The organism is Marinomonas sp. UCMA 3892 (assembly GCF_012726345.1).
GTDB lineage: Bacteria > Pseudomonadota > Gammaproteobacteria > Pseudomonadales > Marinomonadaceae > Marinomonas.
The window spans coordinates 1-57671 of record NZ_PTXN01000003.1 but is presented as its reverse complement, the minus strand read 5'-3'; the positions used below and the strand labels follow the sequence as shown (position 1 = coordinate 57671).

Below are 57671 nucleotides of genomic sequence, written 5' to 3'. Positions count from 1 at the left end.
CGAGCGACTTGGTTCGTGCCTATCAAGGTAACGCTGGCAGTAGATGGACAACGTTTAATAGATCCTGTACCAGAGCCGATTACGCTAATGTCATCGCCTTCTACGTCCGAAATAGCCAGTACGCGAACGTCAGTACCTGTAAAGTTTTCGAGTAACTTACCGTCTTTTATCAAAGAGGTTTCTTTACGACGGGTATTGATCTGATCAATGTTATAACCAGCCGCAAGCATTTGATTTGTCAGTTTTTGCCAGTCTTCTAAGCTGACGTCAGCGGGCAGAGCTTCGGATAAAGCTGATGCGCCACCAGAAACTAATAGGAGTAATTTGCTGCCTGCTTCCATACTATTGACTGTGGCGAGCATCTGCTTTCCAGCGTTTAGAGAGTTCTGATCTGGCACGGGATGTGCCGATTCGATAACAGTTACATTATTTGCGTCCCACATTGCTTGGTCTGTATGAGCGTATTTTGTTACCAATAAGGCTGGGCAGTCATTACCAAGTGCAGCTAACGCTCCGGCACACATGCCGCTAGCGGCTTTACCCACCGCGATAATTTGGTCTGGTGTAAAATCAGCAAAGCTGTTTACCGCACGGTAAGTCGCATTGTAGCCAGCCACCGCATTGATCGCGGCGTTAAAAATAGTGACGGCAGAATTTCTATCATTTGAATGCAAACCTGTTCTCCCTTGCTTGCCTCTTAGGCGTGAAACAAAAAAACCGCATCAACAGGACAAAGTCACGGCGTTGATGCGGTTTATTGACTAACTATTAAGGTTTTACTTAGTTACCCAATGGACCTTGTAGGCCATTTTGTGCAAGTAACGTCGTGTAGATATTGGAGTTCAATACCATCATTTCCGTGTACTCAGCAACAAGTGCCGCACGTTTATCTGCATCTTCGGTCGCGTTGATTGCTCCCCAGTATGCCGCAATTTGTGTTGCACTGTCAGCTAGCTGCTTAATTTGCTTAGCTGATAGTGTTGTAACAGAACTTGCGTTTACCTTACCCACGCCATTTACTGTTTTAGCGCCATCGTTAGTGAAGCCTTCAGGTAAATCACCTTTCAGGTTAATCACTTTACCGTATTGGATCACGCTTAGGATTTGATCAACCGCTTGCTTAGCTCCCTCTACACGAGATACGTGCTCAGTGTCTGCCGCCGCATGTGGTAGAAGCTCCATTTTCCCTACGTGTTTTTCGTAAATGTTCCGGTAAGGAACCATTGGACCAGATAGTTCACCAGTATTTGGGTCTTTAAACAAATCAGCATCGATAGCGGCATAACGGATTTGGCCACTAGTTAGTGCCGCGTCTAACGCTTCGATGTCAACCACTTCGCCACGATCGTAGTTCACCAAAACCGCGCCATGTTTCATAGCCGAAAATACGTCTGCATTGATGATGTCGGAGTTACTGAATTTACCAGAGTCGGAGTTCAGTGCGCCTAGGCCAGTGTGTGGGCTAAGAACATCTGCGTCTTGAGCTGCTTCAATAATGCTAGATGCGTAAGTAAAGCCTTCAGATTCAATCCATTTCTGGTGAGCGGGACGAGCATAGACAGAAACTTGCATGCCAAATGCAGCGCCTAGTTTCGCCATTTCACGACCGATATTACCGTAACCAACAACCGCCAGTTTTTTACCTTCAAGCTTAGTTGTTGGGAATTCCGCAAGGTTTTTACCTGTATCGAAGTCTCCAGCAACAACACGATCGTGCATTGTGGATACTTGTAAATCAGGAAGTACTTTAAGTAGAGCTTTCATTGCGGCCTGTGCTGTGGCACGAGAATTGAAACTTGGTGTATTCATAAGTGGTGCAACACCACCTTCACCGTTACCGCCGCCCCAGCTAGCAGAACCCATGTTGCCAGTACCCGCACCGATACGTACGCCGCCTAGCTCGAATTTAGATTCTGCTGGGAAGAATGTCGCCGCTGCAATAACTGCGTCGTATTGACCTTCGCCAGTTTCAGCTAGAAGCTCGTCTTCGCGGCTTAGGCTTGGCTGATAGAAAAAATGCACTTTACCTGTCGCTAACTCGCCGGCATCTGTAATAGAGCCGACGTGAAACTCACCACCTTTAGACTTGATGTAGGCTGCGACTTGGCTGAAATCCGCATTACCTTTTGCATCGAATATCATACCCACTAGGTCAGCGATCAACACTTTGTAAGCGCGGTTTGCATCGTCAATACGAACATCATCTTTGGTTGTTGCAGAAACAGCACTTTCGAACGATTCACCTTTCTCAGCTAGGATTTCTTCTAGTACAGCGTTTTTCGCACGTAGGTAGCAGTACTGGATGTTGTCTAGTAGTGCAGTGATGTCTTGTGCCGGACGAATACCACCTATCCAAGCACGGTAGTCACCAGGAGAACCTGGGAAAGCATTTACATAGCGAGCTACGTCTAGACCTTTCTCGTGAGCACCATCAGTGTGAGTGATACCTTCGTAGCCTAGCATTTGCTTAGATTTCACGATGATACGATTGTGTACGTCAGCATCAGTGATATCTTTGTCAGTGACTTTAAGAAGTGTAACCGCTGCACCGCGAGAATCAGAATTAGATACACCTAGTTCGAATAGATCGTTGTTTTCAATCCACTGGTTTACTAGATCACGGTTTGCGGCTGAACGAGCGTTAAGTTCGTAAACATCGCCTATCATGCGTTCGTTGCGAAGGATCGCAAAAGTTGTTTCTGCAAATGCTAATGTACTGAAGGTGTTGATGATACCACCAAGCATCTGGTCTTTTTCTGCATCGTAGATAGGGCCAAGATCTGTGGTTTTTTCACTGCTTAGAGGCTCTTTTGCATCGCGTGGCACTGCAATTTTAAGCTGACGCGGAATCGCCCAAGAAGGATCTTTTTGGTTGGCGTTGATGCGTGCTAAAGCTGGTCTAGTTAAAGAAACGATGAAGTAACCAGAAATACCTCCGATTGCTTTTTGAAACGGCATGAATAGGTTGCACTTAGTTAGTACGCCATCAACCAACTCTTTCGCCCAAGGCATAGCGCCAAGTAGGGACGTCGCATCGATTACTGCATGGTGCTCTTTCGGGTTAGCGTCAACCCAAGCCAATAGATTTGCAATTTCTTGTTCAGTGTAAGTGGTGGCTCCTGTTGTTTCATGGCCAACACCAAAGAATAATTTAACGCCTTTTTCTAGCAGAAAGTTAGCACTTGGGATACTGCCTTCACCTTCAGCGAAAAGAATACGGCCTTCGTCACCGTTAGTTGCATAGCGTTGTAGCTCTGTTAACTGAGTACCCCAAGATTGGCGGAAGAAACCACCCGCTTTACCTTCAGCGGATTCGGGCTTAGGGGTATCAACAAATACGATTTGAGATGGGTCGTTTGCTGTCATCAGGTGAAGCGCTGCAGCCGTGAAACCGCTGTGACCACCACCTAAACCTACCGCCATGCTGTTCGCTTTAGGAAAGCCAAAGTAACGGTGGATTTCACGCATCATGTCATTTAAGACTTTATCTGCTGGGTAGCCACGGTGCATACCACGACCGATTTCAGCCGTGGTAAAGCTACCGATACGATTGCCTTTATCGTCTAATTTTGGGTAGTTTTCTTCTATCCAAGCATCAAATTCGAAACGTAATAGACGTGCATCAACTTCATTCTGAGTCATATCCGTAATGGGACCCACACCGAAGAATTGGTTACTGGTAGCTTGGGGGGCGCCATTTTGAGTCAGAGAAAGCGCACTGGCGCGAGCGGATTTGAGTTGCTCAATAGATGTCATTTTTTCATTACCTGTAAGATAGTTAAATACGTATGCTCTGGCGTTATGGTTTTTCTAAAACCAGACAGAGGGCTCCCTGTCTTACCCACAGATAATGCTTAGATCCATGGAAGGCATCCTAACAGAGCATTGCTTCTTTTTTTAAACACAAAACGACATAAGAAAGAAAATCTGTATAAGATTCGTGCTAGTGCAGGAGTGTAGGCTTGTTTAAACATATAAAAGTGTTCTGAAAACGCCAGAATTATGCGTTTTCCCTACAAATCCAATATTAGAGTCTGATAGGCATTCACTCATTGGCTAATATTTAAGAGCCATTGTCGGATAATAACTATTTCAGTAACTCAGTATCAGGTATCGAAAAAGACCTTGCTCATCACTTTAATATTGGTGAGGACAAGAAAAAATAAGCGCAAAAGTATCACGGGAAAATTTAAATCTGGGTTGAAGCTTTTTAGTAGGCCAAACGGATTATCCATTCAAATTGAAGGAAACTGAATTTAGACGATAGTTTTTTCATCTGACCCTGATGGAACCTTATGTTAGAGTACGCGCCGTTATAGGTTGCTGGCGTGATGTCAGCAATAATAGGGAAGTCAGTGCAACTCTGACGCTGCCCCCGCAACGGTAAAAAAGTCAAACTTTGCCAACAAGCCACTGTGGTTCACCATGGGAAGGCGGCAAAGCCTGCGTTTGCAACTTTTGAGTCCGGAGACCTGCCTGTAACTGGGGGTTCTGCGTAAGTTGGAACCAAATGTCACCACTGTGCGGGCGTGCTCAGTGCAACAGTAGACTTTATTATGAAAACTCAATGTATTTCCCCAGCGTTCACGAGAACCCTCGTGGCGTTTAGTGTTGTGTCCGCCGTTTCGGCTCACGCAGAGACAACAGCAGATTCATCGTCGACCTTATCACCTTTGGTCGTTACGGCAACATCTACTTCGGTCAGTGTGGCGGATTCGCTGTCATCTGTTACGGTCATCAATCGTGAAGAAATCAAAGCTCAGCAAGCGCAAGAAATAAGCGAGCTACTAGCGGCGCAGCCGGGTGTAGATATCAGCTCGAATGGCGGTTACGGAAAGACCACTAGTGTTTATATGCGCGGTGCGAGTGCAGAATCTACTAAGTTTTTGCTCGATGGTATTCCTTTGTATTCTGCGACATCAGGTGGCGCGCCATTTGAAAATATTCCGACATCTTTAATTGATCGTCTAGAGATCGTTCGAGGTCCTAAAGCTACCTTGTATGGCGCTGATGCGGTAGGCGGCGTGATTCAAGCGTTTTTGCCAAAGGCCGATGATGATTCGCACATGAATGTATCTGTAGGTGGTGGCTCGTTTAATACAAAAACTATCGATGCGACCGTGTCTGGTTCCAGCGATAACACGCAATACCTTTTGTCAGCAGGCAAGTTTGAAACCGACGGTGATATTGTTAAAGAAGGTGAGGGAGCTCAGGGCTACCGCAACGAAAATGTATTGCTCAATGTTGGACATGATTTTAGCAGTGGTGCGCGCATCAGTGGTTTGATTATGAATAGTGAAGGGCGAAATCACTATGTCGGTGACGAAAATGATTACCAGGTGCAGGTGATCGGGTTGAGCGTCAGCCTTCCAGTAACGGAAGATTGGGATACAGAGCTGAAATTGTCTCAGACTCGCAACGACAGCAAAACCATTTCTTCAGAGGATAAGTACAACACTAAAACTCAAACTGCTCGTTGGAGCAACACTATTTCGGCAGGTGAACATGAGTTTGTGTTGGGAGCTGAAACCTCTGAAGACAAAGTAGACGTCACCAGCTATCAAGCGCCTGATCGCAGTAATAATGCGGTGTTTGCTCAGTCTCAGTTTGATTTTGGGGCAACCCACCTGCAACTTAATATTCGTCAAGATCATAACAGTGCTTATGGTGATTCGACGACAGGCGGTGTGGCTGTTGGTTACAAGCTTGATGGCATACATACTCTACGTGCAAGCTACGGGACCGCTTTCGAAGCGCCAACGTTTAACGATTTATACTATCCAAGCAGTGGTGACCCAACACTTAAAGCGACGAAATCTAAAACTGTTGAACTGGGTGTTCGTGCCGATTATGACAATATGTACTGGGACGCTGCGGTGTTTGATGCCTCCTATGGCGATATGGTTATCTGGTCTAATTACACAGGGTCTTGGGCGGCTTACAATGTGGATTCTAAAGTCCAAGGTGTTGAGCTGTCTTCAGGCCTAACATTAGAGCAATGGCAGTTAAAAGCGGCATTAACGTGGCTAGACGCAAAAGATGACGATACGGGTTTTCAATTGCCTAAACGTGCCAAACGCAGTGCCCGTTTAAGTGCAGATCGTCTATTTGAAAAAGGACGGGTTGGTGTGACATTAATCGGAGCGGATGGCCGAGCGACTACATTGGGCAGCTCTGAAACGTTGGCGGGCTATGTGACGATGAACTTGCGTGCTAGCTATGACTTTGCCGCTGATTGGAACGCTGAAATTAGTGTCAAAAACGCCCTTGATAAAGAGTACCAAACGGCAAAAGGCTACTTTAATCCGGGTCGTGGCGTGTTCTTAACCCTTAACTATTCGGCATTTTAATGGTTAACCCGATGCGTAGTTTGTTGTCAATATCGGCTTTATTGTTAAGTGGTTGGGCATTCGTGTCCAACGCGTTGGCTGATCCTATCTGTGTGGTGGATGATCGCGGGCGAGATGTCTGTATTGATCATGCGGCAATGCGCATCGCGGCGCTATCACCTGGCGCCACCGAGCTGATTTATGCTGCTGGCGCGGGGGATAATGTGGTTGCGGTGGTGTCTTATAGTGATTACCCAGAAGCCGCAAAAAGCGTTACCTCAGTGGGCAGTCATACGCGCTTAGATTTAGAGCGTTTGATCAGCCTACAGCCCGATTTAATACTGGCTTGGGGAACCGGTAATCCAACCGAGCAAATCGAAACACTAGAACGCTTGGGTCTACCAGTATATTACGTAGAGCCCCATGAGTTCGAAGACATTGCTCGTAATATCGACAACTTGGGCGCACTAGCTGGCACCTCAAAACGAGCCAAGGAAGAAGCAAAGCGCTTTCGTACTGGCATTGATGTCTTGCACGAACGCTATAAACAAGCCCCTCGGGTCAAAACCTTTTATCAAGTTTGGGATGAACCGCTAATGACGATGAATGGCAGCCATTATATTAGCAAAGTGGTTGACTTATGTGGCGGCGATAACGTGTTTGCGGATTCGCCGCGTTTGATTCCTCGTCTGAGTCAAGAGGCGGTATTACTGAAAAATCCTGAAGCCATCATCGCAGGAGGTATGGGCGAACGAAACGCCAACTGGCTTGAAAAATGGCGAGTGTTTGCCGATTTGTTAGCTACGCAAAAAGGCAATCTGTTTTTTGTGCCGCCATCGTTGATTCAGCGTCCAACGCCGCGATTATTAGAAGGCGCACAAATACTCTGTGAAAAACTGGATATTGCCCGTGCTCGACGTTAAGACTCGCCACCCGACAAACCGGCGCTCGTTGATATTGCCGCTTGGGATATTAATGTGTGTGTCGATGCTTAGTGTCGTGTTTGCGATCACCCAAGGCAGCGTCAACTTATCGCCTTACGCTGTTTGGCAGGCTTTGCTTGGGCAAGGCTCGGGTCTTAATCAAACTCTCGTATTAGAGCTGCGCTTGCCTCGTGTTATGGCGGCGTTTGCTACGGGCGGTTTGTTGGCCGTGGCGGGAGCGTTGATGCAGATCCTCCTTCGGAACCCATTGGCAGATCCTTATGTATTGGGGATTTCAGGTGGCGCATCCGTGGCAGCGCTGGCGGCGATTTTGCTTGGAATCAGTGGGGTTTTGATGTCAGGCATGGCGTTTCTCGGCGCAGTTTTATCTACTTTATTGGTATTTGGTTTATCTGCTCGCTTGGGTAATACGGCGACTATGCGGTTGTTATTAACTGGCGTGGTGATTGCTGCAGGTTGGGGGGCGTTGATTACACTTATGTTGGCCCTAGCGCCGCCCCATAAAATCCCTGGTATGTTGTATTGGTTGATGGGAGATTTATCCTACGCCAGCACGCCATGGTTAGCTTGGTTGGTATTGGTTCCGACTTGCTTGATTTTAATGCCACTCGGGCGCAGCCTCAATGTGTTGGCTCGTGGGCCTTTGCAAGCAGCGGCACTTGGCGTGAATGTGAAAAGCCTCGAACGCTTTGTTTTTTTGTTAGCCAGTCTACTGACCGCGATTGCAGTGACAACGGCTGGTAGCGTTGGTTTTGTTGGTTTGGTTATTCCACACATGCTGCGTATGGTTCTGGGCAATGACCAGCGACTGATTCTGCCCGCGAGTGCTCTAGCTGGCGGTTGTTTGGTAACACTTGCAGATACCTTGGCACGTACCGTTATTGCCCCAGAGCAACTGCCTGTAGGCGTCATCACCGCGTTGCTTGGGGTGCCAACCTTCTTGTACCTATTGCAACGGGGGCGCTTATGACCAAGCTGAAATTGACTCAATTGCTGGCGGCGATACCTAATAAATCTGCCCAACCAACGCATGCTTTGTCATTAACCTTTCAAGCTGGCCAAATGTGGGGGATTTTGGGGCCAAATGGCGTGGGAAAAACTACCTTACTGCATACTCTGGCAGCTTTGAAAGCGCCAGCACTAGGCACTATTGAATTAAATGACCAACCTATTACCGAATTGCATCGCTTAAAACTCGCTCAGCAAATTGGCATTATGTTTCAAGAGCATCAAGATGGTTTCCCTGCGAGCGTGCTGGAAACTGTTTTGTTGGGGCGCTTTCCGCATTTATCGCCTTGGGAAATGGAGAGCGAACAGGACTTAGCTCTGGCATACTCGGCGTTAGAACGTTTGGACTTGGCAGAGTTTGCACAACGGGCGTTAAACAGTTTATCGGGTGGAGAACGACAACGTGCAGCGTTAGCGGCTTTGATGGCGCAAACGCCCGATGTATGGCTGGTGGACGAACCGACTAATCATCTAGATTTGCATTATCAAGTCGCGGTGATGGGTTTACTCGCAGAACAAGCTAGCATGGAGAAAGTGGTTGTTATGTCACTGCACGATGTAAATGTTGCTGCTCAATGGTGCTCTCATGTACTACTTTTGTACCCAGACCGTCCACCGATCTGGGGAAAAGCCGCTAGCTTATTAACTCAGCAAAATCTAGAACCGCTTTATCGCCAGAAACTGGCCATGACAGAACTAAACGGCAAACCACTATTTGTGCCAATAGCCTAATTTACTCAATAATTGGTTTGAGATAATCAGGGCCAAGTTGCTGCATTTGGCGTTCAACCCAGTCGACTCTTTCGCGAAGATAAAAAGTTAAATCATTTGGGTTTCGAGTTCTTGGACTGGGTAATAGCACGGCCAGTCGTGCCGCTTGATTCATGGTGAGCTTGCTAGCGGAGCGGCCAAAATAATGCTGGCTGGCGGCCTCAACTCCGTAGATGCCTTTGCCAAATTCAGCGATATTTAAATACACTTCGAGAATGCGTTTCTTACCCCAAAGGGTTTCTAGGCCGATGGCTAAACCGGCTTCTAGGCCTTTGCGAATAAAGCTTCGTCCTGACCACAGAAAGAGATTCTTTGCGGTTTGTTGGGTAATGGTGCTGGCGCCGCGTAGTCCGTCGCCATCGTCGTATTGGTCGAGCGCTTTACTGATCGCTGTAAAGTCGACACCAAAGTGATCCGGAAAACGTTGATCTTCAGACGCCACAACCGCCAGCGGCATATAAGTCGGTAGCTTATCAATGCTAATCCAAGTGTGTTTGACCGGATACTGGCTTTGCAGCATGAAGGAGGTGGTTGGTAGTGGCACAAACCGAAACAGGAACAAAACAATCACGAATAACAGCAAAAAACGCCATGCAACAAACCAAATCCTACCGAATATACCTTGTTTACGCTTTGCCATTCATTGTCTCTTAATCAGTTAAATCAAGCGCTCTCGCCTGCAGTGGGCTAAGTATAAACAAAAATAGCTGGAAGTTTATGATTCCTTTACAAACGACCGTCTTTAATTTTGTGATTTATATGCGGTAGTATGCGCCCACTAACCGTTAATCCTTTGTTAAAAGCTGATTTTGATTTAAATCTTTGTAGTAAGGGCAAAAAACAATGGCCGATTTTAAGACCCATGTTACCGTGGCAGCCGTATTGAGTGCGCCTTTGGCTGCAACCTGCTTTATCATGGGCTTTGCCAACATGAACGAGGCGATTTTTTATGCGTTAGCGGGCACATTTGGTGGACTATTGCCTGACATAGATGCCGATGACTCTGCTGCTATTCGACTAATTTTCCGGCTATTTGGTGCTTTGGCTGGTGGCTTAGCGATTGCATTTGGCATGGATAAGTTACTGCATTGGCAAATTCTCGCGTTAGCGATTGTCAGCTATCTGGTGGTGCGATTTCCCATTCGCTGGGTGTTTGAGCAATTCACCATTCACAGAGGCACGTTACACAGTGTGCTGGCGAATATAATGTTTGTCATTCTTGCTGTGCCAGCGGCGTATCATCTATTTGCTTTGCCAGAGAAAACCGCGTGGGGCATTGGTGCTTTTGTGTTTCTTGGTGCGACCATTCATCTAGTTCTTGATGAATTATATAGCATCGAGCTGTCTGGGATGCGTATTAAGCGTTCATTTGGCACGGCTATGAAAATCACCGACTGGGGCGAGCCGCTAGCTTCTATTTTGTTAGTACTTGGATGTGTGGTGGGCTACTGGCTCAGCCCAAGTGCAGATGCTTGGCTTGATACATTTGCTTGGTGGCCCGAGCACGAAACGTTAGCCACATGGTTAGTGCAAGAACTAAAGGCATTACCTTCGCTTTGGAGCTAGATAATACAGTAGTAAGACAGGACTGGCTTATGAAGACATAACCCAGTCTGTGGCTTCTTTCTTACGCTTGAATACCTTGATGTCTGCTGAGATAAACCAGCTAATCACACGGATAAGTCGGTTTTGCCAAGGGCTTTTGCCATAAATAGCAATACGATCAAATTCACCACCGAGTCGTTGGCTGAGTAAAAACTCTGTCCACGCACTTTTCATACTCCAGCCTTCGAATTCACTAATATCGACAAGTAAGCCTGCGTAAGGCGAATGGATAGAATAAATTGCGGCTTCTAGCTGAGGGGTAATTTTTTCAAAATCCATCTCGCTTGGGTGGCCTGATGTTTTCATGTTTAGTAACAACTTGTCGTTATAACGCTTTGCATTCAGCGATACACCGTTTTTGTAAGTAGACATAATTAGCTCCAGAAAAGCTCTGATTGATAGCGTTACTTTAAAACAAAATTCCTCGTAGGAAAGTTCATTAACTCAGCATAGATAGTCAGCAAGCGGCTTGTAATTTGCGCTTTTTGTTAGAAATGTCAGCAAAGACAATAGAAAAAGGGGAAATCATTAAAAGTAACCGCCTAACGTAGTATTACTTACTTGGGTTGCATTATGCCTAGGCAGCAGATTGTTGATCTAGGCATAATGCAACACAATGACAATTAGCTTGACCTCAATCAATAATCGTTGATCAAACTAAGCTGCTTGCTGGGACAGCACACCGCGACGGTGCTGCAGGATAATTAATAGAATTAAAAAACCTACTGCCAAACAGAACGGAAACAGTACGGTGGTAACTGAGTAGGCTTCGAGTGCCACAACGGAACATGCATTACGTAAAATCATAATAATAAAGAACACACGGCTGTCTTCAAAGGGGCGGTGATAAGCTTTTCGGAAGGTGGGACCAAAGCCGATCATATCAACTGTGGTCAGAATTACCACGGTCCACAAGGGATCACTAGTGATATACCACAGTGGTAACGACGCCAACGCCACGACTAAAAAGCCCCAATCCAACTTGGTGATAGTAGCATCGCCGCGCTTTATATATGCCAAGAAAGCAATGAAAATCGTAATAAACCCCGATAGCCCAATAGGCCATGCACCTACGCCGCCTTCAGCTTCCAGTTGAGCAAAGAAAATGATGGTTGTGGTTATGCCCCAAATCACCCACGAAAATACGTGAGGTTTTACTTGGCCGCGTAAGATCAGCGCAATGTAAGGCACAAAGCCAATGATCGCCAACACAATGGCGATGCAACTAAAAATAAGCTTTATATTAAACTCCATCTACCTTCCTCGCTCTAACCATCATGGTAAAACTTGATTCTACCGATTTAATGCTGAAACAGACGAACAAAACACGTCATATTTGCACCAAAATAGGTCGCAAAAGAGGTCTGGTCTTTAAGAGGGCGAGCAAAGTGGTTTTTGAAATTTGGGACAGATGAAAATAGCAAAATTGTTCGATACCTGAGAGCCAGACTCACCTAAAAACTAGAATCCATTCTCAATACAGTGTCGTTATAATCATAAATTACGTGCAACATCTCTTCATACTGCCGATTTTTATCTCTGCTGGTCTAAAGCCCAAGCCAATACGTCAAAAATTTTCTGATCCGTGCATTGTGCCACATTGAAGCGAAGATAATCATGGGCATTCTGAGATTGGCTAAAAACATTGCCCGGGGCGAGAACGACCCCTTTGCTCAAACAATCACGGGCTAGTTGAGTGGCGTTTTTGCCTGTGGGTAATTGGCACCATAAGAACATACCGTCTTTCGGTTGAATCCAAGGTTGAATACCTAAGTTGACCAGCTTTTTCGTGGTGCTTTGTCGTTGTTTCGCAAGCCAGTTATGAAGTTTATCCATGTGCTTACGATAGCCACTATCTGTCAGTGTTTGTAAAACGATTTCACTGTCGAGGCGATTGCCACTGAATGATGTGGCGATTTTTAAGTCCACCAGTTGCTCTATCCAATCTTGCCTCGCGGCAATGTAACCACAGCGCACTGAAGCGGATACCGTTTTGGAAAAACTACCAATTTCAATGACGTGATTTAAACCATCCAAGGCCGCTAAACGTGGTGAGCGAGTGGTTTCTAAATCAGCAAAAATATCATCTTCAACAATAACCAGTTCCGATGCCTGAGTTAGTGTGAGTAATTTATGGGCAACATGCGGTGCTAAATGAGCTCCTGTTGGGTTATGAACACTTGAGTTAGTGATATAAAGCCTAGGATTGTAGTCTTTTATCGCTTGTGCAAAACGCTCTAAGTCAGGCCCATTGGGCGTGTAGGGAATCCCAATAATGTTGACTCTGTGTGCTTTTAATAAAGCGTGAAAGTTAAAGTAGCAGGGATCGTCGACCAGCACAGTATCGTCTGGAGAAAGGAGAAAGCGACCAATTAAATCAATGGCATGAGTCCCAGACTCAGTTAGCATAATCTGTTCAGCAGTGACCTCAATATTATGGCTCAACATCCGACGTTGTAAGAAATGACGAAACGCTTGGGAGCCTTTAGGTGGCGCATATTCTGTCAAATCTAAGGAATGAGTTCTGGCAAGGTTTCGCAGAGCGCGTTTTATGCCTGATTGATAGAACCATTCAGAGGGAAGCCATCCACAGCCCGGCATCAATGAGCCAGGTGTTGATTCCAGCGATTCTCGTGAGACCCATAACGGGTCGATCTCCCGCGCTACTGTAGGGCCAATATGAGTGAGGTTTAAGGGCGCAATAGGACCACAGGTATAAAAGCCTGCTCCAGGGCGAGACACAATGCAGCCTTCTGCGACGAGGCGATCATAGGCTTCGACAACAGTGGAGACTGAAACCTGCATGGCTTTAGCTTGGGCGCGAACGGAAGGTAAACGCGTATTGGGCAAGTAGGCCCGCGACGTGATTTTTGACTCAATATCCTTCATTACTGATTCAATCAATGTGCCTGCACGAGCCATACTTATCCTCTACTTTCAAATTGTATTGCCAATATAACCATAACAGTTTTTTTAAATTGTGTCGGTTTGTATCTCCTCTTATAGCCATTTTTTCGTTTTCATAGTGCTATTATTTTTAGGGAGAATGATATGAAACCTGTAACACAAGGTTGGCTTAGTGGTTTCGTGGGCGTGGCGACTTTTGCCGGTTCGTTACCGGCGACACGAATCGCTCTGCAAGGCTTTGATCCTACTTTCTTAACAGTGGCTCGAGCTTCGATTGCTGGATTATTAGGTTTATTATTTTTACTGCTGCTCAAACAGCCTCGCCCTAATACCTCGCAAATTTTTACGCTCTTGCTTAGTGCTATGGGAGTAGTGGTTGGTTTTCCTTTATTGACGGCTTTTGCACTGCAGTACGTCACCTCAGCGCATTGTGTGGTGTTTGTGGGCGTATTGCCCATCTGTACCGCGTTGTTTGCAGTGCTAAGAGGCGGTGAACGTCCTAGCTGGCCGTTTTGGTTCTTTTCATTGGTGGGGGCAACCTTGGTGGTTGGCTATGCCGCCTTAGGTGCGGGTGAAGTATCGTTAATGGGTGATGGTTTAATGCTGGCGGCGATAGTTGTCTGTGGTATGGGGTATGCGGAAGGCGCACGTTTGTCGCGTGTATTAGGTGGATGGCAGGTGATCTGCTGGTCTTTAGTCGTGTCTTTACCTGTGATGCTGCCATTGCTGTATTTCCTATGGCCCAGCTCATTCGCTTTGGTGACGACATCGGCATGGCTAGGGCTTGGCTATGTCTCCCTTTTTAGTATGCTGTTTGGCTTTATTTTCTGGTATAGAGGGTTGGCGCTAGGTGGTATTGCGGCGGTGAGTCAGCTGCAATTAATTCAACCATTTATGGGGTTTTTACTGGCGGCTTGGTTACTGCAAGAAAGCATCAGTTTAACCATGCTGTGGGTAACACTGGCAGCCGTTTTGTGCGTGGTGGGAGCAAAAAAATTTTGTTAAAGGGTAAATTAAATTGGCGATATTAAGCTTAATTTTCACCTGACACCAATTGCTTGTAATTGCTTTTTAGTGCTCTTGAGATGGGAAGATTGGGAAATCTTCGGCGGGCATAAAAAAGCCCATATCTTTAGATACAGGCTTCTTTATCATCTGTCCGCGGGGGGGGGAAAGCTTTTGCTAAACAAGTCCCACGGCGCGCACTGTTAGATATATACACTGTGACGGATGCGTCAAATTGATTGTCCTGGTTATCCTAGCACCCGTTTCTACCAATAAAGACGCGTTGATGTTGATGATGTTCTCTTAGTAGTGTTGAGAGCTTATTAGTAAGGCTTTAATACCTTAATGGTATGAGTTTGCAATGCGGTGCTTCTGAGGTTTCAATTATGATTGTGTGGTTTTGGGCTGTTGCTTCCATCATTGCGTGCCTAAGTTCCTTTATCGAGTCGATATTATTATTTTGGCAGATGGAAGTTTCATTTGTTGAGCAAACTCTCATGGCGCTTGATAGGAAGTTCTGTTCTTTAACGAGTTCCGCTTTACGTGGTGAAATTAAGAGGATCAGCTTGTAGATACGGTCTATTTTTTCGTGTAAGTGAGCAATGGCATCTTCTTGGCTATCCACTCCGTATCGTTTCCAGGTGGGTTCGTTATGAGAAACACGATTACGAAATTCTCTTAATGTTTTAACAAGGTCTTTTGTTGAACTGAGCATACTCGCTGCACTGGATGAGGGCCATTTTCCCTGAAATACTTTCCCAAGTTGTGCAGGCCATATGAGTTCATCACCCATGAATTCACTATCCAAAATGAACTCCCAAGTGGAGAATTCTGTTTTCGCTATGATTTCCTGATGCAACGGTCGAACATTGGCTATATTGTAGCGTGCTTGTTTATCACGCTTAACTTGGTTCGTTGCTTTTGAAAAGTTGTTAGTAATTGCCGAGACTGAAAAAGGCGGCTCTTTGTCTGGGGCATAAGAATTATAGCGTAATCGCCCTTTTCGCCACCAAAAGCGACCGAAGCTTTGTGTTAATGCATGATCGATTGAATTTCTAAGAGTCACTTCAGCGCTGGTTAGAAGCGGGAATAGAGCTGAGCACACCTCAATATTCCAGAGATATGCACCGATAAGTTCAGCCTCATTTGAACAATGAAAAACAGCCTTGTAGCTTTCGAGCCGTTTGTTGGAGATAAGTTGATTTATTAATGCTGATTGATTGTTAATAGTATTTGGCATCCTTGCCTTCCATTTTATGTTGTGTTGACTAGTGGGAGCGTAGGGCCTAGAATTAATCCTAAGGTTGGCGTTTGGCTCCAATGAGCGTTTAGCTAATGACCTTTCGCAAAGACCTAAATACTCGCCCCAGCCTTGAGCTGGGGTTTTCGTTTTAGAGGCGCCTAATACGCCTAGTCCCAGTTTATTTCCAAGTCTGCTTCTACTTTAAAAGTGGCGATATGGGCTGTTTGCTGCCGCTTTATTCACGATTCCCTTTTTAGATAACATATTACAATGTTTCATAACGTCGCTCAAAACTTCTGAGAGTTTTAGCATTGCTTTAGAGCGACAAAGTGAGCTCTGGCAACCCCATGGTCTCTATATTCAATGGAGTCGCCAGCAAAAAGATCGCGCCAAAGGATACCAAGCCTTCTTCAAAGTACACGTATCAGGTGAAGTCGTTTAATAAAATATATGTCGAAGAATTGCAGTCAGATGGAAGGTTATCTGACTGCAATGGTGCGTATAGGCTAATGGCTGCTAGGCAGCAATATAGCCGCCTTCTAATGCCCATTTGCGTATTAGTGCCTGCCACTCATCTTTGGTGTATCGATAAGCTTTACGCTGACGAATCATATCAGCCCATTCTTCATTGGCTTTGTTTAAATTGATCAAACCTACTTGCGCACGTCTCTTGTTTAGGTTCTTTGGGTCAACGACATTGTCGCTGTATTCCACCCGATCACTGCGCTCATTGAAGTCATTGAATGCGCCAAAGATGGATGGTTGATAAGAGAGCGTTAACCAACGATCAATCGAGACTGCGTAATACCCTCCATAGCACTCGCCTAAAGGCAAAGCCTCACGCATTAATTCAGCACTTCGATAYTGAAATTGGCTGTTCTTCAAGCAGTTAATRCCTAACCAGTAACACGCCTCTATCCCTTCTCGTCCAACGATTTGAGGGCCGACCCATCCGTATTTGTCATAGATCGCTTCGAGCATCTCGACGGACTCTTCATTAAAATCATCTAAGTGGTCGAACCAGCCAGCTTTTTTAGATGTATAACGGCGCATCAGAGCGATACGCATAGCATTGCGTCGAGTTAACTGCTCAGCTAGAGCTGGGTCATAGTCGGCACTTGGTTGAGTGGATTTTTGAATGAATAACTTCAAGCGGCGCCAACTGGCAAAGCCATATTGTCGAGCAATGACTCTTTGTGCATCTAAAATAGAGAAGGGTTGCAATAAGACTTGCTCAGTTTGCAAATTTTGAAAAGAAGTATCGAAATGACTGATCAGCTCGACGACACTTGGATCGCCTGCGCGATGTTTGGACCGCAAAGCACGTGCGGCACGATGTAGATATTCAATGCTGGGGTTATTTGGCAAGATTTTCATTTAAGCTCTCCTACATAGGTTGCACTTAACTCGCGAAAGCACAGAAAGCTAAAATGTCGTATAGAAGGGTGGAGCATTACAGGTAAGGTTAACCTTTTTCCGCGAGTCGGATGCGCCCTGAAGCACTATGTGTGATTCTAAAAACTTCCAGTACGGGTTGCAAGGAAAATAGATTTTTCAATTGTGGGCAATTGTTGGTAAATAGCCTGGTTATGACCCCAAAACGTAACGCATATTCTCGCAAGCATAAAATATTACAGTTTCATTTTTATTTGCCCCCAACTGTTATTGATGGTTGGCACAAAAATGACAGCCTAACCCGACAGTTTTTTTGTCACAAACAGCGCTTATTTTCGCCTGTCCATATAAATTTTCGGTGGGCAACCTACCATATTCTTGAAAAAAGTAGTGAAGGCGCTGTCGCTGGAGAATGCCAACTGAGAGGCCACTTCAGATTGGCACCACCCTATGGAGAGTAGCTCAATCGCTTTATTCAATCGCCATTGTTGACGCCATTGCTGGTAACTCAAGCCCGTTTCGCGTCGAAATATTCTGCTAATTGTTTTTTCGGAAGCGCCTATAAGATGTGAGAGTCTGTTCAACGGTGGGAGCGCTTCTTGAGCAACGAGGTGGCGTAGACGCCGATCAGTGGGCAGTGGCAGTAACGTCACTTCAAGCGGTGCTGATGTGATTTCGTCAAGGCAGACGGCCAAAATATTGGCGTAAGCGCCATCTTGCCAGTTCGTGTTGAATGGTGCTAACGCAATACGTTCCAGAACCTCACGCAAAAGTGGTGAGGCGGTTAATACGGTAACCTCTTCAGGCATGCCATGATAGTGATTGCAATCTATATAAATGGAACGATAGCCAACGACGTCATTCACTTTCACACGGTGTTCTACGTGAGGCGGAATCCAAGCAACCCTTGCCGGAGGGAGCAGGCAAAGGCTGTTATCTAGTGTGATCCGCATACTGCCTTGTTTGCAGAATAATAACTGCCCTTTGTCATGATAATGGACGCCAGAATCGTGCTGTGCCAATTCGGCGGCAATTCCCAATACACGATTGTTTAAGGCATCAGGGTTAAAACTGTCCTGTGCCTGAAGCCATGCCATATTGTGTCCTATTTTGTAAATTTATTGTCTTTCTTATTGTAATCGTCTCTATGGGCAAGATGCTACCGTATGTATCTTATTTTTGGTTATGGATTTTTTATGAAACGTAGACTGACCCTGACTCTGGCAACGTCATTGATGATGTTTCCCCAAGTGGTTGAAACGATATACAGTCCGGCTTTGACCCATATTGCTGATGGATTTCAAGTTAGCGCGGCAATAGCAGCACAAACACTATCATGTTACTTCTTCGCCTTTGCATTGGGTGTAGTGTTTTGGGGGCGTATGTGCGACATCATTGGGCGACGTCCTAGCATTTTGTTGGGTCTAATGCTCTATTTAATCGCTTCAATAGTTGCTTTACTAAGCAGTAGTTTCATCGTGTTGTTAGCCGCACGTATGTTAGCGGCCTTTGGTGCATCTGTTGGATCCGTAGGGACGCAAACTGCGATGCGAGATCGCTTTGACGGTCCTGAATTGGCTAAAATTTTTTCGATCATGGGGATTGCGATGGCCGTTAGTCCCGCAGTGGGTGTCTTAAGTGGTGCATTGCTGACGTATTATTGGGGATATCAAGGCGTATTCGGAGGCTTGGTCATTTTGGCTGCTGTACTTTTTGGGTATGCATATTTGAAACTACCGGAAACCTGTCCCAAGCAGATATCGGCGAGCTCGTTTGGAGAAACTTTGGTTAAAATGTTGAAGGACGGCGATATTTGGCTTAGTGCATCGCTAGTCGCGTTATTTAACATTTGTATGTTTAGTTACTATCAACTGGCACCGTTCCTTTTCTCTAAGCTTGAACTTCCGGATGATTGGTTTGGCTATACAGGTCTCATCTTAGCAGCAGGTGTCGGTGTTGGTGCGGTGATTAACAAATTTTTGGTTAGCAAACACTGGCAGTTTCCCTCGCAACTCACGTTGGCGTGCATTCTTTCCCTGAGTGGCGGTGTATTGTTGTTATTGTTTGAAGAGACCGTATGGTTCGTACTGCCGATGATGTTAGTGGTCATGGCGTATGGTATAGCGATACCGAACATACTAGCGCGCGCTCTGCGCAATTATAAAGAGTGCATGGGGACTGCCGGTGCGATCTTGGGCTCGATGTACTACTTGATGTTAGGTGGTGGTTTGGTCTTGGTAGGGTTGTCTCAGCATTTAGGTATAGTCCTGACTTTGTGTAGTCTCTGCATACTATTCTTCGTGTATTTGGTCGTGTACAACGAACGTCGATTGCCGTTACCGGAAAGTGAAAAAGCCTGAGCAGTTCATGGATACCCTCTATAACAATATCTATTTCTGTGTTGATGTGCATCTGTCCACTTGTAAATACTTACTCTTGGAATTCACCTTGAGCGAACCGACTCCAGTCAATTCTGTCTTGGTGATTAATTAAGTTGAAATTGAAGCCAGATGAAAATAGAACACGGGTCGTCAGCTTGACTCAATAAGTGTTTGCCCGTAGGGGGCAGCTGCGCGCAAACAGTACCACGTCCAGCTCTTCAGCGACGGCAGGAAAGCAACACAGGTGCCGCCGCTCCATGCATTACCTCACTGTTGCTCAGTCAAATGGTGCCGAAGGAACGGTCCTGTTACAGATTTCGAGGCGCTGATCATTGCCGTAGGCAAACCCTCGAAGATGACTTTTCCGCCTTTCTTGCCTGCACCTGGGCCCATCTCGATCAACCAGTCTGCATGGGCCATAACATCCAAGTTGTGTTCGACTACGATGACGGTGGCACCTCGCTGCGTGAGGTCATCAAGGATGGTAAGCAACCGATCAACATCGGACATATGCAGACCAGACGTCGGCTCGTCAAAAACATACAAGCTGCCTTCTTCAGCCAATCGGCATGCCAGTTTCAGGCGCTGGCGCTCACCGCCTGATAGGGTGTTTAGCCGCTGTCCCAGAGATAGATAGCCCAATCCGACATTGGAGAGCCTGTGCAATGGCTCAACGATTTCTTGGTAGGCTTGGAAATGCCGCAGCGCCTGTTCCACAGAGAAAGCGAGAACTTGGGCTATATTGCAACCCATCCAGGTAATCGCCCGTGCTGCCTCGTTGAATCCTGTGGCACTGCAGGCATCACAAGGCGTTTCTACGCTGTCCATGAAAGCCAAGTCAGTATGGATCAAGCCCAGGCCCTTACAGGCTGGGCACGCCCCTTGAGCGTTATTGCTGAACAAGCTGGCGGGCTGACCGCTGGCTTTCGTGAAGCCTGAGCGAATCTCGTCAAGCACACCGGTATAGCTTGAGACCGACGAGCGCCGCGTTCCTCCCAAACTTTTCTGGTCGATCAAGATGGCATCTGGGCAATGGCGGAGCAGCAAGCGGTTGACGAGCGTGCTTTTGCCAGAGCCAGCGACCCCCGTCACTACGGTCAGAACACCAGTTGGTATGGATATGTTGACATCTTGCAAGTTGTGTAGCGAAAGATGCTGCAAGGCGATCTGTCCCGTCGCAGAGCGCGGCTCGCGTTTCATCGGCGTAGCCCGTAGCAGGTAACGCCCCGTCAAGGTATCTGCTTGCCGTAAGCCTGCGTAATCGCCTTGGTACACCACATGGCCGCCACCCTTCCCAGCGCCCGGCCCCATATCCACCACATGATCGGCAATGGCGATAACATCTGGATCGTGCTCCACCACCAAGATGGTATTACCTTTGTCACGCAGGCTACGCAGCAATGTGTTGAGTTGGTGAACATCACTTGGATGCAGCCCAACGCTGGGCTCATCGAAGATGTAGGCAATGTCGGCCAGACTGCTACCAAGATGGCGAACCATCTTCACACGCTGGGACTCGCCGCCCGACAGGCTCGCAGTTTCACGGCCCAAGCTGAGGTAGTCCAGACCGATAGCTCGCATCTGCTCTAGCCTTTCAATAATGGCTGTCAGCACTGTAGCGATGGCTTCCGAATCTATCGTCCGGATGAAGAGCAGCAGGTCGGATATCTCCAAATTGCCGCAGTCCGCGATGGATTTTCCCTTGATCTTGCATGAGAGGATGGTTGGATTGAGGCGGGCGCCACCACAAGCTTGGCACCGTTGACGAGTGATGACATGAGCGAGCCCTTCACGTTCTGCCTTGGTAAGGCGACTAGGCTCATGATCTAGATAGGCTCGACGAAAGCGCGGAACGACGCCCTGAAACCGCGCCGATGATGGCCATCCGGGGAGCGGATTGCTCACGGCAAGATCGTCTGCATACAGCAACGTCTGCCATTCGTCCGCGGTGTAGTCGGCGAGCGGTTTGTCGCAATCAAACAAGCCTGAGTAAGCGTAGCGCTTCCAACGAAATGTGCCGCGAGCAAATGTGGGAAACCGGATCGCTCCTTGATTCAGGGATTTGCTGCGGTCGAACATGACATCAAGGTCAAACTCGTCGACCATGCCCAGCCCTTGGCAGGTCGGGCACATCCCCTGTGGGTGATTGAACGAGAACACATTGGAATAGCCCACGAATGGTTCGCCTAGGCGCGAGAACAGTAGCCGCAGCAAAGGTTGTATATCGGTGGCCGTCCCTACTGTCGAGCGCGCATTGCTGCCTAATGGCTTCTGATCAACCACGATTGACGCTGGCAAATTGCATAAGGCATCGGCCTGCGGTTGGCCGTAGTGCGGTAGACGGTGCCGTATGAAGGCACTGTGGCTTTCGTTGAACTGACGTTGGGATTCAGCTGCGATCGTGTCAAACACCAATGAGGACTTTCCTGAACCGGACACGCCAGTGAACACTGTGATGCAGTGCTTGGGAACCTTCACGGTAACGCTGCGCAGGTTGTTGTTGCGCGCACCGATAATCTCCATGTCCTGGTACGGTGAGTGTACGGGGCTCATGCGCGAGGCCCCTGCTCAGCGGCATGGGAAGTCAATGCAGCGCTGACTTTCTCGCAGAGTTCCGTGAACATGGCCTGCTCACCGGGCGTTAGTGCAGCCATGACACACTGTGCTGCGTCATGCCTGCCGGTGGCGGCGCGTATAAGGAAATCGCGTCCTTGCTGCGTTAGCGTAGTGACCTGCTCGCGACGATCCCCGTCGCCCTGCATTTGCTCCACCAGATTGAAATCCTTGAGCACGCGCAAAGACTTGGAGATACCTGTTCGAGCTGCACCGAGCTTGTCGCCTAGCAGCGAGGGCGTCATGGGGCCTTGCAAGCGGAGAAGCTCAAGAATGTCGTACTGCGCCCAACTCACCGCCTCGGGCGTATAGCGGGTGCGGCGTGCTACGAGAATACATTGGAGATGTGAGAGCGCGTTCTCCAAAACGCCGGGCTCTACGTTAGTTTGAACAGTGATCATGGGATTCCTATAGATTTCCATATTGCAACTTTATTTGGTATTTTGTCAGTGATTCTCGCACATTTAATTTCTATTTGGAAATCATATGGATGCCCCGAGCTGACATCCGTCCTCTCATGACACCCCATCGCCGAGCATTGCTGCCTCAGCCGCTTTCCAATCACCGGCCGTCATGGCGTGAAGCTGAATCCCATACATTGATTGAGCATCGCGTGGTGCCCGCTCGCGAGCATGGGGCAACTGCGTGCTGTGTGTGGTACGGGCAGACAGCACTATGCCTAACTCTTCCAGTTCCTTAAATTGGGTAAAATTGGGGGCAGATGAAATATGGCGAGACTTCCACGACTTTGTCCGATTGGCATCCCGCAACACATGATCTAGTGTGGCAACAACCGCCAAGTGTGTTTTGCCAGTGAAGATGACTTCATTGCTTATGTGCATTGGCTAACGGAATACGCCAAAGAGTTTGACGTTAAAGAGCTTGCATACTGTGGGCATAAAAGGGACATAACACCGACCAATATGTTGCATAAACTGACTTACACCCGTGCTAGATTGAGCAGTTAGAAGAATGTGAACAGGGTTTGTCATAAAGACAAAAGCGTGCATAGCAACATTGTATTTGACTGCTGCTTCTTTCATCCAGAAAGCATACGCTTTGTAATCTTCATCCTCGAAGAAAACAGGTTCGCGAGAAGCGCCACGCTGAATAACATGGACTTGGATATTAGGTAAAAAGAAACGGGGTTTTCTTGGCATCTTTTCCTCTTTGAAGAGAGACCAATGAATATCTTAAAGGGTCAGAACCCTTAAATAATAGTAATGTGGTTAGTGACTAGAATAGTCAGTTCTTAAGGGTTCTGACCCTTTAATTCGATCAGCCATCAGGCGCAGAGGAAAAGCAACCTAAAGATAAATGAATTTTTAGCCGACTCTAATCAATTCAATTAATTACGATCAGCAAGATCCCGAGTCTCATTCCCACTGGCTACTAAAAGGATTCAATTTCCGCTGCGCTTGAAAATTAACTTAACGACCATTTGAATAGGTTCGATAGCAATCTCCATTAGTGCTGCGTGTAAATAAGAGATCGAGCCAGATGAATTAATTTTCATCTGGCTCCAATTGTTGTTAAAGAAGAGATTGAGCAACGAACAGGTAGGTGAGTGATGCCCAGAAAGAGTGATCGGCAACCGAACCAGATGCATTAATTTTCACCTAACTCATTGTCCTTTCGCTTAATCCAATCGAAAACTTGGTCAGCAACCTGATCTGAGTTCGAGTCCATCATTGGTACGTGAGAGTTACCCACTATTCCCAGCGCTGGAAGATCGATTACCTCTACGTTGCCGCCGAGATCCTGCAACTGAGCAACATAGGCATCCACCTGAGCTCTATATCCCTTCCATGTTTCAGAACCACCTATGTAATCGCCCCACACAAACAGATGCGGCACTTGTGCTGCATTTCCGGTATCAGCAGGAGCAGAAGCTGGCTCAATCACGACAACACCACGAAATAGCTCAGGGTGCTTTGCAGCAGCTTCTAAGGCAAAGTTTCCCCCTTGGCTGTGTGCTACCAACCAAACGGGACCAATTTTTTCCACAGCTGCATAGTAGGCATCGAGTGTTATCGCGCCATGATCAGTCCAGCGAGGGACGAATTGTGAGCAGAAGTAATCTAGCTGTTCAATCGGGAACTTTAGCTCTGGAAAACTAGCTGCTAGGCGATTTTCATCTTTGCAACTCGATGCCGGACCGAATCGAAACAAACTCCAAGCTTCGTTACGCGTGCGGAAAATCGGTGATGTATCGTAGATCTCTGGATATGGTGACCAGCCAGCACGGCCACGCTCTACAGCGTCACAAACATAGGTATCGAAGCCTTTACGTAAGAAGTACATTTGCCATCCGGGTCGCCCATCAGGGGTCGTTTCCCAAGTTACACCCGTCATGGCTCCACCGTGCCAAAACATTAATGGACTGTCGAATACTGGTTTGGCTTGACGTGTGAATTGTACGTAGGCCTGACCTGTGACGTAGTCGCCGTTAAGGTCTACGAATCGAGGCTTGGCATTACGAGCAACCTGAACTTCACGGGTCGGTTGTCCTTCCAAGGTAATTATGCGTCCACCTGAGAAAAAACTTCCGATCTCGGAGATACTTATCTGATTTTGCTTTTCTGAATACATTTTCATTCCTTCTAATCGACATCACGGGCGTAAAGAGTTGATTGGTCGATGGCGAACGCACGGATACGAATGCCGGTTGATAGAGCCTTACCTACTACATCGACTATTTTGTCCATCGCAGTCTCTATCACCGCTCCTTGTCGGTACTCGTTCGCTCTAAATTGCATATCTACGTATACGGGTAGCGGAGTAACAAATGTTGAGCATGAGAAAACTACTTGGCATTTTGCTGGATCGGCCTGCAGGACTTCTCGCATCATGTGCTCTAAACCAGCTTGGATTGTTTCATTCTGCTCCCGAACCGCTGCATCCAATGTCTCTGAGTAAAAAATTTTGATAACAGGCATTATTCGCTCCTACCCGTAAATTAATGTTGGTAACCACAGCGACAAACTAGGTATATAAGTCACTGCGATTAGGAGAATAAGCAGAATTACCATGAATGGCAGTACGCCTTTTATGGTCTCTGCAACTGGCGTTTTGGTGATCGAACTGAGGACAAAAATATTTAGCCCGATTGGTGGTGTTAATAGAGCAAGTTCCATGTTGATAACCATCAGCACTGCAAAATGAATTGGGTCGATTCCCATCGGTGCCAAAAGTGGAAGAAGTATTGGTAAGGTGATCAACATGATCGCAAACACTTCTAGGAATGTGCCCAACACCAAAAAAAGAATATTGATGACTATTAAGAACTGCCAGGTTGCTAAATTCAGGCTGATTACCCAGTCTGCTAGATTCTGAGGAGCACCTGATTTAGTTAACCAGTGTCCAAAGGCTAGAGCTGTGATAATGATCATTACAATGGATATTGTGGATTTCATCGAATCCCCAATAATCGGAATGATGTCCTTCATTCCGCAGCCTTTGTAAACTAATACGCTTACAATGATTGAAACCAGCGCTGCAATGCCAGCAGATTCGGAAACGGTTACGATACCGCTGTAGATTCCCCCGAGTATGACCACAGGTACAGCAATAGCGGGAAGAGCACGAATATTAACAGCGATAAATTCATCTTTCGGCAGTGATGGCTGGCGAGGGTAGTTGCGCCGCTTCGCAATCCATACCGAGTATGTAATAAACAAGGCTGCTTGAATCAAACCTGGAATGACGCCGGCAAGGAATAGTCGTGGTACTGATTCCTCGGCGATAATCGCGAAGACTATGAAAGCTAAGCTTGGTGGAATCAGAATACCTAAAGTACCGGATGCACCGACCAGTCCTACAGCAAAGGAGCGGTCGTACTTTTGATTCAGCATGGCCGGAACCATGATTAATCCCATCGCTACCGCTGTGGCAACTGATGACCCAGAGATTGCAGCAAAGATCGTTGTTGCAGTTACACAGACGATACCAAGGCCTCCGGTGAAGCGCCCAACCCAGGCATTTGCCCAGTCCACAAGTGCTTGTGCTATCCCTCCCCGCTGCATGAATGTAGCGGATATTATGAAAAATGGGATCGCTAGCAGTGTTATTGAATCGAGGTGGTCAACATATATTTGGGCGAGAGCCATCAAAGGCGTGCCTTCTATGTAGAACATCACTGCGGCTAGTAGCCCCAAAACGATATAGATAGGGATGCCTAGTGCGAGAGCCAATAGAAGTGCCACACCTACATACAAGAATTCCATGATTAGTCTCCAAGCAGTTCGTCTGAATGGGAAGTCGATGGCAACTGATTCGGGTCGACAAGCTCACACCAGAGACGTGTGAGATAGGCGATGCACTGAAGCGCCATCCCGGTAGGAAGAGCCAAATAGTAGATCCATTTGGGGAACCTCAGTGTGCTGTCTCCTTCCTCACCTAGCATGTGAGCAAATTCGACAACCGCGTATCCTTGGTAGAAAAACAGTACAGAAAAAGTCAAACCCATAAGCGTAGCAAGGACACCCAGTGCGCGTTGTTTTTTGGTTGATAATTGGGCAACGACAAAGTCGGCATTTACATGTCCCGCGTTCAACGCTAGTTCTCCGATCGATAAAAATAGAGCCCATACCGTTAAATAGATGATGACCTCAGTGCCCCAATCAGGGAATGCGTGGGGAAAAAAGTAGCGTGTAATGACCACAGCACATAGGAGCAACAAAGCACATGCACCTACAGCACCTGCCAGCCATCTAGATGCATGAGTGAGCCAGGTAGCAAAAATTACCATATGAATAACCTCCAGCTTGAAAGGGGGAGAACTATTTTGTTCTCCCTATGCGGATCAGTTGAGCTTATCGAGCTCAGCCGAGACCATTGCAACGAAATCTTTTGAGATTCCGAGCTCTTCAACTACTTCAGGCTGGCCGAGGAGAAGGCGTTGGCGCATATTTTCTAGGCTTTTAGGGGCGGGATCGACAGTCTCGATGCCATTTCTCGTACCAATATTACGAGCTTCCAATTGGTGCTCGGTAGCGACATAGCGAACCTCGTCAATCATGTCGTTCCAAGTAAGAGTAATAAGGTTCTGAATTTCTGTCGGATATTTGTTCCAAGATCTTAGGCTAATCATTGGCACGTACTGCAGATAAGCCTGGCGGTCTTCGAATCCGTAGCGAATACCACTCTCCCAGAGCTTTGCAGAACGTACCGTTTCCTGTGTGGACCAGATGCCATCGACTGTTCCTCGCTGGAGAGCCTGAGGGAGATCAGAAAGCGGAATTGATACAGGATTAGCACCGAACGTTTTATAGCGCTGAACGTTAGCTGCGCCGCCTGGAACACGTATTTTCATACCATCCATATCTTCTGGTTTCTCTAACCGCTTATTGGTTGTAAATACCGTTCCATATCCTAGGTCGAACCAGCGCCCAATTACTTTAACGCGAAGCTTTTTCTCGATAAGACGATTTAACTCATCACCAGCTGGACCGTCCCAGACGCCGTGAATTTTCTCTGGACTGGCGCCATAGAACATAGGTAACAGGACAGTACCGGCTTCAGGGATGATTTTAGAGAAGTGTTGATGCATGGGAGCACCCATATCGATAGCGCCTTGCGCAAGAGCTGTCGGTACGTTTGCACCTTTGTATTGAGCCGCTGCGTGGAATACACGCACTTCAAGCTGACCGTTGGAGCGCTTGTTTAACTCATTTGCAAATTTAACCATAGCTACATTTCGCACATGGGTAGGAGCGGTGTCCAACGAAATATCTAGTTGGTAGTCTGCAGCAAACACTAGGGGGGTGAACACAGCTAAAGTGCAGGCTGAGATTAGCCCAGTGAAAAAGCGTTTCATAGATATCTCCTGTTTTTAGAATTATTTGATCGAGAGGCTCAGTTTACTTCTTACACAGTATCAATAATAATTATGTTTTTAAGGGTTAGGTATTATAGAAGGTAATAGTTTGTTGAGATCCAAGGATATCGCGTTACTAAATGATTTCGTAGTTCTCTGTGAAGTAGGCAACATGACTCGGGCTGCCAAAGAATTGAACACGACCCAATCAGCGGTGACTCAAAGAATGCAAAGACTTGAGTCCGCATTGAATACATCGTTGATGAAAAGGCATTCGAGAGGAATAGAACCCACAGAGCAGGGAAAGATATTGCTGAGTTATATTTCTCGGCTGAATCTACTAGTTGACGATGCAATAGCTGAAATTGCTGCTTGGGAAGGATCCCCTGTTGGAGCAGTTTCGATAGGTCTTCCTCCATCCGTGTCAGCAGTTCTTACTACGCCTCTAATATTTGCAGTGAAGAATTCTCTACCAGGCGTAGAGCTGACGGTAGCCGAGGCATTTTCCGGTTACCTCGAGGGATGGTTAGAGACTGGCGAGATAGACTTTGCTTTTGTGTTTAATCGAACCTCTACTCCGCAAATTGAAGTCACTCACTTGCTTTGTGAAGAGCTTTATCTAATTTGCAATTCAGAGTTGAATAGCAGACTCCCTGACGAGTTGGAGGTCAAAGATCTAGAGCGTATTCCACTCATTGCTCCAAGTCGGCGGCATGGCCTTAGAACAGAAGTACAAAAAGAAGCAAACAAACAAGGAATCGATCTAAATATCGTGCTTGAGATCGATGCTGGGCACCAGTTGATAAGGCAAATTGAGTTAGGTTTAGGTGCCGCAATTTTGGCAAGGTCGTCCGTTATGCCTGAACTTACCACAGGAACCCTATTTAATAAGCGTATTGTGAAGCCTTCGTTTACACGTACGGTATCCTTGGCTGTCCGACGGCAAAAAGCGGAGTCTTATCTACTTAAACGGGTTGAAGAGGTGCTTCTTAAAGTCGTTACGGAACTGATCCAGACGGATAAATGGCCGGCTGATATATATATGATCAATCAATCAGATAAGAGGGAAGTCGCTTGCCCGTACGCCCAAGGGCGAAGCGACTAATCACGCTTCGCCCTTGCTTCATCTAGACACATGAATGCTTAACGCAGGAAGTTGTCTTTTAGCAGATCTTTTACTTCGTCCATGCGCCCATTTAATACCGCTCTAATACCAAACAGCGCCGTCGACGCCACTTGCCCAGCTTCAATTTTGGGTGGCATGACCAGCTCCATCGGGCTGACTTTATGCTCAATGTCGTCAACAGTAACAAGACCGTCCTAAACCAATTTAAGGTATCTGGTCTCTTCTGGATAGCGGGTATCTAGATGCCGCCCGATTTTTTGAATAAAAATATGTAAATATTGATATATTAATGTTATTTAGTTATATTCTGAAAACAACTTATCCATCTTCCACGCGTGGCGACATACAGACCCCTGGAGTTGGACGAATAAGCCGGCCTAGTGCCGGTTTTTTCACATCTGGGCCTTGGAAGGCGTGAATGAACAATGGATATGGAAAGTCCTTACCTCTCTTCTTTTTTTTGGTATTAGACTCGCCGGTTATCATGATATCCAAGTGATTGGAGTGAAAATATGAAAACGAGAGTCTATATTGATGGTTACAATTTCTACTTTGGTTGCTTAAAAGGCATCTCATACAAATGGCTAGACCCCGTTTCTCTTATTGAAATCTTACTAGTACGTTCTGGTGCTCCAGAATCTGCACTTGATGAACTAGCTGTTAAGTTCTTTACAGCTGAAATTTCTGAACGCGCGGCGTCGGACAGTAGCTCTTTGAATGACCAGCGCGCTTACCATCTTGCACTATATAATCACTGCCAAGATAGACTGCAGACCATAAAGGGCAACTACTCAATTGATAAAACCAAATTTCCAAAAGTTGAATTAGATGAGAGAGGAAAAGAAAAAGAGCCTAAGTTTTCTGAGCGGGTGAAAATATGGAAAATGGAAGAGAAGCAAAGCGATGTTAATGTGGCTTTGGAAGCAGTATATGATGCCGTGACAGATTTAACACTTGAGCACATTGTTTTTGTCACCAACGACACCGATATCATTCCAGCATTACGAAAAATTCAGTCTCATAATGCCTTGAAACAACGCTCTCCCGTCAAAATAGGTTTGATCATTCCCATGAGAAAAAGTGACTCAGAGCGGAAGGGAAATCAGTCTTTAAAAGATTTTGCCGATTGGACGATCAAATATATACACGAAGAAGAATTGCAAATTTCACAGCTACCATGCCGCGTTGCTGGGGCGAAATCTGCCATAAAACCTGTTAGTTGGTTTAAGTATCCAGATAAAGTCGAAGAGATTCTGAATACCTTAAGCCAGAAAGGGGTTGAAGGCAGTGTGCCAAAAGCGTGGAAATGGCTAGAGCGCCCATTGCATCATGCAGATGGCCTGGAAAATATGAAAGGTATTCCAGCCGATTTGATGGATGATGAAATTGCCTTAGGCATCATTCATCAACATGTAAAAGCCTATGCAGACTACAAAAAGCGAAGTTGATGCATTCCGATGTGATTAATTTTTTATCTGGCCCAATTGTCGAAGAGTTGCAGTCAGATGGAAGGTTATCTGACTGCATTGGAGCGATACGCATAGCATTGCGTCGAGTTAACTGCTCAGCTAGAGCTTGGTCATAGTCGGCACTTTGTTGAGTGGATTTTTGAATGAATAACTTCAAGCGGCGCCAACTGGCAAAGCCATATTGTCGAGCAATGACTCTTTGTGCATCTAAAATAGAGAAGGGTTGCAAGGAAAATAGATTTTTTTAAAGTGCGTAAAGTGGGGCTGATGAAAATAACGCATGACCTCTATATCCAATTGAGTCGCCAGCAAAAAGATCTTGCCAAATGATACCAAGCATTGTTCAAAGTACAGGTATCAGATGAGGAACTAGGTGGAGTACGCACAGCCACCCAGTCCGATATGGTACTGGGGAATGACATATTTAAAGAAGGGATTGAAATGCTAATAGGCAGGCGAGTGACGCCAAGGAAACGCGGTAGGAAGCCAAGTCAGAAAGCCTAATTTTCATCCGACCTCAATTCTTGCACAATTGCTCCGTCGTGAATTTTGATCATGGCGTATTATCTAATTCTTCTTTAAATAATATTTCTAAGTAGGCTTGTTCTAAAGCGTCGAATGCATCAGTGGGCACTTCATATTGAAACTGATCTCTACGTTTCTTAGATATCTTGCCGCTTTGCTCTAAACAGAAGACTACCAACTTTGAAAGTGTTCGGTCATTAATATCGTACAGCTTATTGATATGGCGTTTTAGGGCGTCGTATTGGTTGAGATATGCCACTTCCTGCTTGATATAGTGTTCCATGGCTTCGTCGCATGCTTCCGCCATCAGCTCGGCACAGGCGGTGCCATCCCAATAGCGATAGATAGATTCATGACCTTTGAATTCAAAGGCCAAGTTTTCAACATCAAGGTAATCCACTTGCCAGAATGGACGAGTCTCGGATGAGTAGGCACTTAGTGCTTCTAGATAGTCTCGCTCTCGGTTATACAGCACCGCTGACACGGGGAGTAACAGGCCGTTCGCAAGTTGCCCACTGCGACATAGTACGTGATGAAACATAAAGCGTGATAAGCGTCCATTCCCATCCATAAAAGGATGTAAGAATACAAAGCCAAATGAGATAACCGCTCCAAGCACAATAGGATCTACTTGCCCTGGTAACTGGTTGGTCAGTTGCTCCCACTCTTCCATCAGTTCACGGCATAAATTCGGTGAGGGCGGTACATACGTGACGCCGATAGACCCAGGACCATTGCTTAAGTAGTTCTGCTCATTGCGATAGGACACGGCCCATTCATAGGGGTTGTTGATCGTGGCCTTCTGCAATTCTGCTAAATAGTCTTCATCGATTGCACGGGGAATGTGTGCTTGTCTCAGTAGGTTGGTATACCGCTGGATTTTATTGGTATCGGGCTGCTCTTTCTCGATAGCGAAGGAATCTTTGGTTTCACTGAGATACACCCAAGATAAAGCTCGGTTGAGCATGGCGTTATCTAACCCATCAGTAAACTCTTTGGCTTTTTGCAAAGTGTTTTTGGCCAATGCCTTTTCAAGACGCTCAGTTCGCTTCACTATGATGCTGTAGTCTAAGGAGCCGATTACATTGATATGGACGCGCCAGCGTTTATTCGTCTGATTATCTGCGGTGATAAAACGCTTTGGATCTAATAAAGGGATATAGTTACCACGTGTTAGTTTAGTGGTGCGTTGCAATGATTGCTGATGAAAGTGTTCCCAAAGTAGGCAGGCAATACGGATATATTTGCCCATAGGCAAAGATTCATAGACAGCCAAAAGCTCGCTTTCGTCCACCTGAAGCAGAGCTTGGGAAAGTATTTGTAAATTAAGGTCTTCGTATTTCAGTGTAAAAAGAATGTGATCGAGTATCTTATCCGAAGGCTTTAATGAGGCAGGCGTTGCTAATGTATTGTCAATTAGCTGTACCTTAGTTACTGGCATAATACGGGCAGATACTTGCAATGGCAGCGCTTTGATATCTGTGCGCTCCAGTAAGTATGCGTAACCTACGGATGTATTTGTCATATTCAGCCCAAAAAATTTTTACAAAACTAAGATTTTAGTTATATCTGCTTCATTCGTTAAGATAATAGTTACATTCTAGGCATTGTTCCTTGGTGTTGGATATACCTAACTGCAATTTAATCTAAGAAAATGTTTACGGAGCTAAGATTTTTATTACAAATAGTCATTTCTTCAAGAAAATGTTTACAGGCTGTGTGTAAGTAAGCGTTTCTATATGGTTTATCTTGAGTATGATTTGTTATCTGGCCTTTTTAAAGAGAGGCACCTAATGCGCCTCGTCCAAGTTGTCTCTAATTCCCGCTTCTACAAGCAAAGGCTCATTGAACATCCCAGAAGAAGAACTCGGACGGATTCAGTCCGCTACGCATTCAGATATGGCACTGGGGAATGACAGATTCAAAGAAGAGATTGAGAAGTTAACGGGTAGGCGAGTGACGCCAAGAAAGCGCGGTAGGAAACCGAGTCAGATTGATTAAATTTTCATCTGACCCCAATTGTTAATAAATCGGGGCAATATATTCCCTGTGAGTTGCCTCGAACCCACATCACTGACGATGGTGAAGCAATGGCTAACATGTGCATCGATGGATTTGGCGTTGCTCAATTGCCACACTTTCTTGCTAAAAAAGCGCTAAAAGAAAGAAAGCTTATTTCTTTATACCCTTACTACCGACCTCCCCAGCAAGATAGTGGGGTATTCGTGATTTACCCGAAAAGAGAATTTATGCCGGCTAGAGTGAGGGTCTTTATTGAGTTCTTAAATGAGTCGTTGCGAACCATGGGAGAAGGGCATAACTATACATGGGTGCAGGGTTGGCAACATGAAGTGAGCTTTTAAATTAGGGTCAGATGAAAATATAACAGATTAAGCGCGTGTCAAAGATGGTAACTAATCTGATACAAACAGGATGTTTGATCAGAGCTTACAAGTAAACCTTATTTCAAAGGAGTGAAATAAGGTTTACTTCCCAGACTTTGTCCTATTGGTATCCCCATCATCCAGTAAATTAGGGGCAGATGAAAATAGAGATGCAAATACCACATCCCAGAAGAAGAACTCGGACGGATTCGATCCGCTACGCATTCAGATATGGCACTGGGGAATGACAGATTCAAAGAAGAGGGTAGGCGAGTGACGCCAAGAACGCGCGGTAGGAAACCAAGTCAGATGGACTAAATTTTCATCTGACCCCAATTGCTAAACCGGCGACCCGGTCGCTACAAACGCACGAATGGTCTGCTCAATCGCTTCCTCATAGAATGCTTCCATTGCCGATGAGTCAATCTTACCCTCATCAAACTGCCGCTGCGCCTGCATTAACTCTGGTGATCTAGGGAGGCTTCCGATGGCTTCAGTAGGTAACAACATCATTTTTTAACTCCATTCAAAATGCTTGTATAAATAGAGTGTAGACCATTCTCTCTTTATGGATAAAAAATTAGCCTATATGCCTAAAAAGTGGAAATTGGGAAATTAGGGTCAGCCAGAAAGGAATTGAAGGCAGTGTGCCAAAAGCGTGGAAATGGCTATAGCGTCCATTGCATCCTGCCGATGGACTGGAAAATATTGAAGGTATTCCAGCCGACTTGATGGATGATGAAATTGCCTTAGATATCATCCAGCAACATGTAAAAGCCTACGCAGACTACAAAAAAGAAGTTGATGCATTCCGGTGCGACTAATTTTTTTCTGGCCCCAATTGTTGGAGAGTTGCAGTCAGATAGAAAGTTATCTGACTGCAATGGCGCGCATAGGCTAATGGCTGCTATGCAGCAAGATAGCCGCCTTCTAATGCCCATTTGCGTATTAGTGCCTGCCACTCATCTTTGGTGTATCGATAAGCTTTACGCTGACGAATCATATCAGCCCACTCCTCATTGGCTTTGTTTAAATTCATCAAACCTACTTGCGCGCGTCTCTTGTTTAGGTTCTTTGGATCAACGACATTGTCGCTGTATTCCACCCGATCACTGTGCTCATTGAAGTCATTGAATGCGCCAAAAATGGATGGTTTATAAGAGAGCGTTAACGAACGATCAATCGAGACTGCGTAATACCCTCCATAGCACTCGCCTAAAGGCAAAGCCTCACGCATTAATTCAGCACTTCGATATTGAAATTGGCTGTTCTTCAAGCAGTTAATACCTAACCAGTAACACGCTTCCATCCCTTCTCGTCCAACGATTTGAGGGCCGAGCCATCCGTATTTGTCATAGATTGCTTCGAGCATCTCGACGGACTCTTCATTAAAATCATCTAAGTGGTCGAACCAACCAGCTTTTTTAGGTGAATAACGGCGCATCATAGCGATACGCATAGCATTGCGTCGAGTTAACTGCTCAGCTAGAGCTGGGTCATAGTCGGCACTTGGTTGAGTGGATTTTTGAATGAATAACTTCAAGCGGCGCCAACTGGCAAAGCCATACTGTCGAGCTGTGACTCTCTGTGCATCTAGAATAGAAAAAGGTTGCAATAAGACTTGCTCAGTTTGCAAGTTTTGAAAAGAAGTATCGAAATGACTGATAAGCTCTACGACACTTGGATCGCCTGAACGATGTTTAGATCGTAAAGTACGTGCGGCGCGATGTAGATATTCAATGCTGGGATTATTTGGCAAGATTTTCATTTAAGCTCTCCTACATAGGTTGCACTTAACTCGCGAAAGCACAGAAAGCTAAAATGTCATATAAAAGGGTGGAGCATTACAGGTAAGGTTAACCTTTTTCCGCGAGTCGGATGCGCCCTGAAGCACTGTGTGTGATTTTAAAAACTTCCGGTACGGGTTGCAAGGAAAATAGATTTTTTCAAAGTGCGGGCAATTGTTAGTAAATAGTCTGGTTATGAATTCAAAGCATACTGAATATTCTCGCAAGCATAAAATATTACAAGGAGTATGTATGATTCAGAAAAATGGTGGCAAAGGAAAGGCAAACAACCCCATCGGTGTCATTATTCTACAGTTAGTTTTTAACAACATTTTCCTCTATAAACTAAGCGCTCCAGATGAAGTAAAACTATTGCCGACCAAGTACGCGCGACTAATGCCATATTTGCCTCAAGGCAGTCTTGGACCGTCGTGCGCGGATGTGATTTAGAAGAAGGTGACAGCGAAGGGATGCCTATTTGAGAGGAACACGTAGGAGATGAGCGCATTGCACATAACCTAGTGCGTCGCATCGACTTTGCTAAATTCATGGTTGCCGCTATTGAGAAAGAGGAGCTGATACAGACAGCGCAAGCTATTGCGAGTTGTATGAAATATAAGTGAATTAGGGCTTTCATACCAAGCTCTCATTAGAGCTACAAAGTGATAGTGAAATTACTTGGGTACGGACAACCACCCATTTCGACATGGCATTGGGGAATGACAAATTTAAAGAAGATGTTGAAAAACTAACGGGCAGGCGAGTTTCGCCTATTAAGCGAGGGCGGAAGCCAGAGAGCTTGATTTTCATCTGAGCCCAATTGCTACAGGCAACGACGGGTCACTTTATGGCTGAACTAGCTCTGAGAAAGGTAAGTTAATGAAGTGAGCAAAAAATAAGACAGCCCATAAATTCATATAACATTGAAATTATATTAGTTTTATTAGATATCTACGGTTTACTTTAATGATGATTTTTGCTTATTATTCATCATTACCTAGGATTAATTAATAAAAGGATTTCCAAGTTGAGAGACAATCAATATTCAGAGCTAGTGTTTGGTTTAACTGCACCAATTGGTGTGAATTGTTCAATAATTATAGAAGAATTAGAGCGGCAAATAGAGTTTCATAACTGGCGACCTCATCTTATAAACACCTCAGCATTAGTCCTAAATGAATTACAATTTATCGATAGTCGTGAACAAGAGAAAGGGCTAACAGCATTTCGTATAGCTTCTAAACAAGCTAAATATACTGAGGAAATAGGTAAAGGTGCTTCTTTAACATCGATAAATTCTGCACTTATTATTGATTACATTAAGAGTCAACGAGAAAAGCAGAGAGGCTTTTGTTTAGATAAAGGGGCTTATGGTGTAGTTTATATTATCAATATGTTAATCGACGATAAAGACTCAGAACAGTTAAGAGAATTTTACGAACACGGATACTTTCAAATTGGTATAACTGATAGTGAGGTTAATAGGAAAAAAAATCTAGATAAGTTGTTTAAAGCAGGTAGCTATAATACAACCTATGAGCAAAATTTTGCTCGTCATGTCGCTGAACGTATAGACAAAAAAGAAATTGAAAAGGTATTTATTCATTCAGATTTTTTTATAGATGCCTCAGAAAACCGAAATGATAAAATAGAGCGTTTCATTGATTTAATATTTGGAGCTCCAAACATTAGCCCAACTCACTCAGAGTTTTCAATGTTCATGGCTTTTATGGCTTCGGTAGACTCAGCAGATTTGTCGCGTCAAGTAGGGGCAGTTATTTCGTCACAGAATAATGATATTGTTGCTACAGGCTCTAATGATGTTCAAAAAGCGGGTGGTGGAAAGTACTGGCCTGATGAAGTATACGAACCATTGGGAAATGAAAATTTCGGTATGTTCTGTGATAAGAGAGATGCTGCGATAGGGTACGATGCAAATGCCAATACTATCTCTCAACTTTCAGCTGATATAGCAAAAACGCTATTAAAACAAATACCTGAAATTTCGAATGTTGAGCAAAAAGAACTCGAGAACGTTCTTCGTAATAAAACAGGATTAAAGGATATTACGGAATTCGGTAGAATTGTTCATGCTGAGTTATCGGCTATTATGAGTGCTCTCAGAAATGGAGTAAGAGTACAAGGTGGTCAATTGTCCTGTACTACCTTTCCGTGTCATAACTGCGCAAAGCACATCGTAGCAAGTGGAATAAAGCGGGTTGAATATATTGAGCCATACCCTAAGAGTAAGGCATTAGATTTACATAAGGACTCTATTTCTATGGGCGAAGAAGGTAGCGATAAAGTTGTTTTTTCCGCCTTTACAGGAGTAGGCCCAAGTCGATTTCTTGACTTATTTTCTACTATGGGGCTTGGTGCTGCGAAAAAAATAAAACGTAAAACTGAGGATGGAAAAGCTATACCTACGGAGCGAGGGAAATATTGTCATCCACGTGTTCCAGTATCTTTAGATAAACAGTGTTATTTAGAAGATAGAACTGAAGTATTTAAATGCATGTCTATTGCTAAGGCTATTTCGAACAAACCTGAAGATATTTTCGAAAAAACTTACTCTTCGTATATCAAGATATTTAATAATAAATCACCTGTTGTGATAGAACGAGTCAAAGAATTAGCTACTGATTACCCTTTGGATTACATGTTTTCTATGCAGATTCTTGATGAAGATCTCTCATCAAAAATATTTAAAGGATTACGTGTTAAATTTAAATTAAAACCAGGAACAACAAGATTGCTTTTAGCTCATTCAATTGAACTAATGAAGGTGAAAAGAATTGATGGTGAGCATGTAATAGGAGAGTGTATAGGCATTGCTCGTAGAAGTACGGATGGAGTTAATTGGTATATCGACAAGGTGATAGAATCACATCCTTCCAATTACCTAATAAAAGACTTAAAAGGTATCGCGCCGTATATAAATGAAAAAACTGAAATACAAGTCAGTTTTACTCTAGTACATAATTCTCAAGGAATGCCTTACGAAGCAAAAATGGTTGATTTATATAAAGGTTTTTGATTTTTTCTGCTTCACTAAGGAGATTTTTTTCATCACTAGTTTTTATGATTTCTGAGATGGTTTTTAGTCGAGGTTTGAAAAAAGTAAGGGGGGAGGGTTTTATTACAGTTGGATATATGCAACACGCATCTTTTTATTGAGGCTGATTGATGTAGTGGATTTGCTTAGGAGTTTTTTTGTGCTCAATGAAAGTCAGAAGCTGCTAAGAGTTGCAGGTAAAAAAGTTTTCTAGCAGGCTATCTTGGTTTTTTAAGCTACCGGAAGGTTCTTTACCATTGACTGTTTGTTGTAGGTTGCGATGAGTTGGCGTTAGTACTAAAATTGATCATGTAGAAGGGCTTAACATATGACTCATTACTGGATTGTCCATATGTTCTCACGCTACCAATGATTCGCCAGTGATATCATTGTTGATGGTTAGACTAAACATTGTTTAGTCACCCTGACCCCAAAGAGCTAAAGGGCTGCCATGAACTATCATTTTTCATTTTAAAAAAGAGCATTTGTCATGCTCTTTTTTTACACCTGATTTATATCACTGCGCTGAAGTTGTAATCGAGCTTAATTTTCATTTGACCCCTAGATGGATGGGGCGACGAGAGACGTCTAGTAAACGAAAAAGGAAAGCGAGTCAGATCGGTTTGTGTGAGCGAATGCTAGATGAGTTTTAAATAAAAGCATTTAAAATCAATTGTTTAATGTTCTTTATTGGCGATTTTGTGCAGAGTGCGGCTTTTAAAATGCAATTAACTCAAATTTTTTAAAAGCATAAAAAAGCCCATTAGAATAAGCTAACAGGCTTTTTTAAGATTTACATAGGCGGCTAGGTCGTTTATAGACGTCGGTAAGCTGGGAGCCGTTCCAGTTATTACCCTATGAACTAAGCATAACAAATGAAGCCTAGAAGTCAAATATATTTACCATTCAAGTGCCTAAGCATCATTTAGAATTGTGCTGTACTCATCTATCTCTTTTAAGACCATTTCTCTTATTTCCCTCTCGCTTCTGCCTGGGTTGAACTGCAAAAACAGGTCTTCGGTAATGTGCCAGAGAGCGTCAAGTTGACCGACTTTATGCTCTAACTCTTCCATTTTTGCTGAAGTAGTCTGAAGTGTAATGCTTAAGGCATCTCCTTTCTTCTCTAATCTATTTTTTTCTAGGTATAGTTCAGAGTTTTGTTGCTTTAAATTGAAGTAATCACTTACTCCAATAACAGAGCTTAGTGATTGATCTAAAGCTTTTAAGTCTACTTTACAGAGTTTATGGGGGTAACCGTCAGAGCGTTGTGGTTCTTGTCTGCCATTAGTCTTTATTGGTTTGGCTAAAGGCGGAAGTACTCTATTCAGTGACACTGTTTCAATCATGCTGCAAATAGCAAAGGACTGGGTATTCCGGTTATTGTAATTGATCAGTTTTTTTGTCGAGTCTTGATCTAATTCAAAGCATGTTTTATCTCCGATAGGTGGCACTTTTGAAGATATAGGGACAACTTGGATTCTATTACCTGTGGCTTTAACAACTATTGCTAGCCTGCGTTTATGCATTTCTCCCCACTGCATTGAATCAGGGTAGCGCTTATTAGATTTAGTGACGCCAGTATTCTTTTTTACTGAAGGAATATAACCATAATCTATTTCTACCAGTGTACCTTTATGGAGTTGGCTAATGACACTACCTTTTACCTTGTATGTTTTTGAAAGATATATTTCTTCTTTGTCATTATTTCTTGGCTCTAGTGTTATAACCACATCATCATTATTGGTATGGGCAACTGACTTAACTATCCAGCGGTGTTGTGAGTAACCATTAAACATTCGTGTAATCGTTACGGTATGGGGATTTTGCGGATAATTAATATCTGGAAAAAGAATCTCAGTGATATTGTTGTATTGTTCGTCACCTAATTTAGTTGATGTGCCATCCAGTATGTATGTAACGCGCATAGAATATCCATTTCAGCTTATCTAAATCAATTAAACGAGGCGCCTCAATGCGCCTCGTCCCAGTTGTCCCCAACCCCGGCCTCAACCAACAGCGGTACGTCAATCTGACTACTGTTTTGCATGATGTCGACGATTTTCTTTTGCGCAGCCTCTAGGTCTTTTTCGGCCACTTCGAAGATGAGTTCATCGTGTACTTGCATGATCATTTTCACGTCTAGGTCGGTGTCTGCTAGCCAGTCGTGCATTTTGATCATGGCGCGTTTGATGATGTCGGCGGCGGAGCCTTGCATCGGGGCGTTGATCGCGGTGCGTTCGGCGGCTTGGCGCATCATGGCGTTTTTCGCTTTGATGTCTGGCAGGTACAAGCGGCGGCCGTAGATGGTTTCCACATAGCCTTTTTCTTTCGCGCCTTCGCGGGTGTTTTCCATGTATTGCTGTACGCCTGGGTAACGTTCGAAGTAGCGTTTGATGTATTTGCCTGCTTCTGGGCGACCAATGCCCAGTTGTTTCGCTAGACCAAAGGCAGACATGCCGTAGATCAAACCGAAGTTGATGGCTTTCGCGCGGCGGCGCTGTTCTGTGGTGACTTCGTCTAGGCTGACTTCGAACACTTCCGCAGCAGTGGCTTTGTGCACGTCGGCGTCTTTGGTGAAAGCGTCTAATAAGCCCGGATCTTGGGACAAGTGCGCCATGATGCGTAATTCGACTTGAGAGTAGTCGGCCGCCACTAACTTGTAGCCTTTAGGCGCGATGAAGGCTTGGCGAATACGACGACCTTCAGCAGAACGAATTGGGATGTTCTGCAAGTTCGGATCGGTCGACGACAAACGGCCCGTCGCGGTAATCGCTTGATGGTAGGACGTATGAATGCGGCCGGTTTTTTGGATCATCTCTGGTAGTTTGTCGGTGTAAGTTGATTTCAACTTAGATAGAGTACGGTGTTCCATGATCAAACGTGGCAGTTCGTGGTCTTGCGCCAGTTCTTGCAAGATCGGCTCTGCCGTGGATGGTTGGCCTTTTGGTGTTTTCTTGATAACCGGCAAGCCTTGTTTTTCGAACAAGATGACTTGCAGTTGTTTTGGCGAGCTTAAGTTGAAGCTTTCGCCCGCTTCTTCGTGGGCTTTGATTTCCAGCTCTTGCAGTTTGGCGGCGATCTCGCTGCTTTGTGCATGAAGCAGTTCTGGGTCAATCAAGGCACCAGTTTGTTCCATTTTTGCCAATACCGGAATCAGCGGGCATTCGATGTCTTTGAAAATGCTGACTAATTCTGGCGTGGTTTCGATTTTCGGCCAAATGGCTTGGTGCAAACGTAAGGTGATGTCGGCGTCTTCCGCGGCGTAGAAAGCGGCTACTTCTAAATCGATTTGGTTGAAGGTTTTTTGTTTCGCGCCTTTGCCAGCAATGTCTTCAAAGCTGACGCAGGTGTGGCCAAGGAATTTGCTTGCTAATGTGTCCATGTCGTGACGTGAACTCACGGAATTGTACACATAAGATTCCAACATGGTGTCGTAAGCAATGCCACGCAAGGTGATGTCGTAGTTGTTTAGTACGTTGGCATCGTATTTGAGATGCTGGCCGACTTTGGCTTTGCTGTCGTCTTCTAACCAAGGTTTTAGCTGTTCTAGTACCCAATCGCGATCCAGTTGTTCTGGTGCACCTTCGTAATCATGGGCGACGGGAACGTAAGCGGCTTCGCCTGCTTCTACCGAGAAGGATAAGCCAACTAATTCCGCCGCCATGTAGTTCAGCGAGGTGGTTTCGGTATCGAAGGCAACCAGCTCGGCGGCTTGGATTTTCTCTAGCCATTTGTTGAAGCTGTCTTTGTCTAAGATGGTGTCGTAGTTGGCTTCGAGATCGGATTTAACAGGTGTTTCCACTTGGCCATTTTGCTCTGAGGAAGCATTGCCAACGGTGTCGCTGGCGGTTTCGACGCTTGGTGCTTTATCTAGGTCAGACAGCCAGGTTTTGAATTCGAGTTTGGTGAACCACTCGCGCAGTTTTTCTTTGTCCGCTTCGCCGTTTTTCAATTCTTGTGGTTCGAATGGCAGTTCCACGTCGCATTTGATGGTCGCCAAGGTGTAAGACAATTCCGCCATTTCTTTGTTGTCTTCCATTTTTTGCTTCATGGTTTTAGAACCACGGAAGCCCAAATCAGCGATTTCGTCTAAGCGGGTGTAGATGTCTTTGATGCTGCCCAAGCCTTGCAATAAGGCAAGAGCGGTTTTTTCACCCACGCCTGGTACGCCTGGGATGTTATCGACTTTGTCGCCCATCAGTGCGAGGTAATCGATGATCAGTTCTGGCGGAATGCCGAATTTGTCTTTTACGCCTTGGATGTCCATTACCGTGTTGTTCATGGTGTTCACAAGGGTGACTTTGTCGGTAACCAACTGAGCCATGTCTTTATCGCCCGTGGAAACCACCACTTCACGGCCTTGTTCGCCCACTTGTTTGGCGATGGTGCCGATCACGTCGTCGGCTTCCACACCATCAACAATGACCAAAGGCAAGCCCATGGCTTCTACCACACGGTGAATTGGCTCGATTTGTGGGCGAAGATCGTCCGGCATAGGCGGGCGGTGCGCTTTGTATTCGCTGTAGATCTCGTCGCGGAAGGTTTTGCCCTTGGCGTCGAAGATGATGACCATGGGGGAATCAGGGTAGGTTTTGATAAGGCTGCGGATCATGCTGATCACCCCACGCGTGGCGTTGGTCGGTTGGCCATCGCTGGTGTGCATAGGTGGAATCGCGTGGAATGCTCGGTAAAGGTAAGACGAGCCGTCTACCAAAACCATAGGTGGTGTGCGTGTTGTTGAATCCGTAGCCAAAATAGAACCTCTTTATGAATCGGCAAATATGAGGTCTATTCTATGTGTTTGAGCGTGTTTTTACAGCCAAAATGGCGAATTAAGTTTTAAGTAGGATTGTCAATCCAACAATAAAAAACGGTTATTGGCCTAACGAAAGTTAGACCAATAGAGAAAGTGGACGTTGAGACACTAGGCTCCTAGATTAAAACGATCTTTTGCCTCGCTGGTTTTAGGTGTGAAAAATGACACTAGGTTGCCTTCTGGGTCTCTAAATTGAAAGGTTCGGTTACCCCAAGGCATGTCTTTAGGAGGGTGAACCAGATCGACCTGGTTTTCCAGACGTTCAAATTCTTTATCAACATCATCTACTAAGAATTCGAGAATCGCCGTGCGGTTGGAAGAGGGTTCAGCGCAACCTTCTTTAAACAGGGCAACGGTTTCTACACTGCCGAATGCTAAATGAGCCTTTTCTGTTTTTAATTCAGCAAATACGGGAGCGAGCCAGTCCGCTTCCCGTTCGCTAATAAATTCGTAGAAGCTAACCATCTTTTTGATGTCGTTAACAATGAGCCGAGTGGAAAATAGATTCATACTTCACCTTTTTAATGAGAGTCAGAGAGTGCAAAATGAGTATGTCACCCTGATGCTGACAGCGTTGTGGCAATAGGAGAAAAAAATGCGACGTGCCGATAGATTGTTTCAACTCATTCAAATATTGAGGCGGGTAAATAGACCTGTGACCGCGGCTAAGTTGGCTGAGGAGTTAGAGGTTTCTAAGCGAACGGTTTATCGAGACATTGCCGATTTGGTTGGGCAAAGGGTGCCAATCGAAGGAGAGGCGGGTTTAGGTTATACATTAAGCGAATTTTACAACATGCCTCCTTTGATGTTCACGCAAGATGAGCTGGAAGCGCTGGTTTTAGGTGTTCAGCTAGTGCAAAGCCTTCCGGATAAAACGATAGGCAATTCCGCCAAAGATGTCTTTGCTAAAATTAGAGACGTTATTCCTCCCAGTTTTATTTCCACGCTGAGCGATGCGGGTGTGCGCATAAAACCCAGAGAGTTGGAGTCAGAAAAACAAGATACACGGTATTTGCGAGAGGCCATTAGAGCAAACAAAAAGCTACGTATTACCTATTTCGATCGAGATGAAAATAAATCCGAAAGAGTGGTGTGGCCCATTATTCTAGGGTATGACGAAGCCTATTGTTTATTAATCGCATGGTGTGAACAGCGTCAGCAGTATCGTCATTTTCGAGTTGATAGGATTCGACATATGGAACGTTTGGATATTAGCGTGCCGATTGCAGGTAATGAGCTACGGCAGCGTTGGGAGTTATGGCGTGAGCAGATTTTTCTGAATAAGCGTTAAATCGCATGTTTTTAACATTACTTCCCACACTAACTCTGATCTTTTTGACTTAGTCGGCTAGTTGAGGGTGAATTCTGTTGTACATAACAGCTTGGTCTCGACCATTGTCCTTTGCTGTATAGAGCGCTTTATCTGCTTGGTTTATCAAGTCTAAAAAGTTATCGTGATGGGCGATGCTAGATACACCAACGCTAACGGTAATTTTGCCAACAGATTTATATGGCAAGGTGCCTAATGCGTGTTGAAACATAGAGCTAATAAAAGGCAAGGTATTAGTTTTTGGGTTAACTAATACCACAGCGAATTCTTCACCGCCCCAACGGGCAATGGTATGTTTCTCGAAGTAAATAGTACGTAGACGAGACGCCACCTCCACCAAAACTCGGTCGCCAATTGAGTGACCATGACGGTCATTTATCTGCTTAAAATGATCTACATCGATAAGCAAAACAGCAACCTTATCATCATGATTGAGTTGTCCTAACCAAAGGTCCAAGCCTCTACGGTTATAGATATCGGTTAAATAATCCCGACCGGCTTCTAGCTCGTAGCGACGAAGGTCTCCGGTGACTTTGTTGATGTGTCTGCGAATGCTTTTTTGATAGGGAAAGACGGTGTAGAGCAATAGACTTGCAGAGCCAAATGTTCCGATCAGTTCATAACCGCGGGGTGTTTGTAATTCCTCTGGATGATTGAGGAGGTAGCAGATTATAGGTAGAGCAGTAGAGGCCCACATTAGAACTATGTAACGTTTATATCGCTTTGGTAACATGATGATACCTAGCATGATAATCGCCATCATAAGGCCAGTAACCGGTGGATATTCATCGATAAAACGCCACTCACTGTTCCAAGCCATAAAGACATAGTAAATAGCCGACGGTGAAAAGGTCAGAATGAAAAAAATGATATAAAAAACAATGATTTTATTTATATCTGTGTGGGGATTGTAGTGATAGTAGATTAGTACAATAAGTAGGACGATAGCGTCGATACTTGGAATTATCGAATCGATGATATGGGCAGTAGGGTAAGTGTTAAAAAAAATAGCAAAAGCAGTGCTTGTTAAAAATGAAGCAATAAGTAGCCGATATACGGCAGATACAGTGATTTTTTTCTCATCGTCATAGATCATCATAAGAGGCTTTCAGTTGAGTTTGTTATTCAATAATAGAAGGCTTGTTACGAATTTGCTGTTGTCCCTTGGTTAATATATGTCTCTGAAATTAACTAGGTTGTAACAAATAAATGAATTGCTCGATAAAATGTGTATATAAAAAGGCCTATTTACGCTACTTAGAATTGACCTTTCGGGGTTAATTGTAGAGCATAGGCAATAATTTTTTATTCCATCTCTTTTAGACAACAATAGGTAGAAACTTGGCTGTTTACACTTCCCTTTCGGACTCTGACATGCGTGCCTTAGTGGCTGACTATTATTTAGGTGAACTGGTTTCGTTCCAAGGCATTTCCGGAGGGGTAGAAAACACAAACTACTTTCTGACAACGACCACAGGAAAGTATGTGGTTACCTTGTTTGAAGAGTTTGATTTAGACGAAGTGCCGTACTTTTTAGACGTTGTCGCGCATTTGAAACACAAAGGTTTTAATGTTCCAGCTGCGTTGATCGATATCCATGGTGAACGCCTACGTGAAGTAAATGGTCGACCGACTATTATTGTTGATTGCTTCCCCGGTGGGGAGCTAAAAGGCACGGATGAAACGTCTTGTCGATTAATGGGTGAAGCATTAGCCAAGTTACACATTGCTGGTGAAGATTTCCCCGTTCATCGTGATAGCCATCGTGGTGTTGCTTGGTGGCATAAGACCAGCCAAGCCATTGCTAACGAGTTAGAGCCAGAACAAGCACAATTACTGTTGTCACAAATCGCAGAATTCGATGCCTTTATTGCACAACATCCGGACCTTCCTAAGACCACGATTCATGGTGATTTGTTCTACAACAACACCTTGTTTGAAGGTAATAAGTTGTCTGCCATTATCGATTTCTACAATGCTTGCCATTCATGGGTAATGTACGATTTGGCTATTGTGGTGAACGATTGGTGTTCAGATATGGCGACAGGCGAATTAGACAAAGCGAAATATAAAGCGTTAATAAAAGCCTATTTGCATGAACGTGAAGCCAGCCCTGAAGAAGTGTTGGCTTGGCCATTTATGTTAAAAATCGCCGCGCTACGTTTTTGGCTGTCTCGTCTGGAAGCTTGGCATGGCGCAAAGCATGACCCTGAGCGTTTGGCGCAACAACATGATCCTCTTGAGTTTCAGCGTATTTTAGAAGCGCGAGTGAGATTTACTCCGAGCTTGGTCGAATTTCAATAAAGCACGGTTAATTTAAAGTACATTTTTTTTAAAGCGTTTTTAAAAGGTAACAGTTGATGCGTTTTTTGTTGTGTTTGTGCGTTACAGCTTTGTTCGCTGGATCAGCCATGGCGCATCCTCATGTTTGGGTGGATTCACAGTATCGAGTCAAAGTGGATCAAGCTAATGTAGAAAGCCTTGAGGCAACGTGGAGTTTGGATCTTTTTACTTCCACAAGCTTGATTGCCGAATACGATGTCGATGGTGATGGCGAGTTAAAAGGCCAAGAAAAACTCGACATGATCGACGTATTGAAAAGCTTTGAAAACTACGGTTTTTTTATCAAGATGAAGCAAGATGGCGCTGATCTTATACCAAAAGGCGTGCGTATTTTGGATGTTCGCATTCGTGACCAAATGTTGTGGATTCGATTGGGTATTGATTTGCCAACTCCGGTTAATCTTGAAACCTCGACTTTGAGTTTGGCCTTTGGTGACGACGAATTGTATTTTGCGATGGAGCCGTTGGAAGAAGGCTTGGTACAGCTATCTGGTGCATTAGCGGAAATTTGTACGCCTGTAGAAAGGGAAGCAACCGAAACATCCGTAGCGGTTTGGGTTGATTTGACCTGTCGGTCTTAGTTGCATTTTGTTGGTTAGCGTCTTTTTAAGGTAGAAGCTCATGTTAGAACATTTCCAATGGTTGCCTTTTTTAGCCGCTATCACTGTGCTGACCATGAGCCCAGGCGTGGATACTATTCTTGTAATGCGTAATGCAGCATCAGGTGGTTGGCGTTTGGGCTTTTTGACTAGCTTAGGAATATGCATGGGGCTGTTCGCACATGCGACGGTGTCGGCGTTAGGCTTGTCGGTTATTTTGTTGGGGTCTGCTGGTTTGTTTACTGCGTTTAAGTTGGTGGGAGCCGCCTATCTTGTGTACTTGGGTGTGCAAGCAATTCGCAGTGCGATGAATCCGGTAGGAATGACATTTAAAGACGCAAAAAATCCTAAATCACTGACGTCTTGGGGCAGCTTTCGTCAGGGTGTTTTGTCTAACGTATTAAATCCAAAGCCGATTATTTTCTATATGGCATTTTTGCCGCAATTTATTGATTCGAGCCATTCAGCGCTGGCTCAATCGCTCTTTATGGCTTCACTTCACTTTGTCATAGCGATGGTGTGGCAAACGTTTCTTGCGCTTATGGTTCATAAAGCGCGAGTTTGGTTGGCGCGACCAAAAGTTGCGTTAGTTTTAGATGGCTTAACTGGCGTATTGTTGATGGGCTTCGGTGTAAAACTTGCTCTAAGCCAGCGCTAGCATTTGCGTATTAAACACCTCTTTTAGGATGCTGTACTAGCACCTTCTAGCAGTATTAATTCTATTATAGTTAATACTCGTGTTCTGGGTACCCGTCCTAGTCGCTCCGCTTCTATCATGGCAAAGAATAAACCATGGAAGCACTCTGCAATAGCCGCTGCACTAATATCTACGCGAAAGTGGCCGCTTTGCTGACCCCTTAAGAAAAATGCATCAATTTTTTCTTGTGCCTTTAAACACTCACCATTTTCTAATAGCTCCGGCTGCCAATACTGAATGATGAAAATAGTCAGCTCTTTATTCATATAGTAGTTTTCTAGCAGCCTACGAATGCCTTCTCGTGGCTCTGCGGTATCTAAATCTGCGTCTCGAATCGCTTCCTGATACGATTCGATACTGCGTTGTATAAGCCTTTCAATTAGGTTCTCTCGGGTTCGACAAAAACGATACAGCGTAGCTTTACTCACTCCGATAGCACAAGCGAGTTCCTGTAGTGAGGCACGTGGGTGCTCCACCAGAGCAAGTGCTAATGAATTTAGCAATGTATTGTTTGTTTCGTGTTCTGTCATATCTCTATCCAGTTTGTCTTTAAATAGCCATGTCTAATGGCTGTCTACGTTTTTCGCATTTTATGCAAAGGGATTTTACGCAGAATATCTAATATATGAAATCTTAGATGTGAGTAAAAAGCACAAACAAAGTGAATTAAATGAATATCAAATGAATCACTATAGATTCATTTGGATTATTTCAATACTATTTAAAGCTATTTTATCTCTGGCAAAAATTTAAGGTATTAACCAATGGTACGAATTCTGAAAAATGGACGAGCGTTGCTACCAGTTTTGGCGGTGTTATTTGCAGTATCTGGCTGTACCTCGAGTGAGCCAGAGGCTCAAGCTAGTCCTCCTCCAAGTGTAAGAGCTGCCACAGTAATCACTGTGCAACCAATTGAATATGAAGAAAATGCTATTTTGCCAGGACGAATTGAACCTATTCGTGAGGCAGAAGTACGTGCTCGTGTACCTGGTATCGTATTACATAGAACTTTTATTGAAGGCTCAGATGTCAAAGCGGGAGATGTATTATTTGAAATCGATCCTGCATCTTTAAAAATTGCACTTGCTAGTTCTAAGGGGAAGTTAGCAATGGCGGAAGCCACTTTGTTTGATGCAAAAATGCTGGTGGATCGCTATGCGCCTTTGTTGAAGTCTCAAGCGGTCAGCAAGCAAACTTTTGATGCTGCACAAGCTGCCTATCTGAGCGCTAGTGCCTCTGTTGCTTCTGCCAAAGCAGATGTTGCGAATGCCGAACTGAGCCTTGAATACGCAACAGTACGAGCACCTATTTCAGGTCGAATTGGTCGAGCAAATGTAAGTGAAGGTATGTTAGTAGGACAAAATGATACAACCTTATTAGCAACTATTCAGCAACTTGACTCTGTTTATATCGACTTTACTCAATCTGTTACCGATACCTTGAAATATAGACAATCTGTAGAAGATGGTACTTCTGCTAACAGTACTAAATTGATGGCAAAGTTAGACGGTTACAACAAAAGCTTCGAAGGGAAATTGTTATTTTCTGACAGTCAGGTAGATGAAAAAACTGGCAACGTTGTGTTACGAGGCTTGTTCCCAAACCCGAATAAAGTACTACTGCCTGGTATGTATGTTCGTGTTGAGGCTGTTCAGTCTCATTCTGATAAAGCTATATTGATTCCTCAACGTGCTGTCATGCGTGGTAACGGGGGACATGCGTTTGTTTACGTTGTTAATAGTCAAAATGCAGTGGAATCTCGTTCAGTTGTAACGGGCTCAATGTCTCAAAATTTGTGGCGTATTACCGAGGGATTAAATGCTGGCGATAAAGTAATTATTGATAATGCAGCTATGTATCAAGCGGGGGAGAAGGTAACAGCTTCCGTAAATGTAGCCTCTAACACCTAATTTTATTGTTCACTTTACCTTAACTATTAAGACGTTTTAGAGGCTTAATACATGTCTAATTTTTTTATTGCACGTCCCAACTTTGCTTGGGTCATGGCGATCTTTATTTTGTTGGCGGGTCTACTTGCTCTACCAACTTTGCCAGTATCGCAATTTCCGGTAGTCGCACCGCCGCAGGTTGAAATCACCGCCACATATCCTGGCGCATCCGCTCAAGTGTTGGTTGATTCGGTAACCAGTGTAATAGAGGAAGAATTAAATGGAGCAAAAGGTTTGCTCTATTTTGACTCTTCTAGTAACGCAAACGGTATTGCACAAATTACTGCGTCTTTTGAACCAGGCACTGACCCAGATTTAGCTCAGGTTGATATACAAAACCGCCTAAAAAAGGCGGAAGCGCGCTTACCAAGTAGTGTTATTGCTCAAGGCGTGCAAGTTGACCAAGCAAGCTCAGGTTTCTTGATGATCTATGCTTTGACCTTCAAAGGTGATGATTCGTCCAAGAGTATTATTGCCTTGGCAGATTACGCTGCACGAAATATTAATAATAATATTCGTCGTGTAAAGGGTGTGGGTAAGCTGCAGTATTTTGGCACCGAAGCAGCTATGCGGGTTTGGGTTTCGCCAGAGAAACTGCTGAGTTACGGTTTATCTATAGGTGATATTAATAACGCAATTAGAAACCAAAACGTTCAGGTACCTGCTGGTAGCTTTGGTGGTCGACCCGCTGATGATGCGCAAGAGCTTACTGCTAGCTTGGTTGTGAAAGGTTTTTTGGAAGATCCAGAAGAATTTGGCAATATCGTTTTACGTAGTAACGTGGATGGTTCAGCTGTTTATCTTAAAGATGTGGCTCGTGTAGAGCTGGGTAAGCAAGATTATAACTTCGAAACACGTTTAAATGGTCACAAAGCCATTATGGGGGCGGTTCAGCTATCGCCAGGTGCGAATGCGATAGAGACGGTGAAAGCGATAAAAGCTCGCGCAGCGGAATTGGAAGCGAACTTTCCAGATGACATTCAAATCAGTTTTCCTTATGACACCTCTAAATTCGTTAGTGCAGCAATTGAAAAAGTAATTTATACCTTGATTGAGGCGATTGTCTTAGTTTTTCTTGTGATGTTGTTGTTCTTGCAGAATTTACGCTACACATTAATTCCTACTATCGTTGTTCCTGTTTGTATTTTAGGGACGTTTGCAGTGATGTCTTTGATGGGCTTCTCGGTAAACATGATGACCATGTTTGGTATGGTACTCGCCATTGGTATTTTAGTGGATGATGCCATTGTAGTTGTTGAAAACGTTGAGCGCATCATGGTGGAAGAAGGCCTTCCTCCAAAAGATGCTACGATCAAAGCGATGGGGCAAGTGTCTGGTGCTATCGTGGGCATTACCTTGGTTCTATCGGCGGTATTTGTTCCGCTGGCTTTTATGAGCGGATCCGTCGGTATTATTTATCAACAGTTCTCTATGTCTCTTGCTGTTTCTATTATGTTGTCCGGGATATTGGCACTAACTTTTACGCCTGCATTGTGTGCTACCCTATTGAAACCTATTAATAAAGAAGCGCACCACGAAAAAGGCGGCTTTTTTGGTTGGTTTAACCGCAAATTTGCGAGATTAACTCATCGTTACTCTATATTAAATGGCATGCTAGTAAACCGTTCTGGACGTTTCATGTTGGTGTATCTTGTGCTGATTATTGGCCTTGGTTATGCCTATCTGCGTTTACCAGAATCTTTTGTGCCAACAGAAGACCAAGGTTACATGATCGTCGATTTACAGCTTCCTGCTGGTGCAACTTTCTCTCGAACCAATGAGACGATGAAAGATGCTGAGAAATTTTTAGGTCAGCGTGATGCGGTTGAAAACGTAGTTACAGTCATGGGCTTTAGTTTCTCTGGAATGGGGGCGAATGCTGGTTTGCTATTTCCGACTTTCACCGACTGGTCTGATCGACAGCAGTCTTTATTTGATGAAACGATGGCTTACAATCAATTTGCCGGCAGCATCACAGATGGTCGTTCGATGGCGGTGGAACCTCCATCGATTGAAGGAATGGGGAACTCTGGTGGCTTCTCATTGCGATTGCAAGACCGTAGTAATCTAGGTCGAGAAGCGTTAACTAATGCGCGTAATATTGTCCTAGGCCAAGCGAATGCATCTCCAATCATTGCTTATGCCATGATGGAAGGTTTAGAAGATGCACCGCAGCTTAGAATTAATATAGATCGTCAAAAAGCGACAGCATTGGGCGTGGGGTTCGAATCAATCAACAATGCGGTATCAACAGCGTACGGTTCGGCTTCAGTTAACGACTTTACTAATGCAGGCCGCTTGCAACGCGTTGTTGTGCAAGCTGATGTTGCAGATCGTATGACACCAGAGCGTGTCTTAGAGCTGCAAGTGTTAAATGACGAGGGTAACCTTGTTCCAATGCGCTCTTTTGCAAGTAGCTCGTGGGAAATCGGGCCGGTTCAGGTGTCTCGTTACAATGGTTACCCAACGTATAAAATTTCCGGTAGTCCAATGCCTGGACACAGTTCTGGCGAGGCAATGGCGGAAATTGAACGTATTATTAGTACGCTGCCAAAAGGTATTGGCTATGAGTGGACTGGGTTGTCTTACCAAGAGAAAGCTGCGGGTTCACAAGCTCCAATGCTGCTAACCATTTCTATTTTGGTGGTTTTTTTACTCTTGGTAGCATTGTACGAAAGCTGGTCTATTCCTTTTTCAGTTATTCTGATTATTCCGATTGGGGCGCTTGGTGCGGTTGCAGCAGTATATCTGATGGGGATGTCGAATGACGTTTATTTCAAGGTAGGTCTGATTACGATTATTGGTTTATCGGCGAAAAATGCCATCTTGATTGTTGAGTTCGCTAAAGATCTTTATCAGCAAGGGCATTCGTTAAAAGAATCAGCGATCCAAGCCGCAAAATTGCGTTTTAGACCTATCATTATGACGTCAATGGCCTTTATTTTAGGGGTAGTACCTTTAACGATAGCTACAGGAGCTGGTGCGGCAAGTCAGCACTCTTTAGGTGTGAGTGTTATCGGTGGCATGATCTCCGCAACCGTCTTGGGTGTATTGTTTGTTCCTGTGTTCTTCACATGGGTACTTGGGCGCTTCAAAGCGTCAAATAAAGCAGTCTAATAAGAGACGCTTATTTTTTGTTCGAAAAGCCGACTTTGTGTCGGCTTTTCTTTTTGTAATTCAATGTCATTTTTTCCTCATTTTTTCTGATTCTTTGCTAGAATTCCCCCATCTGCGTTCTCTTCGGGACGGTCCTTAAATAGAGACTGCTTTCAGATAAATATTTACTGTGCCACAAGTGCGGTAAATTGGGTGAGTCCTAGCACTATAAGATAGGGCTTTAGATAATAAGAGATCTTTGTTTCGTCTTGGCTTCTGACATCGAGCAAAGGTTTCAATAAGCATTCGGTTTTGCTGTCTGCTTTTTTGGTGATTCTTCTAAATGAGTTTATTAATTTCAACTTGGATTAAGTTCTTTTTTCTCTTCGCGCCGTTTTTTGTGCTGTCTATGTTTCTTGCGTTAACCCGTGGAGAATCCTCGGCATCTCGTCGACAGGTGGCAAATAAAGCCATTATTGCTTCAGTGGCGATTTCTTTAGTGCTGTTATTTTTTGGCGGCAGTTTGTTTGCGGTATTAGGTATCACGCTGGATTCTTTTCGTATCGGCTCAGGGATTTTGTTGTTTATGTCTGCCTTGAGTTTGGTTCGTGATGGTACGCGTAACCATGCGGTTGGTATGCCAAGTGAAGAGCGTGACGATGTGTCTGTTGTGCCATTGGCGGTGCCGACGATTATTGGACCTGCGACAATTGGTACAATTCTGGTTTACGGTGCTGAACTACAAGGTTGGGATTTGTTCATTGGCTTATGTGGTTTGTTGTTGGCGTTAGGTACTTTAGCGATTATTCTGTATTCCGGTTCTTTGATTGAGAAAATGCTCGGTCGAACAGGCTTAAATGTCTTGTCTAAGATTACCGGTTTGATTTTGGCAGCCATGGCTGCGCAGATCTTTATGAGTGGCGTGATGGGTTTTTTACATCCGGTCACTTCAACCATTAGCTAAGTGGCTATGAATTAAATTTTGTACAAAATGCGGCGTTTCTAGGCTTTGGCTTCTCCTTGGGTTTTACTTGTTATATCATAACAAAATTGTATCCAATCTCGGTGAGAGCCAATTTATGGCAAAGAACGTCGCTTTTTTATTGTTATCTTTTTTATGTCTCAACTCGCCTCTTTATGCCGCGATTAATTTTGCGCTGTATCAAGATTTTATCCAGTGGATTATTTCTCAGCAGGCCATTTTTCATCGTGAATTAGTGTCTTTAGTTCGCTCTATCAGCAAAGGCGGCAGTCCGGTTTTACTGTGGGGGTTAATCTCTACAAGCTTCTTTTATGGCGTTTTTCACGCGGCTGGACCGGGTCATGGTAAGGCGGTTATTTCTGCTTATATGTTGGCGAGCAAAGCGCCATTGCGTCGTGGTATTAGCTTGGCATTTTTGTGCGCTGGTGTTCAGGCAGTGATGGCGGTTTTAGTTATTGTTGTGCTTAGCCAAGTGTTTTCCTTGGCAGGAAAAGCCATGCAAATCAGTCGTTTTTTTGAAGTGGCGAGTTTTGCTGCAGTTGGCTTGATTGGTGTGTGGATTCTTTTGCGTTTATTACGCGGCCAATCTGGTTGTGGTCACGATCATTCACAAGACCATCTTGAAGAACATCAACACGATCATTCTGCGGAGCATCACGATCACTCCCATGAGCATTCTCATGGTCATGCATGTTGTTCTCACCACAAAGATGAAGCGAAAACCGCTCGTCGTAGCATTTGGGCAATGGTGGCCGCGGTGGGTATTCGTCCCTGTACTGGGGCGATTTTAGTTTTGTTATTCTCTTTGAGCACGGGCATTTTTGTTTGGGGTTTGGTGGCAACCTTTGCCATGGCATTAGGTACTGCTATTACTGTCGCTGCTTTGGCTGGCGTTAGTGTTTTTGTTCGTGATACAGGTTTTGCGTTAAGTAGTGAGCATCGTGTTTGGCGACAGCGAGTGTCGCGCACCTTTGGTTTTCTTGCCGCTTTCGCTTTGATAATCATCAGTACTTCAATGATTTGGAGTTACGTAAGCAATGCAGGAAGGGCTTTCTAATGAAACATGAAGACTCACATCAGCACTCACAACAAGATTCTCATCAACATAGTCATCACAACCATAATGATTGTATTGATACGGCGTTAGAAACAGCGGAAACCCTGTGTGCAGAGCAAGGCCAGCGATTAACGAAAGTACGTCGCCGCGCATTGGAATTGATCTGGGAAAGTCATCGCCCACTTGGTGCTTATCAGTTATTAGCTAAGTTAGCGGAAGAAGGTTTTAATTCAGCGCCACCAACGGTCTATCGCGCCTTGGACTTTCTGTTAAGTGCCGGTCTGATTCACAAAGTGGAATCGATGAACGCTTATCTTGGTTGCGCCCATGCAGATAAAGCCCATAAAGGTTATTTTTTGATTTGCGATGAATGCCACAATGTTATGGAATTTGATTACCAAGATATTCATGCGGCCTTGATCGAAAAAGCCGCCCATCAAGGTTTTGAATTACGTGCTGAAACCATTGAACTAACTGGCTTATGCGCAAAATGTAAGGAAAAATCAGCAGGAGCGAACGCGTGAATAAGCGATTGGTTGCTTTTGATAAAATTGGTATTTCGTTTGATGGCAGAGTGCTGCTTGAAAACATTGATATGACGATCAGTGAAGGCGAGATTGTCACCTTGATTGGCCCAAATGGCAGCGGGAAAAGTACCCTCATTCGCACCTTGTTAGGGCTGCAAGAGGCCACGTCTGGCGAAATAGTCAGGCATAAAACTTTGCGTATCGGTTATATGCCGCAAAAGCTGCATATTGATCCAACTTTACCATTAACGGTAAAACATTTTTTGGCTTTGGTGCGTGGCGTCGATAAACAGCAAATACTTCCTACACTAGAAAAGCTCGGCATTGGGCATTTGTTGAAATCACAAGTGCATGTGTTGTCTGGTGGTGAAACACAACGTGTTTTGTTGGCGCGCGCCTTATTGAACCGACCAAATTTATTGGTGCTCGATGAGCCAGTGCAAGGCGTGGATGTAAATGGTCAGGTGGAGCTTTATAACCTGATTGAGAATATTCGTAATGAGTTAAATTGCGGCGTACTGATGGTATCCCATGATTTGCATTTGGTGATGGCGAAAACCGATACCGTGGTGTGTATCAATCAACATGTTTGCTGTTCTGGTAGCCCACAACATGTAACAGGGCATCCCGCTTATCAAGCTTTGTTTGGTGTGCCAGGAGCCGATGAATCCATCGCTATTTATGCCCATCAGCATGATCATGTGCATGATGAACACGGCAGTATTCTATCGGACGATGGTGATGCTCACGCCCATTGTAAACATCATTAATAACATCCCCAGTTAGCAGATTTTGGAGTTCGTAATAGCATGTTAGATCTTTTGCTCAGAGCCTTGTTAGGTGGATTGGGTGTGGCTGCAGTAGCAGGGCCGTTAGGCGCGTTTGTTGTTTGGCGACGCATGGCCTATTTCGGTGATACCTTGGCGCATTCGGCCTTGCTGGGTGTGGCATTAGGCTTTTTATTAGACATCAATTTGAATCTTGCCATTATCGTTTTGTGCGTTGGTTTGGCCTTGGTGTTGGTGACTTTGCAGAAAAAGCACATTATTGCGACGGACACCTTGTTGGGGATTCTAGCGCATTCGGCATTGTCACTTGGTTTGGTGGCGGTAAGTTTTCTCGACAATATTCGTATAGATTTGATGGCCTATTTGTTTGGTGATTTGCTCGCTATTAGCCAAACCGATGTTTATTGGATATATGGTGGCGGCTTGGCGGTTATCACGTTATTGGTAGCATTTTGGAAGCCATTATTAGCGGTAACCGTTAATGAAGAGCTGGCAAAAGTAGAAGGTTATCCGGTAGAGGCAATTCGTCTGCTACTCATGTTGCTAGTGGCTTTGGTAATTGCCGTGGCAATGAAAATCGTCGGCGTGTTGCTGATTACTTCCTTGATGATTATTCCCGCTGCGACGGCGCGCAAATTATCGAGTACTCCAGTACAAATGGCATCGTTTGCTAGTTTGATTGGTTGTTTGGCTGTCTGTAGCGGTTTGTGGGCGTCGTACCGTTGGGATACGCCAACAGGCCCAAGCGTCGTGGTATGCGCCGCCTTGTTGTTTTTGATTGCTTATACCTTGCCATTTAAACGCTTGCGCTAGATCTCATGCTATTCAAAAAGGTCATTTTGGGAAACCAAAGTGGCCTTTTTTGGGGGGGTGTCCCGTCCTGAAATAGGTTTACACCTAGGAGACCTATTATGGGGACACCAAGTAATACCAAACGCAAGCGTACTCAACGCGACTACACAATGGGCTTTAAATTACAGATAGTGATGGCCGTTGAAAAAGGCGACATGACTTATAAGCAAGCTCAAAAGATCTATGGAATCCAAGGCCGATCAACGGTGCTGACTTGGCTTCGAAAACACGGCAAAATGGATTGGTCTACCAAAGTGAGGCTACCCATGT

52 protein-coding genes and 1 riboswitch (1 of these 53 running past the window's edge) are annotated in these 57671 nt (G+C 44.8%); of the genes, 25 read left to right on the top strand and 27 right to left on the bottom strand.

Going from position 1 to position 57671, the window contains the following annotated elements; translation table 11 throughout:
- Window positions 1–674, bottom strand: partial view of a DUF4147 domain-containing protein gene (locus B6N13_RS05630; protein WP_011978085.1) — the 5' portion only. Its footprint begins 457 nt before the window's first position; 674 of the gene's 1131 nt are visible here — the first part of the coding sequence; it begins with the start codon at window positions 672–674; the stop codon falls past the left edge of the window.
- 106 nt (window positions 675–780) lie between these two features.
- The gene (locus B6N13_RS05625) at window positions 781–3756 is read right to left on the bottom strand and encodes an NAD(P)-dependent oxidoreductase (RefSeq protein ID WP_169458779.1); all 2976 of its coding nucleotides are present in this window, start codon (window positions 3754–3756) and stop codon (window positions 781–783) included.
- A 544-nt stretch (window positions 3757–4300) separates the two neighbouring features.
- A riboswitch (cobalamin riboswitch) is annotated at window positions 4301–4495 on the top strand.
- A gap of 103 nt (window positions 4496–4598) precedes the next feature.
- On the opposite strand from B6N13_RS05625, the gene B6N13_RS05620 reads away from it, so the two are divergent.
- Genes B6N13_RS05620 through B6N13_RS05605 form a run of 4 tightly spaced genes read left to right on the top strand, consistent with a single transcriptional unit; the run spans window position 4599 to window position 9013 of the window.
- A complete protein-coding gene (locus tag B6N13_RS05620) occupies window positions 4599–6350 on the top strand; it encodes a TonB-dependent receptor (protein ID WP_048813862.1) in 1752 nt (583 codons plus the stop codon).
- An 11-nt stretch (window positions 6351–6361) separates the two neighbouring features.
- Window positions 6362–7252 (top strand): cobalamin-binding protein, encoded by an 891-nt coding sequence (locus tag B6N13_RS05615; RefSeq protein WP_169458778.1) that lies wholly within the window; start codon window positions 6362–6364, stop codon window positions 7250–7252.
- A gap of 52 nt (window positions 7253–7304) precedes the next feature.
- A complete protein-coding gene (locus B6N13_RS05610; protein WP_011978089.1) occupies window positions 7305–8243 on the top strand; it encodes an iron ABC transporter permease in 939 nt (312 codons plus the stop codon).
- Window positions 8240–9013: an ABC transporter ATP-binding protein gene (locus B6N13_RS05605; RefSeq protein ID WP_011978090.1), complete on the top strand. Its 774-nt coding sequence runs from the start codon at window positions 8240–8242 to the stop codon at window positions 9011–9013. The genes B6N13_RS05610 and B6N13_RS05605 overlap by 4 nt, the downstream gene beginning before the upstream one ends.
- Before the next feature lies 1 nt (window position 9014).
- Here B6N13_RS05605 and mtgA read toward each other — a convergent pair whose 3' ends face one another.
- Window positions 9015–9692 carry a monofunctional biosynthetic peptidoglycan transglycosylase gene (gene mtgA / locus B6N13_RS05600; protein ID WP_011978091.1) on the bottom strand — a complete coding sequence of 226 codons (678 nt, stop codon included), beginning with the start codon at window positions 9690–9692 and terminating at the stop codon, window positions 9015–9017.
- A 203-nt stretch (window positions 9693–9895) separates the two neighbouring features.
- On the opposite strand from mtgA, the gene B6N13_RS05595 reads away from it, so the two are divergent.
- Window positions 9896–10618, top strand: coding sequence for a metal-dependent hydrolase (locus B6N13_RS05595; protein ID WP_169458777.1), 723 nt, complete (start codon window positions 9896–9898; stop codon window positions 10616–10618).
- Between the two features lie 27 nt (window positions 10619–10645).
- Here the strand turns inward: B6N13_RS05595 and B6N13_RS05590 are convergent, their stop codons facing one another.
- From B6N13_RS05590 to B6N13_RS05580, 3 genes are all read right to left on the bottom strand, one after another.
- Window positions 10646–11029, bottom strand: a complete 384-nt coding sequence (locus tag B6N13_RS05590) for an STAS/SEC14 domain-containing protein (RefSeq protein ID WP_011978093.1) — start codon at window positions 11027–11029, stop codon at window positions 10646–10648.
- Between the two features lie 285 nt (window positions 11030–11314).
- Complete coding sequence (locus B6N13_RS05585) at window positions 11315–11911, bottom strand: hypothetical protein (protein ID WP_169458776.1); 597 nt, start codon at window positions 11909–11911, stop codon at window positions 11315–11317.
- Window positions 11912–12190: 279 nt separating this feature from the next.
- Window positions 12191–13579 carry a PLP-dependent aminotransferase family protein gene (locus B6N13_RS05580; RefSeq protein WP_169458775.1) on the bottom strand — a complete coding sequence of 463 codons (1389 nt, stop codon included), beginning with the start codon at window positions 13577–13579 and terminating at the stop codon, window positions 12191–12193.
- Window positions 13580–13708: 129 nt separating this feature from the next.
- On the opposite strand from B6N13_RS05580, the gene B6N13_RS05575 reads away from it, so the two are divergent.
- Complete coding sequence (locus B6N13_RS05575) at window positions 13709–14569, top strand: DMT family transporter (RefSeq protein WP_169458774.1); 861 nt, start codon at window positions 13709–13711, stop codon at window positions 14567–14569.
- Window positions 14570–14903: 334 nt separating this feature from the next.
- Here B6N13_RS05575 and B6N13_RS05570 read toward each other — a convergent pair whose 3' ends face one another.
- The 3 genes from B6N13_RS05570 to B6N13_RS05560 all read right to left on the bottom strand — a co-directional run bounded on the left by B6N13_RS05570 (window position 14904) and on the right by B6N13_RS05560 (window position 18304).
- The gene (locus B6N13_RS05570; protein WP_169458773.1) at window positions 14904–15809 is read right to left on the bottom strand and encodes an Abi family protein; all 906 of its coding nucleotides are present in this window, start codon (window positions 15807–15809) and stop codon (window positions 14904–14906) included.
- Window positions 15810–16328: 519 nt separating this feature from the next.
- Entirely contained in the window at window positions 16329–17189 is an 861-nt protein-coding gene (locus B6N13_RS05565) for a DUF6624 domain-containing protein (RefSeq protein WP_169458772.1), read from the bottom strand.
- Window positions 17190–17536: 347 nt separating this feature from the next.
- On the bottom strand, window positions 17537–18304 hold the full coding sequence (locus B6N13_RS05560) for a helix-turn-helix transcriptional regulator (RefSeq protein ID WP_169458771.1): 768 nt from the start codon (window positions 18302–18304) through the stop codon (window positions 17537–17539).
- Window positions 18305–18403: 99 nt separating this feature from the next.
- On the opposite strand from B6N13_RS05560, the gene B6N13_RS05555 reads away from it, so the two are divergent.
- The gene (locus tag B6N13_RS05555) at window positions 18404–19567 is read left to right on the top strand and encodes a multidrug effflux MFS transporter (protein WP_169458770.1); all 1164 of its coding nucleotides are present in this window, start codon (window positions 18404–18406) and stop codon (window positions 19565–19567) included.
- Window positions 19568–19855: 288 nt separating this feature from the next.
- On the opposite strand, the gene B6N13_RS05550 is transcribed toward B6N13_RS05555, so the two are convergent.
- The 9 genes from B6N13_RS05550 to dctP form a co-directional block, all read right to left on the bottom strand.
- Window positions 19856–22141, bottom strand: a complete 2286-nt coding sequence (locus tag B6N13_RS05550) for an excinuclease ABC subunit UvrA (protein WP_169458769.1) — start codon at window positions 22139–22141, stop codon at window positions 19856–19858.
- Entirely contained in the window at window positions 22138–22602 is a 465-nt protein-coding gene (locus tag B6N13_RS05545) for a MarR family transcriptional regulator (protein WP_011978102.1), read from the bottom strand. Before B6N13_RS05545 ends, B6N13_RS05550 begins: the two co-directional genes overlap by 4 nt.
- A gap of 114 nt (window positions 22603–22716) precedes the next feature.
- Complete coding sequence (locus tag B6N13_RS05540) at window positions 22717–23043, bottom strand: hypothetical protein (RefSeq protein ID WP_169458768.1); 327 nt, start codon at window positions 23041–23043, stop codon at window positions 22717–22719.
- A gap of 3 nt (window positions 23044–23046) precedes the next feature.
- On the bottom strand, window positions 23047–23361 hold the full coding sequence (locus B6N13_RS05535) for a transposase (protein ID WP_169458767.1): 315 nt from the start codon (window positions 23359–23361) through the stop codon (window positions 23047–23049).
- A gap of 448 nt (window positions 23362–23809) precedes the next feature.
- Window positions 23810–24793 carry an alpha/beta fold hydrolase gene (locus B6N13_RS05530; protein WP_169458766.1) on the bottom strand — a complete coding sequence of 328 codons (984 nt, stop codon included), beginning with the start codon at window positions 24791–24793 and terminating at the stop codon, window positions 23810–23812.
- 11 nt (window positions 24794–24804) lie between these two features.
- A complete protein-coding gene (locus B6N13_RS05525; protein WP_011978106.1) occupies window positions 24805–25140 on the bottom strand; it encodes a hypothetical protein in 336 nt (111 codons plus the stop codon).
- Between the two features lie 9 nt (window positions 25141–25149).
- Complete coding sequence (locus tag B6N13_RS05520; RefSeq protein WP_169458765.1) at window positions 25150–26427, bottom strand: TRAP transporter large permease; 1278 nt, start codon at window positions 26425–26427, stop codon at window positions 25150–25152.
- A gap of 2 nt (window positions 26428–26429) precedes the next feature.
- Window positions 26430–26951: a TRAP transporter small permease gene (locus B6N13_RS05515; protein ID WP_169458764.1), complete on the bottom strand. Its 522-nt coding sequence runs from the start codon at window positions 26949–26951 to the stop codon at window positions 26430–26432.
- Window positions 26952–27005: 54 nt separating this feature from the next.
- Entirely contained in the window at window positions 27006–28019 is a 1014-nt protein-coding gene (dctP, locus tag B6N13_RS05510) for a TRAP transporter substrate-binding protein DctP (RefSeq protein WP_011978109.1), read from the bottom strand.
- A 109-nt stretch (window positions 28020–28128) separates the two neighbouring features.
- On the opposite strand from dctP, the gene B6N13_RS05505 reads away from it, so the two are divergent.
- Both B6N13_RS05505 and B6N13_RS05500 read left to right on the top strand, forming a co-directional pair.
- Window positions 28129–29124 (top strand): LysR family transcriptional regulator, encoded by a 996-nt coding sequence (locus B6N13_RS05505; protein ID WP_348981524.1) that lies wholly within the window; start codon window positions 28129–28131, stop codon window positions 29122–29124.
- 533 nt (window positions 29125–29657) lie between these two features.
- Window positions 29658–30593 carry an NYN domain-containing protein gene (locus B6N13_RS05500; protein ID WP_169458762.1) on the top strand — a complete coding sequence of 312 codons (936 nt, stop codon included), beginning with the start codon at window positions 29658–29660 and terminating at the stop codon, window positions 30591–30593.
- Here B6N13_RS05500 and B6N13_RS05495 read toward each other — a convergent pair.
- Together B6N13_RS05495 and B6N13_RS05490 are read right to left on the bottom strand one after the other, a co-directional pair.
- Window positions 30544–30843, bottom strand: a complete 300-nt coding sequence (locus tag B6N13_RS05495) for a hypothetical protein (protein WP_169458761.1) — start codon at window positions 30841–30843, stop codon at window positions 30544–30546. The two genes, B6N13_RS05500 and B6N13_RS05495, sit on opposite strands and share 50 nt — an antisense overlap.
- 324 nt (window positions 30844–31167) lie before the next feature.
- Window positions 31168–32664 carry a Fic family protein gene (locus tag B6N13_RS05490; RefSeq protein ID WP_169458760.1) on the bottom strand — a complete coding sequence of 499 codons (1497 nt, stop codon included), beginning with the start codon at window positions 32662–32664 and terminating at the stop codon, window positions 31168–31170.
- Between the two features lie 529 nt (window positions 32665–33193).
- Between B6N13_RS05490 and B6N13_RS05480 the strand changes: the two genes are divergently transcribed.
- Window positions 33194–33502, top strand: a complete 309-nt coding sequence (locus tag B6N13_RS05480; protein WP_282434067.1) for a LysR substrate-binding domain-containing protein — start codon at window positions 33194–33196, stop codon at window positions 33500–33502.
- A 360-nt stretch (window positions 33503–33862) separates the two neighbouring features.
- Here the strand turns inward: B6N13_RS05480 and B6N13_RS05475 are convergent, their stop codons facing one another.
- Entirely contained in the window at window positions 33863–34036 is a 174-nt protein-coding gene (locus B6N13_RS05475) for a hypothetical protein (protein WP_169458758.1), read from the bottom strand.
- A 167-nt stretch (window positions 34037–34203) separates the two neighbouring features.
- Between B6N13_RS05475 and B6N13_RS05470 the strand changes: the two genes are divergently transcribed.
- Entirely contained in the window at window positions 34204–34347 is a 144-nt protein-coding gene (locus tag B6N13_RS05470; protein WP_169458757.1) for a hypothetical protein, read from the top strand.
- 83 nt (window positions 34348–34430) lie between these two features.
- Here B6N13_RS05470 and B6N13_RS05465 read toward each other — a convergent pair whose 3' ends face one another.
- Entirely contained in the window at window positions 34431–35291 is an 861-nt protein-coding gene (locus B6N13_RS05465) for a DUF6624 domain-containing protein (protein WP_169458756.1), read from the bottom strand.
- Between the two features lie 271 nt (window positions 35292–35562).
- Here B6N13_RS05465 and B6N13_RS05460 point away from each other — a divergent pair, with 271 nt between their 5' ends.
- Window positions 35563–35760: a hypothetical protein gene (locus tag B6N13_RS05460; protein ID WP_169458755.1), complete on the top strand. Its 198-nt coding sequence runs from the start codon at window positions 35563–35565 to the stop codon at window positions 35758–35760.
- Window positions 35761–36337: 577 nt separating this feature from the next.
- A complete protein-coding gene (locus B6N13_RS05455; protein ID WP_169458754.1) occupies window positions 36338–38347 on the top strand; it encodes a deaminase in 2010 nt (669 codons plus the stop codon).
- Between the two features lie 932 nt (window positions 38348–39279).
- Here the strand turns inward: B6N13_RS05455 and B6N13_RS05450 are convergent.
- The 3 genes from B6N13_RS05450 to B6N13_RS05440 form a co-directional block, all read right to left on the bottom strand.
- On the bottom strand, window positions 39280–40290 hold the full coding sequence (locus B6N13_RS05450) for a type II toxin-antitoxin system PemK/MazF family toxin (RefSeq protein ID WP_169458753.1): 1011 nt from the start codon (window positions 40288–40290) through the stop codon (window positions 39280–39282).
- Window positions 40291–40334: 44 nt separating this feature from the next.
- Window positions 40335–43085, bottom strand: a complete 2751-nt coding sequence (gene polA, locus B6N13_RS05445) for a DNA polymerase I (RefSeq protein WP_169458910.1) — start codon at window positions 43083–43085, stop codon at window positions 40335–40337.
- Window positions 43086–43289: 204 nt separating this feature from the next.
- Window positions 43290–43691, bottom strand: a complete 402-nt coding sequence (locus tag B6N13_RS05440; protein ID WP_169458752.1) for a VOC family protein — start codon at window positions 43689–43691, stop codon at window positions 43290–43292.
- Window positions 43692–43776: 85 nt separating this feature from the next.
- Here B6N13_RS05440 and B6N13_RS05435 point away from each other — a divergent pair, with 85 nt between their 5' ends.
- A complete protein-coding gene (locus B6N13_RS05435) occupies window positions 43777–44472 on the top strand; it encodes a YafY family protein (protein WP_169458751.1) in 696 nt (231 codons plus the stop codon).
- A 49-nt stretch (window positions 44473–44521) separates the two neighbouring features.
- Here B6N13_RS05435 and B6N13_RS05430 read toward each other — a convergent pair whose 3' ends face one another.
- Complete coding sequence (locus tag B6N13_RS05430; RefSeq protein WP_169458750.1) at window positions 44522–45610, bottom strand: GGDEF domain-containing protein; 1089 nt, start codon at window positions 45608–45610, stop codon at window positions 44522–44524.
- A 242-nt stretch (window positions 45611–45852) separates the two neighbouring features.
- Here B6N13_RS05430 and B6N13_RS05425 point away from each other — a divergent pair, with 242 nt between their 5' ends.
- The 3 genes from B6N13_RS05425 to B6N13_RS05415 are packed head-to-tail and all read left to right on the top strand — an operon-like array spanning window position 45853 to window position 48111.
- Window positions 45853–46815 carry a homoserine kinase gene (locus tag B6N13_RS05425; RefSeq protein ID WP_011978120.1) on the top strand — a complete coding sequence of 321 codons (963 nt, stop codon included), beginning with the start codon at window positions 45853–45855 and terminating at the stop codon, window positions 46813–46815.
- A gap of 56 nt (window positions 46816–46871) precedes the next feature.
- Window positions 46872–47435 (top strand): DUF1007 family protein, encoded by a 564-nt coding sequence (locus tag B6N13_RS05420; protein ID WP_169458749.1) that lies wholly within the window; start codon window positions 46872–46874, stop codon window positions 47433–47435.
- 40 nt (window positions 47436–47475) lie between these two features.
- Entirely contained in the window at window positions 47476–48111 is a 636-nt protein-coding gene (locus B6N13_RS05415) for a LysE family translocator (RefSeq protein WP_169458748.1), read from the top strand.
- A gap of 23 nt (window positions 48112–48134) precedes the next feature.
- On the opposite strand, the gene B6N13_RS05410 is transcribed toward B6N13_RS05415, so the two are convergent.
- Complete coding sequence (locus B6N13_RS05410) at window positions 48135–48680, bottom strand: TetR/AcrR family transcriptional regulator (RefSeq protein WP_011978123.1); 546 nt, start codon at window positions 48678–48680, stop codon at window positions 48135–48137.
- 234 nt (window positions 48681–48914) lie between these two features.
- Between B6N13_RS05410 and B6N13_RS05405 the strand changes: the two genes are divergently transcribed.
- The 8 genes from B6N13_RS05405 to B6N13_RS05370 all read left to right on the top strand — a co-directional run.
- Window positions 48915–50060, top strand: coding sequence for an efflux RND transporter periplasmic adaptor subunit (locus B6N13_RS05405; protein ID WP_169458747.1), 1146 nt, complete (start codon window positions 48915–48917; stop codon window positions 50058–50060).
- Between the two features lie 51 nt (window positions 50061–50111).
- Window positions 50112–53216, top strand: coding sequence for an efflux RND transporter permease subunit (locus B6N13_RS05400; protein WP_169458746.1), 3105 nt, complete (start codon window positions 50112–50114; stop codon window positions 53214–53216).
- 322 nt (window positions 53217–53538) lie between these two features.
- Window positions 53539–54159, top strand: a complete 621-nt coding sequence (locus B6N13_RS05395; protein ID WP_011978126.1) for a MarC family protein — start codon at window positions 53539–53541, stop codon at window positions 54157–54159.
- A gap of 115 nt (window positions 54160–54274) precedes the next feature.
- Window positions 54275–55234, top strand: coding sequence for a nickel/cobalt transporter (locus B6N13_RS05390; RefSeq protein WP_169458745.1), 960 nt, complete (start codon window positions 54275–54277; stop codon window positions 55232–55234).
- Window positions 55234–55758: a Fur family transcriptional regulator gene (locus tag B6N13_RS05385; RefSeq protein ID WP_011978128.1), complete on the top strand. Its 525-nt coding sequence runs from the start codon at window positions 55234–55236 to the stop codon at window positions 55756–55758. The genes B6N13_RS05390 and B6N13_RS05385 overlap by 1 nt, the downstream gene beginning before the upstream one ends.
- The gene (znuC, locus tag B6N13_RS05380) at window positions 55755–56531 is read left to right on the top strand and encodes a zinc ABC transporter ATP-binding protein ZnuC (protein WP_169458744.1); all 777 of its coding nucleotides are present in this window, start codon (window positions 55755–55757) and stop codon (window positions 56529–56531) included. Before B6N13_RS05385 ends, znuC begins: the two co-directional genes overlap by 4 nt.
- A gap of 39 nt (window positions 56532–56570) precedes the next feature.
- Window positions 56571–57362 (top strand): zinc ABC transporter permease subunit ZnuB, encoded by a 792-nt coding sequence (gene znuB, locus B6N13_RS05375; RefSeq protein ID WP_011978130.1) that lies wholly within the window; start codon window positions 56571–56573, stop codon window positions 57360–57362.
- A gap of 98 nt (window positions 57363–57460) precedes the next feature.
- The coding region (locus B6N13_RS05370) for a helix-turn-helix domain-containing protein (RefSeq protein WP_169458743.1) at window positions 57461–57671 on the top strand (211 nt) is incomplete at its 3' end.

Excerpts from the sequence above, each read along its gene's own strand:
- B6N13_RS05520 (WP_169458765.1), bottom strand. The coding sequence starts at position 26,427 with ATGGAATTCTTGTATGTAGGTGTGGCACTTCTATTGGCTCTCGCACTA.
- dctP (WP_011978109.1), bottom strand. The coding sequence starts at position 28,019 with ATGAAACGCTTTTTCACTGGGCTAATCTCAGCCTGCACTTTAGCTGTG.
- B6N13_RS05605 (WP_011978090.1), top strand. The coding sequence starts at position 8,240 with ATGACCAAGCTGAAATTGACTCAATTGCTGGCGGCGATACCTAATAAA.
- B6N13_RS05400 (WP_169458746.1), top strand. The coding sequence starts at position 50,112 with ATGTCTAATTTTTTTATTGCACGTCCCAACTTTGCTTGGGTCATGGCG.
- B6N13_RS05395 (WP_011978126.1), top strand. The coding sequence starts at position 53,539 with ATGAGTTTATTAATTTCAACTTGGATTAAGTTCTTTTTTCTCTTCGCG.
- B6N13_RS05560 (WP_169458771.1), bottom strand. The coding sequence starts at position 18,304 with ATGGCATGGCTTCAGGCACAGGACAGTTTTAACCCTGATGCCTTAAAC.
- B6N13_RS05580 (WP_169458775.1), bottom strand. The coding sequence starts at position 13,579 with ATGGCTCGTGCAGGCACATTGATTGAATCAGTAATGAAGGATATTGAG.
- B6N13_RS05535 (WP_169458767.1), bottom strand. The coding sequence starts at position 23,361 with ATGCCAAGAAAACCCCGTTTCTTTTTACCTAATATCCAAGTCCATGTT.
- B6N13_RS05530 (WP_169458766.1), bottom strand. The coding sequence starts at position 24,793 with ATGTATTCAGAAAAGCAAAATCAGATAAGTATCTCCGAGATCGGAAGT.
- B6N13_RS05615 (WP_169458778.1), top strand. The coding sequence starts at position 6,362 with ATGCGTAGTTTGTTGTCAATATCGGCTTTATTGTTAAGTGGTTGGGCA.
- B6N13_RS05420 (WP_169458749.1), top strand. The coding sequence starts at position 46,872 with ATGCGTTTTTTGTTGTGTTTGTGCGTTACAGCTTTGTTCGCTGGATCA.
- B6N13_RS05410 (WP_011978123.1), bottom strand. The coding sequence starts at position 48,680 with ATGACAGAACACGAAACAAACAATACATTGCTAAATTCATTAGCACTT.
- B6N13_RS05440 (WP_169458752.1), bottom strand. The coding sequence starts at position 43,691 with ATGAATCTATTTTCCACTCGGCTCATTGTTAACGACATCAAAAAGATG.
- B6N13_RS05575 (WP_169458774.1), top strand. The coding sequence starts at position 13,709 with ATGAAACCTGTAACACAAGGTTGGCTTAGTGGTTTCGTGGGCGTGGCG.
- B6N13_RS05610 (WP_011978089.1), top strand. The coding sequence starts at position 7,305 with ATGTGTGTGTCGATGCTTAGTGTCGTGTTTGCGATCACCCAAGGCAGC.
- B6N13_RS05525 (WP_011978106.1), bottom strand. The coding sequence starts at position 25,140 with ATGCCTGTTATCAAAATTTTTTACTCAGAGACATTGGATGCAGCGGTT.
- B6N13_RS05465 (WP_169458756.1), bottom strand. The coding sequence starts at position 35,291 with ATGAAAATCTTGCCAAATAATCCCAGCATTGAATATCTACATCGCGCC.
- mtgA (WP_011978091.1), bottom strand. The coding sequence starts at position 9,692 with ATGGCAAAGCGTAAACAAGGTATATTCGGTAGGATTTGGTTTGTTGCA.
- B6N13_RS05550 (WP_169458769.1), bottom strand. The coding sequence starts at position 22,141 with ATGAGCCCCGTACACTCACCGTACCAGGACATGGAGATTATCGGTGCG.
- B6N13_RS05460 (WP_169458755.1), top strand. The coding sequence starts at position 35,563 with ATGATTCAGAAAAATGGTGGCAAAGGAAAGGCAAACAACCCCATCGGT.
- B6N13_RS05595 (WP_169458777.1), top strand. The coding sequence starts at position 9,896 with ATGGCCGATTTTAAGACCCATGTTACCGTGGCAGCCGTATTGAGTGCG.
- B6N13_RS05500 (WP_169458762.1), top strand. The coding sequence starts at position 29,658 with ATGAAAACGAGAGTCTATATTGATGGTTACAATTTCTACTTTGGTTGC.
- B6N13_RS05385 (WP_011978128.1), top strand. The coding sequence starts at position 55,234 with ATGAAACATGAAGACTCACATCAGCACTCACAACAAGATTCTCATCAA.
- B6N13_RS05590 (WP_011978093.1), bottom strand. The coding sequence starts at position 11,029 with ATGTCTACTTACAAAAACGGTGTATCGCTGAATGCAAAGCGTTATAAC.
- B6N13_RS05405 (WP_169458747.1), top strand. The coding sequence starts at position 48,915 with ATGGTACGAATTCTGAAAAATGGACGAGCGTTGCTACCAGTTTTGGCG.
- B6N13_RS05540 (WP_169458768.1), bottom strand. The coding sequence starts at position 23,043 with ATGCACATAAGCAATGAAGTCATCTTCACTGGCAAAACACACTTGGCG.
- B6N13_RS05390 (WP_169458745.1), top strand. The coding sequence starts at position 54,275 with ATGGCAAAGAACGTCGCTTTTTTATTGTTATCTTTTTTATGTCTCAAC.
- B6N13_RS05430 (WP_169458750.1), bottom strand. The coding sequence starts at position 45,610 with ATGATGATCTATGACGATGAGAAAAAAATCACTGTATCTGCCGTATAT.
- B6N13_RS05475 (WP_169458758.1), bottom strand. The coding sequence starts at position 34,036 with ATGATGTTGTTACCTACTGAAGCCATCGGAAGCCTCCCTAGATCACCA.
- polA (WP_169458910.1), bottom strand. The coding sequence starts at position 43,085 with ATGGTTTTGGTAGACGGCTCGTCTTACCTTTACCGAGCATTCCACGCG.
- B6N13_RS05450 (WP_169458753.1), bottom strand. The coding sequence starts at position 40,290 with ATGCGCGTTACATACATACTGGATGGCACATCAACTAAATTAGGTGAC.
- B6N13_RS05435 (WP_169458751.1), top strand. The coding sequence starts at position 43,777 with ATGCGACGTGCCGATAGATTGTTTCAACTCATTCAAATATTGAGGCGG.
- znuB (WP_011978130.1), top strand. The coding sequence starts at position 56,571 with ATGTTAGATCTTTTGCTCAGAGCCTTGTTAGGTGGATTGGGTGTGGCT.
- B6N13_RS05585 (WP_169458776.1), bottom strand. The coding sequence starts at position 11,911 with ATGGAGTTTAATATAAAGCTTATTTTTAGTTGCATCGCCATTGTGTTG.
- B6N13_RS05625 (WP_169458779.1), bottom strand. The coding sequence starts at position 3,756 with ATGACATCTATTGAGCAACTCAAATCCGCTCGCGCCAGTGCGCTTTCT.
- B6N13_RS05415 (WP_169458748.1), top strand. The coding sequence starts at position 47,476 with ATGTTAGAACATTTCCAATGGTTGCCTTTTTTAGCCGCTATCACTGTG.
- B6N13_RS05545 (WP_011978102.1), bottom strand. The coding sequence starts at position 22,602 with ATGATCACTGTTCAAACTAACGTAGAGCCCGGCGTTTTGGAGAACGCG.
- B6N13_RS05570 (WP_169458773.1), bottom strand. The coding sequence starts at position 15,809 with ATGCCAAATACTATTAACAATCAATCAGCATTAATAAATCAACTTATC.
- B6N13_RS05490 (WP_169458760.1), bottom strand. The coding sequence starts at position 32,664 with ATGACAAATACATCCGTAGGTTACGCATACTTACTGGAGCGCACAGAT.
- B6N13_RS05515 (WP_169458764.1), bottom strand. The coding sequence starts at position 26,951 with ATGGTAATTTTTGCTACCTGGCTCACTCATGCATCTAGATGGCTGGCA.
- B6N13_RS05555 (WP_169458770.1), top strand. The coding sequence starts at position 18,404 with ATGAAACGTAGACTGACCCTGACTCTGGCAACGTCATTGATGATGTTT.